This window comes from Dyella ginsengisoli LA-4 (assembly GCF_000334915.1).
GTDB classification, from domain to species: Bacteria; Pseudomonadota; Gammaproteobacteria; order Xanthomonadales; family Rhodanobacteraceae; genus Dyella_A; species Dyella_A ginsengisoli_A.
Genome location: NZ_AMSF01000025.1, coordinates 57672 through 113126 on the forward strand (window position 1 = coordinate 57672; position 55455 = coordinate 113126).

The 55455-nt window shown below is 68.9% G+C and carries 54 protein-coding genes (1 of these 54 cut by a window edge); 25 read left to right on the forward strand and 29 right to left on the reverse strand.

Annotated elements, in window-relative coordinates; translation table 11 throughout:
- The first annotated feature begins 179 nt into the window (after positions 1–179).
- Positions 180–977 carry an undecaprenyl-diphosphate phosphatase gene (locus C693_RS0107280; RefSeq protein WP_017461600.1) on the forward strand — a complete coding sequence of 266 codons (798 nt, stop codon included), beginning with the start codon at positions 180–182 and terminating at the stop codon, positions 975–977.
- On the opposite strand, the gene C693_RS0107285 is transcribed toward C693_RS0107280, so the two are convergent.
- A complete protein-coding gene (locus C693_RS0107285; RefSeq protein ID WP_017461601.1) occupies positions 923–1945 on the reverse strand; it encodes a LysR family transcriptional regulator in 1023 nt (340 codons plus the stop codon). The two genes, C693_RS0107280 and C693_RS0107285, sit on opposite strands and share 55 nt — an antisense overlap.
- Before the next feature lie 142 nt (positions 1946–2087).
- On the opposite strand from C693_RS0107285, the gene C693_RS0107290 reads away from it, so the two are divergent.
- Genes C693_RS0107290 through C693_RS0107300 form a run of 3 tightly spaced genes read left to right on the forward strand, consistent with a single transcriptional unit; the run spans position 2088 to position 7927 of the window.
- On the forward strand, positions 2088–3290 hold the full coding sequence (locus C693_RS0107290; RefSeq protein ID WP_017461602.1) for an efflux RND transporter periplasmic adaptor subunit: 1203 nt from the start codon (positions 2088–2090) through the stop codon (positions 3288–3290).
- Between the two features lie 4 nt (positions 3291–3294).
- Positions 3295–6492: an efflux RND transporter permease subunit gene (locus tag C693_RS0107295; protein WP_017461603.1), complete on the forward strand. Its 3198-nt coding sequence runs from the start codon at positions 3295–3297 to the stop codon at positions 6490–6492.
- Between the two features lies 1 nt (position 6493).
- Positions 6494–7927, forward strand: a complete 1434-nt coding sequence (locus C693_RS0107300; protein WP_017461604.1) for an efflux transporter outer membrane subunit — start codon at positions 6494–6496, stop codon at positions 7925–7927.
- Positions 7928–7979: 52 nt separating this feature from the next.
- On the opposite strand, the gene C693_RS0107305 is transcribed toward C693_RS0107300, so the two are convergent.
- From C693_RS0107305 to C693_RS0107330, 6 genes are all read right to left on the reverse strand, one after another.
- Positions 7980–9158 (reverse strand): AI-2E family transporter, encoded by a 1179-nt coding sequence (locus C693_RS0107305; RefSeq protein WP_017461605.1) that lies wholly within the window; start codon positions 9156–9158, stop codon positions 7980–7982.
- Positions 9155–9478, reverse strand: a complete 324-nt coding sequence (locus tag C693_RS23605) for a hypothetical protein (protein WP_017461606.1) — start codon at positions 9476–9478, stop codon at positions 9155–9157. Before C693_RS23605 ends, C693_RS0107305 begins: the two co-directional genes overlap by 4 nt.
- Positions 9475–9948, reverse strand: a complete 474-nt coding sequence (locus tag C693_RS0107315) for a hypothetical protein (protein WP_017461607.1) — start codon at positions 9946–9948, stop codon at positions 9475–9477. The genes C693_RS23605 and C693_RS0107315 overlap by 4 nt, the downstream gene beginning before the upstream one ends.
- Positions 9949–9977: 29 nt before the next feature.
- Positions 9978–10355: a DUF883 family protein gene (locus C693_RS0107320; protein WP_017461608.1), complete on the reverse strand. Its 378-nt coding sequence runs from the start codon at positions 10353–10355 to the stop codon at positions 9978–9980.
- Between the two features lie 48 nt (positions 10356–10403).
- Entirely contained in the window at positions 10404–10562 is a 159-nt protein-coding gene (locus C693_RS22975; protein WP_017461609.1) for a DUF1328 domain-containing protein, read from the reverse strand.
- Between the two features lie 117 nt (positions 10563–10679).
- Entirely contained in the window at positions 10680–11786 is a 1107-nt protein-coding gene (locus C693_RS0107330; RefSeq protein WP_017461610.1) for a DUF7133 domain-containing protein, read from the reverse strand.
- Positions 11787–11894: 108 nt separating this feature from the next.
- Here C693_RS0107330 and C693_RS0107335 point away from each other — a divergent pair, with 108 nt between their 5' ends.
- The gene (locus C693_RS0107335; RefSeq protein WP_017461611.1) at positions 11895–13370 is read left to right on the forward strand and encodes an AAA family ATPase; all 1476 of its coding nucleotides are present in this window, start codon (positions 11895–11897) and stop codon (positions 13368–13370) included.
- Between the two features lie 12 nt (positions 13371–13382).
- Here the strand turns inward: C693_RS0107335 and C693_RS0107340 are convergent, their stop codons facing one another.
- From C693_RS0107340 to C693_RS0107360, 5 genes are all read right to left on the reverse strand, one after another.
- Positions 13383–14783 (reverse strand): sensor histidine kinase, encoded by a 1401-nt coding sequence (locus tag C693_RS0107340; RefSeq protein WP_157798570.1) that lies wholly within the window; start codon positions 14781–14783, stop codon positions 13383–13385.
- A complete protein-coding gene (locus C693_RS0107345) occupies positions 14740–15426 on the reverse strand; it encodes a response regulator transcription factor (RefSeq protein ID WP_026107252.1) in 687 nt (228 codons plus the stop codon). The genes C693_RS0107340 and C693_RS0107345 overlap by 44 nt, the downstream gene beginning before the upstream one ends.
- 105 nt (positions 15427–15531) lie before the next feature.
- Positions 15532–17022, reverse strand: coding sequence for an alkaline phosphatase family protein (locus tag C693_RS21310; RefSeq protein ID WP_017461614.1), 1491 nt, complete (start codon positions 17020–17022; stop codon positions 15532–15534).
- 56 nt (positions 17023–17078) lie between these two features.
- Positions 17079–19421, reverse strand: a complete 2343-nt coding sequence (locus C693_RS0107355; protein WP_017461615.1) for a TonB-dependent receptor — start codon at positions 19419–19421, stop codon at positions 17079–17081.
- An 80-nt stretch (positions 19422–19501) separates the two neighbouring features.
- Positions 19502–20827, reverse strand: a complete 1326-nt coding sequence (locus tag C693_RS0107360) for a glycosyltransferase (protein WP_017461616.1) — start codon at positions 20825–20827, stop codon at positions 19502–19504.
- Between the two features lie 108 nt (positions 20828–20935).
- On the opposite strand from C693_RS0107360, the gene C693_RS0107365 reads away from it, so the two are divergent.
- The 3 genes from C693_RS0107365 to C693_RS0107375 are packed head-to-tail and all read left to right on the forward strand — an operon-like array spanning position 20936 to position 22242.
- Positions 20936–21358 (forward strand): VOC family protein, encoded by a 423-nt coding sequence (locus C693_RS0107365; RefSeq protein ID WP_026107254.1) that lies wholly within the window; start codon positions 20936–20938, stop codon positions 21356–21358.
- A gap of 6 nt (positions 21359–21364) precedes the next feature.
- A complete protein-coding gene (locus C693_RS0107370) occupies positions 21365–21571 on the forward strand; it encodes a DUF3820 family protein (RefSeq protein ID WP_017461618.1) in 207 nt (68 codons plus the stop codon).
- 56 nt (positions 21572–21627) lie between these two features.
- The gene (locus C693_RS0107375) at positions 21628–22242 is read left to right on the forward strand and encodes a 2OG-Fe(II) oxygenase (RefSeq protein ID WP_017461619.1); all 615 of its coding nucleotides are present in this window, start codon (positions 21628–21630) and stop codon (positions 22240–22242) included.
- A gap of 3 nt (positions 22243–22245) precedes the next feature.
- On the opposite strand, the gene C693_RS0107380 is transcribed toward C693_RS0107375, so the two are convergent.
- The 3 genes from C693_RS0107380 to C693_RS0107390 all read right to left on the reverse strand — a co-directional run bounded on the left by C693_RS0107380 (position 22246) and on the right by C693_RS0107390 (position 24608).
- Positions 22246–23253: a YheT family hydrolase gene (locus C693_RS0107380; protein WP_017461620.1), complete on the reverse strand. Its 1008-nt coding sequence runs from the start codon at positions 23251–23253 to the stop codon at positions 22246–22248.
- On the reverse strand, positions 23250–24065 hold the full coding sequence (locus C693_RS0107385; RefSeq protein WP_017461621.1) for a lysophospholipid acyltransferase family protein: 816 nt from the start codon (positions 24063–24065) through the stop codon (positions 23250–23252). Before C693_RS0107385 ends, C693_RS0107380 begins: the two co-directional genes overlap by 4 nt.
- 66 nt (positions 24066–24131) lie before the next feature.
- Entirely contained in the window at positions 24132–24608 is a 477-nt protein-coding gene (locus C693_RS0107390; RefSeq protein ID WP_017461622.1) for an Lrp/AsnC family transcriptional regulator, read from the reverse strand.
- Between the two features lie 136 nt (positions 24609–24744).
- Between C693_RS0107390 and phhA the strand changes: the two genes are divergently transcribed.
- Positions 24745–25638, forward strand: coding sequence for a phenylalanine 4-monooxygenase (gene phhA / locus C693_RS0107395; protein WP_017461623.1), 894 nt, complete (start codon positions 24745–24747; stop codon positions 25636–25638).
- Between the two features lie 12 nt (positions 25639–25650).
- Here phhA and C693_RS0107400 read toward each other — a convergent pair whose 3' ends face one another.
- The 3 genes from C693_RS0107400 to C693_RS0107410 form a co-directional block, all read right to left on the reverse strand.
- Positions 25651–26346, reverse strand: coding sequence for an SGNH/GDSL hydrolase family protein (locus tag C693_RS0107400; protein ID WP_017461624.1), 696 nt, complete (start codon positions 26344–26346; stop codon positions 25651–25653).
- Between the two features lie 34 nt (positions 26347–26380).
- The gene (locus tag C693_RS0107405; protein ID WP_100243667.1) at positions 26381–27070 is read right to left on the reverse strand and encodes an RES family NAD+ phosphorylase; all 690 of its coding nucleotides are present in this window, start codon (positions 27068–27070) and stop codon (positions 26381–26383) included.
- 88 nt (positions 27071–27158) lie between these two features.
- On the reverse strand, positions 27159–27551 hold the full coding sequence (locus C693_RS0107410) for an MbcA/ParS/Xre antitoxin family protein (RefSeq protein WP_017461626.1): 393 nt from the start codon (positions 27549–27551) through the stop codon (positions 27159–27161).
- A 227-nt stretch (positions 27552–27778) separates the two neighbouring features.
- On the opposite strand from C693_RS0107410, the gene C693_RS21315 reads away from it, so the two are divergent.
- Genes C693_RS21315 through C693_RS0107435 form a run of 4 tightly spaced genes read left to right on the forward strand, consistent with a single transcriptional unit; the run spans position 27779 to position 31561 of the window.
- Entirely contained in the window at positions 27779–28678 is a 900-nt protein-coding gene (locus C693_RS21315; protein ID WP_157798571.1) for a hypothetical protein, read from the forward strand.
- A complete protein-coding gene (locus tag C693_RS24200; protein ID WP_241762645.1) occupies positions 28675–29547 on the forward strand; it encodes a hypothetical protein in 873 nt (290 codons plus the stop codon). Before C693_RS21315 ends, C693_RS24200 begins: the two co-directional genes overlap by 4 nt.
- Before the next feature lie 20 nt (positions 29548–29567).
- A complete protein-coding gene (locus C693_RS22585; protein ID WP_083868259.1) occupies positions 29568–30977 on the forward strand; it encodes a phospholipase effector Tle1 domain-containing protein in 1410 nt (469 codons plus the stop codon).
- Complete coding sequence (locus tag C693_RS0107435; protein WP_017461632.1) at positions 30974–31561, forward strand: hypothetical protein; 588 nt, start codon at positions 30974–30976, stop codon at positions 31559–31561. The genes C693_RS22585 and C693_RS0107435 overlap by 4 nt, the downstream gene beginning before the upstream one ends.
- A gap of 20 nt (positions 31562–31581) precedes the next feature.
- On the opposite strand, the gene C693_RS0107440 is transcribed toward C693_RS0107435, so the two are convergent.
- The 7 genes from C693_RS0107440 to C693_RS0107470 form a co-directional block, all read right to left on the reverse strand.
- Positions 31582–33363 carry a DUF885 family protein gene (locus tag C693_RS0107440; protein WP_017461633.1) on the reverse strand — a complete coding sequence of 594 codons (1782 nt, stop codon included), beginning with the start codon at positions 33361–33363 and terminating at the stop codon, positions 31582–31584.
- A gap of 61 nt (positions 33364–33424) precedes the next feature.
- A complete protein-coding gene (locus C693_RS0107445) occupies positions 33425–34129 on the reverse strand; it encodes a helix-turn-helix transcriptional regulator (RefSeq protein ID WP_017461634.1) in 705 nt (234 codons plus the stop codon).
- A 95-nt stretch (positions 34130–34224) separates the two neighbouring features.
- Complete coding sequence (locus C693_RS0107450) at positions 34225–34851, reverse strand: glutathione S-transferase family protein (protein WP_017461635.1); 627 nt, start codon at positions 34849–34851, stop codon at positions 34225–34227.
- Positions 34852–34889: 38 nt separating this feature from the next.
- Positions 34890–35294, reverse strand: a complete 405-nt coding sequence (locus tag C693_RS0107455; protein WP_017461636.1) for a GFA family protein — start codon at positions 35292–35294, stop codon at positions 34890–34892.
- Positions 35291–36055: an NIPSNAP family protein gene (locus tag C693_RS21325; protein WP_017461637.1), complete on the reverse strand. Its 765-nt coding sequence runs from the start codon at positions 36053–36055 to the stop codon at positions 35291–35293. Before C693_RS21325 ends, C693_RS0107455 begins: the two co-directional genes overlap by 4 nt.
- A complete protein-coding gene (locus tag C693_RS0107465; protein WP_017461638.1) occupies positions 36052–36237 on the reverse strand; it encodes a hypothetical protein in 186 nt (61 codons plus the stop codon). The genes C693_RS21325 and C693_RS0107465 overlap by 4 nt, the downstream gene beginning before the upstream one ends.
- Positions 36234–36848, reverse strand: a complete 615-nt coding sequence (locus C693_RS0107470; RefSeq protein WP_017461639.1) for a DJ-1/PfpI family protein — start codon at positions 36846–36848, stop codon at positions 36234–36236. The genes C693_RS0107465 and C693_RS0107470 overlap by 4 nt, the downstream gene beginning before the upstream one ends.
- A 155-nt stretch (positions 36849–37003) precedes the next feature.
- Here C693_RS0107470 and C693_RS0107475 point away from each other — a divergent pair, with 155 nt between their 5' ends.
- The 9 genes from C693_RS0107475 (at position 37004) to C693_RS0107515 (ending at position 44914) form a co-directional block, all read left to right on the forward strand.
- A complete protein-coding gene (locus C693_RS0107475; RefSeq protein WP_017461640.1) occupies positions 37004–38038 on the forward strand; it encodes a class 1 fructose-bisphosphatase in 1035 nt (344 codons plus the stop codon).
- 123 nt (positions 38039–38161) lie between these two features.
- Positions 38162–40201, forward strand: a complete 2040-nt coding sequence (locus C693_RS0107480) for a S9 family peptidase (RefSeq protein ID WP_017461641.1) — start codon at positions 38162–38164, stop codon at positions 40199–40201.
- 138 nt (positions 40202–40339) lie between these two features.
- Positions 40340–40723 (forward strand): GntR family transcriptional regulator, encoded by a 384-nt coding sequence (locus C693_RS0107485; protein ID WP_017461642.1) that lies wholly within the window; start codon positions 40340–40342, stop codon positions 40721–40723.
- A 1-nt stretch (position 40724) separates the two neighbouring features.
- Positions 40725–41501, forward strand: coding sequence for a CPBP family intramembrane glutamic endopeptidase (locus tag C693_RS22590; protein ID WP_017461643.1), 777 nt, complete (start codon positions 40725–40727; stop codon positions 41499–41501).
- Positions 41498–42394 (forward strand): ABC transporter ATP-binding protein, encoded by an 897-nt coding sequence (locus C693_RS0107495; protein WP_017461644.1) that lies wholly within the window; start codon positions 41498–41500, stop codon positions 42392–42394. The genes C693_RS22590 and C693_RS0107495 overlap by 4 nt, the downstream gene beginning before the upstream one ends.
- Positions 42391–43881 (forward strand): hypothetical protein, encoded by a 1491-nt coding sequence (locus C693_RS0107500; RefSeq protein WP_017461645.1) that lies wholly within the window; start codon positions 42391–42393, stop codon positions 43879–43881. Before C693_RS0107495 ends, C693_RS0107500 begins: the two co-directional genes overlap by 4 nt.
- Positions 43882–43897: 16 nt before the next feature.
- Positions 43898–44236 (forward strand): hypothetical protein, encoded by a 339-nt coding sequence (locus C693_RS0107505; RefSeq protein ID WP_017461646.1) that lies wholly within the window; start codon positions 43898–43900, stop codon positions 44234–44236.
- The gene (locus C693_RS0107510) at positions 44233–44565 is read left to right on the forward strand and encodes a hypothetical protein (protein ID WP_017461647.1); all 333 of its coding nucleotides are present in this window, start codon (positions 44233–44235) and stop codon (positions 44563–44565) included. The genes C693_RS0107505 and C693_RS0107510 overlap by 4 nt, the downstream gene beginning before the upstream one ends.
- Before the next feature lie 4 nt (positions 44566–44569).
- Entirely contained in the window at positions 44570–44914 is a 345-nt protein-coding gene (locus tag C693_RS0107515) for a hypothetical protein (protein WP_017461648.1), read from the forward strand.
- Here C693_RS0107515 and C693_RS0107520 read toward each other — a convergent pair.
- Positions 44891–45988 carry a PA0069 family radical SAM protein gene (locus C693_RS0107520; RefSeq protein ID WP_017461649.1) on the reverse strand — a complete coding sequence of 366 codons (1098 nt, stop codon included), beginning with the start codon at positions 45986–45988 and terminating at the stop codon, positions 44891–44893. The genes C693_RS0107515 and C693_RS0107520 overlap by 24 nt on opposite strands.
- A gap of 145 nt (positions 45989–46133) precedes the next feature.
- Between C693_RS0107520 and C693_RS0107525 the strand changes: the two genes are divergently transcribed.
- On the forward strand, positions 46134–46361 hold the full coding sequence (locus tag C693_RS0107525; protein ID WP_017461650.1) for a hypothetical protein: 228 nt from the start codon (positions 46134–46136) through the stop codon (positions 46359–46361).
- A 91-nt stretch (positions 46362–46452) separates the two neighbouring features.
- On the opposite strand, the gene C693_RS0107530 is transcribed toward C693_RS0107525, so the two are convergent.
- Positions 46453–47856 (reverse strand): hypothetical protein, encoded by a 1404-nt coding sequence (locus C693_RS0107530; RefSeq protein WP_043598534.1) that lies wholly within the window; start codon positions 47854–47856, stop codon positions 46453–46455.
- 231 nt (positions 47857–48087) lie between these two features.
- Complete coding sequence (locus C693_RS0107535; protein ID WP_017461652.1) at positions 48088–49743, reverse strand: MFS transporter; 1656 nt, start codon at positions 49741–49743, stop codon at positions 48088–48090.
- Between the two features lie 336 nt (positions 49744–50079).
- Here C693_RS0107535 and acs point away from each other — a divergent pair, with 336 nt between their 5' ends.
- Positions 50080–52020, forward strand: coding sequence for an acetate--CoA ligase (acs, locus tag C693_RS0107540; protein ID WP_017461653.1), 1941 nt, complete (start codon positions 50080–50082; stop codon positions 52018–52020).
- Positions 52021–52063: 43 nt separating this feature from the next.
- A complete protein-coding gene (locus tag C693_RS0107545; RefSeq protein WP_017461654.1) occupies positions 52064–52738 on the forward strand; it encodes a response regulator transcription factor in 675 nt (224 codons plus the stop codon).
- Between the two features lie 9 nt (positions 52739–52747).
- On the opposite strand, the gene C693_RS0107550 is transcribed toward C693_RS0107545, so the two are convergent.
- Positions 52748–55455, reverse strand: the 3' portion of a protein-coding gene (locus C693_RS0107550) for a hybrid sensor histidine kinase/response regulator (RefSeq protein WP_017461655.1). Its footprint extends 763 nt past the window's final position; 2708 of the gene's 3471 nt are visible here — the last part of the coding sequence; its start codon lies off the right edge, out of view; the stop codon is at positions 52748–52750.

Below are 55455 nucleotides of genomic sequence, written 5' to 3' on the forward strand. Positions count from 1 at the left end.
TTGCTTATCACATTTCGTTACAAGAACGCTGCAATGCCGCACGGAAAATCCGCGGGCGATCGGTCTCGACGTTGCCCGGCGAACGCCCCGGTTCCGCAGGCCATTTCGCAGCCGCAGCCCGTATGCTGTCGCCCTTTGTGGCGGCCACGGTGGCCGTCCCCGCGCCAAGGCCCGCTCCAGTGATCGATCTGCTCCGCGTCATCCTCCTCGGCATCATCGAAGGCATCACCGAGTTCCTCCCCATCTCCAGCACCGGCCACCTGCTCATCGCGGAAAAGCTCGGACTGGGCGCGCGATCGGACCTGTTCAACGTCGGCATCCAGGCCGGCGCGATCCTCGCGGTCACGCTGATCTACTGGAAGCGCATCTGGCAGTTGCTGACGCAGTGGCGCGACCCGGCCAACCGGGACTACCTGGCCAAGTTGACCGTGGCCTTCCTGATCACCGCGGTGCTCGGGCTGATCGCCGTGAAGCACGGCTTCAAGCTGCCCGAGACGGTGACCCCGGTGGCCTGGGCGCTGGTGATCGGCGGCGTGTGGATGATCGCTGCCGAGCAACTCGCCGCGCGGAGGCCACCCAGCACGCAGGTGACCTGGACGGTGGCGATCCTGGTCGGCATCGCGCAGATGGTCGCAGGCATCTTTCCGGGTACCTCGCGCTCCTCGGCGACGATCTTCACCGCACTGCTGGCCGGTACCGGCGATCGACCCGCCGCGACCGAGTTCGCCTTCCTGGTCGGCATCCCGACCATGTATGCAGCCACCGGCTACGAGCTGCTCAAGGTGCTGAAGAACGGCGGCGCCGCCCATGAGGACTGGACCGCGCTGGCGGTCGGCTTCGTGGTGTCGGCGGTGGTCGCGTTCGCGGCGGTGAAGTGGCTGCTCGGCTACATCCGCAACCATCGCTTCACCGCCTTCGCGGTCTATCGCATCGCGTTTGGTCTGGCGCTGCTGGCCTGGATGCCACTGGGCAGCTGAGCGAGCGCCGGCGTCTTCGGCACGCCCGTCGATCCCGGGGCCACGGGCATCGGCGGGCGCTTGAACACATCCGGCTCGTTCAGCGCGTCGAACAGCTCGCGCACCCAGCCGATGAAGGCGCGCACCCGCGCCGACAGGTGGCGTTTCTGCGGATAGACGATCCACACCGGCTTGCCGATGGAGCGCACGTCGGTCATCACCAGCTGCAGCATGCCCTTGCTCAGCAGGCACGAGGCCAGCAGATGTGGCGCCTGGGTGATGCCCAGCCCTTCGCTCACCGCCTGGATCACCGACTCGCCGTCGTTGATCAGCAGGTGCGCGTCGATGTCCACCTCGATCTGCCCGTCCGGTCCGTCGAACTGCCACTGTCGCGGCTTGCCGTTCGGGTACACGTAGTTGATGCAGCGGTGGTGCCTGAGGTCGTCGATGCCGGCCGGAGCGCCATGCCGCGCGAGATAGTCGGGTGAGGCGAGCACGACATTGCGCAGGTAGCCGATCTTGTGCGCGATGTGGCTGGAGTCCTCCAGCTGGCCGACGCGGATCGCGCAGTCGATGCCCTCGCCGTTGAGGTCGCCGGGCAGGTCGCTCATCAGCAGCTCGAGGCGGATGTCCGGGTAGCGCCTCTCGAACTCGGCCAGGCGGGGGATCAGCGCCGCGCGCCCCACCCCCAGTGAAAGACCGACCCGCAGTTTGCCCGCCGGCTCGCGACTCGCCTCGCCCAGCGCCTCGGTCGCCTCGCTGAGGTCGGCGAGGATCTCCCTGCAGCGGGCATGGAACGCGGCGCCGTCCTCGGTCAGCCGCAGCGAGCGGGTGGAACGGAACAGCAGGCGCGCGCCGAGCCGGGCCTCCAGCCGGGAGACGGCGCGACTCACCCCGGAGGGCGTCATGCCGAGCTGGGCGGCGGCGGCGGCGAAGCTGTTCGCTTCGACCACGCGAACGAAGACTGAGATGGCGGAAAAGTCTTCCATCAGGGGTTTCCTCGGGCGATTGGTGACTGGGAGTCACCATTGCATTGCACCAAACGACGGTTTTCTATACCGGACAGTGTACCTATTCTCCCGGGCCTCGCCGACTCCCCCGGTTCGGCGCACGTTGCTCAGGGAGCCCGTCATGCAGAAACGCTGGATCTTCATCGCCCTCGCCGTGGCGCTCGCCGCCGGCAGCTGGGCCGTCCTGGACCATCACGGCAGCAGCCAGGCACAGGCCGCGCCGCCGCCCCCCGCCGTCACCGTCGCCCAGACCCTGGTCCGCGCCGTCGGCGACACCGCCCAGTTCACCGGCCACCTGCAGGCCGTCGATACCGTGCAGGTGCACCCGCGGGTCAGCGGCTACATCGACAGCGTGCTGTTCAAGGAAGGCACGCTGGTCCACAAGGGCGAGCTGCTGTTCCGCATCGACCCCCGCCCCTACCAGGCCGAGGTTGACCGGCTGCGCGCCAACCTCGCCCAGGCCCGTGCCGAGGCGAAGCTGGCCGGTGAGAATGCCGCGCGCGGCAAGCGGCTCGTGGCGCAACACGCGATCTCGCGCGAGGAGGCCGATCGGCTGGACACCGCCGCCGCCAGCGCCCGCTCGCAGATCGCCGCCACCGCCGCGGCACTCGATGCCGCGCAGCTCAACCGCGAGTTCACCGAAGTGCGCGCGCCGATCGACGGCCGCGTCGGCAATGCCGAAATCACCGCTGGCAACCTGGTCACGCCCGCCGACGTGCTGACCAGCGTGGTCAGCGTGAACCCGGTCTACGCCTATTTCGACGTCGACGAGCACAGCTACCTCGAACTGGACCGCCTGCGCCGCGACCACCGCAGCCCGCCGCGGGTGGCGATGGCGCTGGCAGACGAGTCCGGCTTCCCCCACGCCGGACGCCTCGACTTCGTCGACAACCAGCTCGACACCGCCAGCGGCACGATCCGCCTGCGCGCCGTGTTCGACAACAGCGACGGCCGTTACACCCCGGGCCTGTACGTGCGCCTGCAGCTGCGCACCGACAGCGCCAAACCGCGTGCGCTGATCGACGACCGCGCCGTCGGCACCGATCTGGGCAACAAGTTCGTCTACGTGCTCGGCAAGGACGGCACGGTGAGCTACCGCAAGGTCACCACCGGTCCGCTGGTCGACGGCCTGCGCGTGATCGAGGAAGGCCTGACCGCCAACGACGTGGTGGTGGTGAACGGCCTGCAGCGCGTGCGCCCCGGCATGCCGGTGAACCCGACCCGCGTGTCGATGGAGTCGCGCAGCCTGGAACCCGATACCCAACTGGCCTCCGGCGGCAGCAATCCGTCGCAGGGCCCGGCGCTGACCCGCGCCCAGGACTGATCCCATGAAACTCGCCCAATACTTCGTCGATCGACCGATCCTCGCCGGCGTGCTGTCGGTGCTGATCGTGATCGCCGGCGCGATCTCGCTGTTCCAGCTGCCGATCAGCGAGTACCCGGAAGTGGTGCCGCCCACCGTGGTGGTGCGCGCCAGCTACCCCGGCGCCAACCCCAAGGTGATCGCCGAGACCGTCGCCACGCCGCTGGAGACCCAGATCAACGGTGTGGAAGGCATGCTCTACACCTCCTCGCAGGCGACCAGCGACGGCGCGATGACGCTGACCGTCACCTTCGCCCTCGGCACCGACCTGGACAACGCCCAGGTGCAGGTGCAGAACCGCGTGGCGCAGGCCCTGCCGCGGCTGCCGGAGGAAGTGCAGCGGCTCGGCGTGACCACGCAGAAGAGCTCGCCCGACCTGACCATGGTGGTGCACCTGATCTCGCCGGACCAGCGCTACGACATGCTGTACCTGTCGAACTACGCGCGCCTGCACATCAAGGACCAGCTCGCCCGGCTGGACGGCGTCGGCGACGTGCAGATCTTCGGTGCCGGCGAATACAGCATGCGCGTGTGGCTGGACCCGGACCGCATGGCCCAGCGCGGCCTGATCACCGGCGACATCGTGCACGCGATCCAGGAGCAGAACGTGGATGTGGCCGCCGGTGCGCTGAACGCGCCGCCGGAGCGCGGCAACGCCGCCTTCCAGCTCAACATCAACACCCGCGGCCGGCTGGTCAGCGCGGACGACTTCCGCAACATCGTGGTGCGCACCGGCAAGGACGGCGCGGTGACCCATCTGCGCGATGTCGCCCGGGTCGAGCTGGGTTCCAACAACTACGCGCTGCGCAGCCTGCTCGACAACAAGCCGGCCGTCGCGCTGCCGGTGTTCGCCCGCCCCGGCTCCAACGCGATCCAGATCTCCAACGAGGTCCGCACCCTGATGGCCGGGCTGAAGAAGGATTTCCCGCAGGGCGTGGACTACCGCATCGTCTACGACCCGACCGTGTTCGTGCGCGGCTCGATCGAGGCGGTGGTGCACACGCTGTTCGAGGCGATCGTGCTGGTGGTGCTGGTGGTGATCCTGTTCCTGCAGACCTGGCGCGCCTCGATCATCCCGCTGGTCGCCGTGCCGGTGTCGCTGATCGGCACCTTCGCGGTGATGCACGTGGCCGGCTTCTCGCTCAACGCGCTGTCGCTGTTCGGCCTGGTGCTGGCGATCGGCATCGTGGTCGACGACGCCATCGTGGTGGTGGAGAACGTCGAGCGGCACATCGAGCACGGCATGGCGCCGCGTGAGGCGACCAGGCAAGCGATGAAGGAGGTGACCGGGCCGATCGTAGCCACGGCGCTGGTGCTGTGCGCGGTGTTCGTGCCGGCGGCCTTCATCAGCGGCCTCACCGGCGAGTTCTATCGCCAGTTCGCGCTGACCATCGCGATCTCCACGGTGATCTCCGCGTTCAACTCGCTGACCCTGAGCCCGGCGCTGTCCGCGCTGCTGCTCAAGGAACGCGGCGCGCCGAAGGACAGGCTGAGCCTGGCGATCGACCGCGGCTTCGGCTGGCTGTTCCGCCCGTTCAACCGCTTCTTCGTGCGCAGCGCGAACGGCTACGTCGGCGGCGTGAAGCGCGTACTGGGCAAGGGCTCGATCGCGCTGGTGATCTACGGCGGTCTGGTGCTGCTGGGCGTGTTCGGCTTTGCCAAGGTGCCGACCGGCTTCGTGCCGGCGCAGGACAAGCAGTACCTGGTGTCGTTCGCGCAGCTGCCCGACGCCGCCTCGCTGGACCGCTCGGAGGACGTGATCCGCCGCATGAGCGCGATCGCGCTGAAGCAGCCCGGCGTGGAGAACGCGGTGGCGTTCCCCGGCCTGTCGATCAACGGCTTCACCAACTCGCCGAACAGCGGCATCGTGTTCGTCACGCTGAAGCCGTTCGACCAGCGGCGTGACCCGTCGCTGTCGGCCGGAGCGATCGCCGGCGCGCTGAACCAGAAGTTCGCGTCGATCCAGGACGCCTACATCGCGATCTTCCCGCCACCGCCCGTGCAGGGCCTGGGCACCATCGGCGGCTTCCGCCTGCAGGTGGAAGACCGCGGCGACCTCGGCTACCAGGAGCTGTACAAGCAGACCCAGAACCTGATCGCGGCAAGCCGGAAGGAGCCGGCGCTGGCGGGGCTGTTCTCCAGCTACCAGGTGGCGGTGCCGCAGATCGATGCGGAGGTGGACCGCGAGAAAGCCAAGGCCGAGGGCGTGGACCTGGCCGACGTCTACCAGACCATGCAGGCCTACCTCGGCTCGCTGTACGTGAACGATTTCAACCGTTTCGGGCGCACCTACCAGGTGAACCTGTCGGCCGAACCGCGCTTCCGCCGCGAGCCGCAGGACATCACCCAGCTGAAGACGCGCAACGCGGCCGGACAGATGGTGCCGTTGGGCTCCTTCGTCACGGTCAGCCAGACCGTGGGTCCGGACCGGGTGATGCACTACAACGGCTATCCCACCGCCGAGATCAACGGCGGCCCGGCACCGGGCTACAGCTCGGGCCAGGCGCAGGCGGCGATCGAGCAGCTGGCCCACAAGACCCTGCCCAACGGCATGAGCTTCGAATGGACCGAGCTGACCTACCAGCAGATCCTCGCCGGCAATACCGCGGTGCTGGTGTTCCCGCTGTGCGTGCTGCTGGTGTTCCTGGTGCTGGCCTCGCTGTACGAGAGCGTGACCCTGCCGCTGGCGGTGATCCTGATCGTGCCGATGGTGCTGCTGTCGGCGATCTTCGGCGTGTGGCTGAGCGGTGGCGACAACAACATCTTCACCCAGATCGGCCTGATCGTGCTGGTCGGCCTGGCGTGCAAGAACGCGATCCTGATCGTCGAGTTCGCCCGCGAGGCGCAGATCCTGGAAGGCCTGGACCGCGTGCAGGCAGTGCTGGAGGCGGCACGGCTGCGGCTGCGCCCGATCCTGATGACCTCGTTCGCCTTCATCATGGGCGTGGTGCCTCTGGTGCTCTCGCACGGTGCCGGTGCGGAGATGCGTCATGCGATGGGCGTGGCGGTGTTCTCCGGCATGCTCGGCGTCACCTTCTTCGGGCTGGCTTTCACCCCGCTGTTCTACGTGTTGATCCGTGGCTGGAGCGAGCGCGCGTCCGAGCGTCGCGCCGCCCGCAAGGCCGCCGCGCAGCTGTCGCTGCCGGCGCTGGAGGAGCATTGAGATGAATTACCCGATCCGTTGGAGTGTGCTCGCCGGCGCGCTGTTGCTGGCCGGCTGCATCAGCGTGGGGCCGGACTATCACCGCCCCAGCGAAAAGCCGGTGACCTTGCAAGGCATGGACGCCACGCAGCAGTCGAACGCGAACTTCCAGGCCGACTGGTGGCGCCAGTTCAACGATCCGACGCTGGATGCGCTGATCGCCCGGGCGGCGGAGAACAGCCCCGACCTGAAGATCGCCGTGGCCCGGCTGAAGCAGTCGCGCGCCCTGCTCGGCACCGCCGAATCGCAGCGGTGGCCGGACATCCAGACCACCGCCGCGTACAGCCGCAGCCGCGAGCAGGCGCCCGGCTTCAGCAGCCAGCGCAGCACGGTCACCAGCTACCAGGCCGGCTTCGACGCCAGCTGGGAACTGGACCTGTTCGGCGGCGTGCGCCGCTCGGTGGAGGCCGCCCGCGCCGACAGCGAGGCCGGCGAAGCAGCGCTGCAGGATGCGCAGGTCAGCCTGTTCGCCGAAGTCGCCCGCTACTACTTCGGCCTGCGCGGCACCCAGCTGCGGCTGGACGTGGCCAACCGCGACATCGCCAACCAGCAGGCCTCGCTGAAGCTGATCGCCAGCCGCGCCGAGGTCGGCACCGGCTCGGACCAGGACGTGGCCAGCGCCCGGGCCCGCCTCGCCGGCGTGCAGGCGCAGCTGCCGCTGCTGGAGGCCCAGGCGCAGGCCGACCGCTTCCACCTGGCGGTGCTGCTCGGCGAGCGGCCGGGCGCGCTGGACATCGACCTGTCGGCGAAGGGCTTCAAGCCGATCGACGCGGTGCTGCCGATCGGCCACGCCGACGACGTGCTGGCCCGCCGGCCGGACATCCGCGTCGCCGAACGCGAGCTGGCCGCCGCCAATGCGCGCATCGGCGTGGCCAGGGCGGACTGGTTCCCGCACGTCTCGCTCGGCGGCTTCGTCGGCTTCCTGGCCGGGCGCAGCAACGACTTCGGCAGTCCGGCCACGCGCGCCTGGTCGGTCGCGCCAAGCATCCGCTGGGATGGTCTCAACGTGCAGCGCGTACGCTCCGGCGTGAAGGCCAGCGAAGCGCGCGCTGACGAGGCCCGCGCCAACTACCAGCGCACGGTGCTGCGCGCGCTGGAGGACGTCGACAACGCGCTGGTCGGCTACAACCGGCAGCGCGAGCGGGTACAGCACCTGGTCGAACAGGCCGACCAGAGCCGCCACGCGGCCTCGCTGGCCGGGGCCCGCTACGAAGCCGGCGCCGCCGACTACCTGGAGCTGCTGGACGCCGAGCGCACCCAGCTTGCGGCCGAAGACCAGCTGGCCGAAGCCGAGGCCGGCGTGAACCTTCGGGCGATCGCCCTGTACAAGGCCCTGGGCGGCGGCTGGCAGGCCTGTGGCGATGCGCAGTGCAGCGCGGTGGCGAAGGCCGACTGAGGAACGATCCGGGCCGCGTCGCCATGGACGGCGACGCACGGGACGGAAGGCGCTAGCGCTGCACCATCAACGCGAACCAGCGCCAGTTGGGCACGCGTTCGGCGATCAGCTTGGCGCTGGTCAGCATCGGCACCGCCAGCAGCGCGCCGGGGATGCCCCAGAGGAAGCCCCACAGCAGCAGCCAGATCAGGATCGCCACCGGGCTCACCCGCATGCGCCGGCCGAGGATCATCGGCGTCACCAGGTTGCCCTCCACCACCGTGATGCTGGCGAACACCAGCGCCGGCAGGAGCGCCTGGGTCAGCTCGCGGAAATTCATCATGCCGACCAGCAGCAGGATGGTGGCGGTGGTGATCGCGCCGACGTAGGGAATGAAGTTCGCGATCATCGCGATGCTGCCCCACAGCAGCGGGTCGGGCACGTGCAGCAGCCACAGCATGAACGCTGTCACCGCGCCCAGCGTCATGTTGATCAGCGTGGTGATCAGGATGTAGTGCGAGACCTCGGTCTGGATGCTGCGCACGATGCTCACCGCGTGCCGCTTGTGGTGGAAGCTGGGGATGATCTCCACCAGCCGACGCAGCAGGTCGTCGCCGTAGATCAGGAAGAAGAACACCAGCAGCGTCACGGTCAGCACGGCGGCGAGCACCTTCGGCGCCGCGGCCAGCACGTCCCAGGCGGTGACCGCGACCGACGCCTGCCGCGGCGGCTGCACGCGCACCGCGACCTGGCCGTTGACCAGGCTCTGGGTGGCGCGACTGGCCGCTTCCAGCGGTCGGGTGATGCCCTTGAGCTTGGGCACGAAATTGCGCAACGCGGCCGGCGCGTCGTGGAACCAGCCCAGCGCCGGCTGCGCCAGGGCGGTGGCGCCGGCGCCGATACCCCCCATCAGGGCGACCATCAGCAGGCTGGCGCTGAGCCAGCGCGGCAAATGGCACCGCGCACCCAAGGCGACGATCGGATTGAGCGCCACGCCGAGAAAGGCGGCGAGCACCAGCGGGATCAGCAGCACCTTGATCACCACGATCGTGTAGAGCACCGCCAGCAGCAGCAGCGTGCTGAGGGTGAAACGCAGCGCCCGGATGTGCCCCCGCGTGCCATGTGGCGCGCGGGCACGCCGCCGCTCGATCCGCGGCGCCGGTGGCAGTGGGGCCACAACCGGCAAGGGCGCAGGCGACGGGGCCGGCGCCGGTTCGACGCCAGCTTCCGGCGCAGGGTCGGTGTGACTCATGGGGTATCCGGCGATTCCCGATCGCCGCCGTCCGGGTCGACCAGTCCGTCCAGCCCGTTCTCGACCAGCAGGCGCACGCCCTGGGTCACCAGCGGCAGCAGGCCACTACCGAGCAGGGATCCCACCCCCGGCACCCGCAGCGGATGGACGTCGAGCTGGCCCAGCACCACTCCGGCGCCAGCGGCCACGCTCACGCTGGCAACGGGGTAGTCGCGCACACGCTGGAGCAGGGCCTGGGCCGGCTCGCCCAGTTCGGCGCGCGCGGCACGGACTTCGGCCTGGGCGAGGCGGACCTTGGCGAGTCGACGGATGACACTCATGGTGGCGGGGTCCGGGCGGGATCGGTGGTGGCGGCGTCCGCTTCGCGGGCCTTGGCCGCCGCGCTGCGCATCATCGCACCGAACTCGCCGCGCGTCGCCGGCAGGCTGAGCCAGTGCAACGCACGCCGGAACAGCACGATCGCCGCGGTCAGCACGACGCCCTGCAGCAGCACCAGCACGGCCAGCGCCCACAGCCAGGAGTCGAACCAGCGCGCCAGCGCCACGCCGATCAGCGCCAGCGCGGTGAGACCCAGGCCCACGCCGGCTACCGTGGCGATCAGGCCAAGCGCCAGCAGCAGCGAGACCGCTCCGCGCGCCAGCGACAACTCGGCCAGGAACAGCCGCCACTGCGCACCGAACAGGTGGCGCACCGCTTTGGCGAGACGCCCCAGTTCGTCCAGCAGGCGCGACGACGCGGCGGGGTCCGGTGGGGTCTCGGCGGCGGGCTCGCCGCGCGGAGTCTCATCCATGCATGACGGTCCGGTGCGCGGGTCGCTGATCAGCGGCGCAGCAGCCGGCCGAGCAGCCAGCCGGCACCCAGCGCGATGGCCATCGACTGCAGCGGCTTCTCGCGGACGTAGTCGCGTGCCTGGTCGACCCAGTCCTCGGCGCGATCGCGGGCGTGGTCGTAGGCTTCGCGGCCGCGCTCGCCATATTCAGTGGCCTTCTCGGTGGCATGGGTAGCGGCGCCCGCGGCCTTGTCAGTGGCACGGTGCAGACCTTCCTCGACCCGGTCGGCGGCGCGGTCGACCGCTTCCTTGGTGCTGGCCACGGCGTGCGAGGTGGCCTGCTTGACGCGCTCGGCGCCCTCCTCGATGCGTACGGCGGCGTTCGGGCGGTCAACGGTGGAGCTGGCGATATCGGCGGGTTTGTTCATGGGTGACTCCCGGGGGCAGTGGATCGGACGTGACGGCGGACAACGGACCTATCTGGCGGCGCGGCGGAAGAACGCCACCACGGCCAGCACCAGGAAGATCACGAACAGGATCTTCGCGATACCCGCCGCGGCGCCGGCGATGCCAGCAAAACCGAACACGCCGGCAATGATGGCAATGACCAGGAAAACCAGAGCGTAATGAAGCATGGCGCAATCCTCATGCGGACGAATTGACGGTGGGCATGTACATGCCTGATTGCGCCATTACCCCATACCGGACGCCTCGCCCATGTGAAGAAGTGCCTGAATCACCTGAAGATTCGATCACCTTTCCGATGACGTTCCCGGCCCGTCGTAGGTCACCCGGTACACCGCGCCGGCCAGGTCGTCGCTGATCAGCAAGCTGCCGTCCGGCAGCATCTGCACGTCGGCCGGGCGTCCCCAGGCTTTCTCGTCCTGCATGAAGCCGGTCACCAGCGGCTCATAGGACAGCACCTTGTCGCCATCCAGCCTGACGGTCATCACCCGGTAGCCGGACTTCTTCGTGCGGTTCCAGGAGCCGTGCTCGGCGATGATGATCGCGTCGCGGTAACTGGCCGGGAACTGGCGCCCGGTGTAGAAGCGCATGCCCAGCGAAGCCACGTGTGCGCCGAGCTTGAGCGCCGGCGCACGGTAGTCGCTGCAGCGCTTGCCCTTGCCGAACTCCGGATCGAGCGTGTCGCCCTGGTGGCAGTAGGGAAAGCCGAAGTGCTGGCCGGTGCGGGTGACCTCGTTCAGGGTGTCGCTGGGCATGTCGTCGCCCATCAGGTCGCGGCCGTTGGAGGTGAACCAGAGGTGCCCGGTGCCCGGCTGCCAGTCGAAGCCGACCGAGTTGCGGATGCCGTAGGCGACGTCCTCCAGACCGCTGCCGTCGGCGTTCATGCGGGTGATCTTGGCGTAGGCCTTGCCGCGGTCGCAGACATTGCACGGCGCGCCGATCGGCACGTACAGCTTGCCGTCCGGGCCGAAGGCGATGAACTTCCAGCCGTGATGCATGGCGGTAGGGAAGGCGTCGCTGACCAGCTGCGGCGCGGGCGGGTCGTCCAGGTGGTTCTCGATGTCGCGCAGCACCAGGATCCGGCTCACCGCCGACACGTACAGGTCGCCGTCCTTGAACGCCACGCCCACCGGCAGGGTCAGCCCGCTGGCGATCACCCGCACCTTGTCGGCGACGCCGTCGCCGTTGCTGTCGGTGAGCGCATAGACCTTGCCGGCGTCGTTGGAACCGACGAACACCGTGCCCTTCGCGCCGAGCGCGATCTCCCGGGCATCCGGCACCTGGTCGGCGTACACGGTGATTTGGAAGCCCTTGGGCAGGGTCAGCCGGTCGAGGTGGATGGCGGCGGCCGCGGGCAGGGCGAACAGCGCCAGGAGGACGGCAAGCATGCGCATGGGACGATCCTCGGTGAGGGTACCCGGCCACGATAACCGGGCACGTGATGCTTCGCGACCGTGGCCGGCAGGCTCTGCTACCGTTACCGGCCTCATCGAGGGGCAGGCATGAGCGAATTGCAGGACCTCACCACGCTGGTGCGCGCCACGACGCCGCTGCTGGTGATCGAAACGGTAGACGAGCAGCGGGTGATCGACTGCTTCCGGCACGTCATCGCGCAATCGCTGCGCCCGCTGTGGCGCTGGACGATCACCGATGGCCTGGGCCGGCTGGATTTCGCCCACGCCGACCCGGACGTACCCCCGGACGTCACCACCACGCTGGAAGCGATCCGCAGCGCGCCCGATCCCGGCGTGTTCCTGCTGTTCGATTTCCACCCGCTGGTGCGCTACGCGATGAGCCAGCGCATGCTGCGCGAGATCGTGCAGCGGCAACGCTCGGCCGCCCACACGGTGGTGCTGGTCGGCGCCCGGGTGGAGCTGCCGGAGGAGCTGGAAGCGCTCGCCCTGCGCGTGCCGCTGGCGCTGCCGGACCTCAAGGAACTGGCCGGCATCATGCGTGGCGAGGCGGCTGCCTGGCAGCGCGAACACGGCCGCCGGCTGGAGGTGGACAACGAGGCCGCACGCACCATCGTGCGCAACCTGGTCGGCCTGTCCGCCTCCGATGCGCGGCGCATCGTGCGCAAGCTGATCTACAACGACGGCGCACTCGGCCAGCACGACCTGCCCGAGCTGATGCAGTCGAAGTTCGAGCTGCTCAACCGCTCCGGCCTGCTGCACTACGAATACGCCACCGCCAGCTTCGCCGACGTCGCCGGCGTGCGCCGTGTGCGCGAGTGGGTGCAGCGGCGGCGCGCGGTGTTCCTGTCGCCCGAATCGGTGCCGATGCTCGACCCGCCGAAGGGCCTGCTGCTGCTCGGCGTGCAGGGCTGCGGCAAGAGCCTGGCGGCCAAGGCGATCGCTGGCGGCTTCGGCGTGCCGCTGGTGCGGCTGGACTTCGGCACGCTCTACAACAAGTACCAGGGCGAGACCGAGAAGAACCTGCGCGAGGCTCTCGCCAGCACCGAGCTGCTCAGTCCCTGCGTGCTGTGGATCGACGAGATCGAGAAAGGCCTGGCCGGCGGCGGCGAGGACGGCGGCGTGTCGCGCCGCGTGCTCGGCTACCTGCTGACATGGATGGCCGAACGCAAGGCCAAGGTGTTCGTGGTGGCCACCGCCAACGCCGTGCACGAACTGCCGGCCGAGCTGCTGCGCAAGGGCCGCTTCGACGAGATCTTCTTCGTCGACCTGCCGACCGAGCCGGTGCGCGCGGAAATCTTCCGGCTGCACCTGGAGCGCCGGAAGCTGCCGGTGGACAGCTTCGACCTGCCCGCGCTGGCCGCAGCGAGCGAGGGCTTCTCCGGCGCCGAGATCGAGCAGGCGATCGTCAGCGCGCTGTACGACGCGGTCGGCGCCGGCGCGGCACCTGACCAGGCGCACCTGCTCGCCGCGCTGGCACAGACCCGGCCGCTGTCGGTACTCATGCGCGAGCAGGTCGATGCCCTTCGGCAGTGGGCCAGCGGTCGCTGCGTGCCGGCGGACTGACCTGCGCTGCCGTCAGGCCGGCGGCAACGAAAACACCAGCATGACGACCAGGCCGGGCGACGCGTCGTCCAGCACCAGCGCGGCGCGGTGCAGTTCGGCGACCGAGCGCACCAGCGCCAGGCCCAGGCCGTTGCCTTCGGTGTGGCGGCTGCGGTCCAGCCGCATGAACGGCTGCAGCACCTGCGCGTGCTCGTGCGTCGGGATGCCGGGGCCGTCGTCGCGCACGCCGGCATGCAGCTCGTCCCCGACGCGCTTCAGTTCCAGCGTGATCCGCGTGCCCGGAGGGGTGTGGCGGATCGCGTTCTCGATCAGGTTGACGAAGGCCTGCACCAGCAGGCCACGATCGCCCGACACCGGCGGCTGCGGCGCGATCCGCGCGTCGAGGTGGTGCCCTTCGGCTTCGGCCACCGCGGCATAGGCGTCGTGCAGTTCGGCCAGCATGGTGGCCAGGTCCACCGACGCGAAACCGCTGCGCATTTCGCCCGATTCGATGCCGGCGATGCGCAGCAGCGCCTGGAACACGTCGAGCAGGCCATCGATCTCGGCCAGCGCGGCATCGACGGCCGCCTCGTGGGCGGCCGGGTGCGGCGGCGGGGTGCGCAACTGCTCGAGCCGGCGGCGCAGGCGGGTCAGCGGCGTGCGCAGGTCGTGCGCGATGTCGGCGCCGAGCCGGCGCACGTCGGCCAGCAGCGAGGCGATGCGGTCGAGCATCTGGTTGACGGTGAGCGCGATCATGTCCAGCTCGTCGCCCGCGCCGCGCAGCGGCATGCGGTGGTCCAGGTCGCCGTCGCTGATCCGTTCCGCCGCCACCGACATCGCGCCGACCCGGCGCAGCAGCTGGCGTCCGATCAGCCAGCCGACCACCAGCGACACCGCCACGATCAGCGCCAGTGCGAGCAGGAAGATCCGCTCGGCCACCTCGCGCATGTGGCGGATGTAGTACGCGTCGCGGCCGACCACCAGCCAGCCACCGCGGGCGGTACGCAGGGTGTAGAGGGTGAGCAGGTGCTCGCTGGGGCTCGGCGCCAGCGAGGTGGCCCGCGGGGTGAGGCGTCGCTCGGACCAGCCTTCGCGCGCCGGGCGGTCGTCCAGGTTGCCGGCCAGCTTGATGCCGTTGCCGGCATACAGCGCATACCAGCGCTCCAGCCCGGCGCCGAGGATGATGCGCTCCTCGATCTCGGTGCTCAGCGCATCCAGCCCGCGCTGGTAGGACAACAGCGCCAGATCGCGCGCGTCGGCGACCAGCTCCTGCCGCTGCTCCGAACGCGCCTCGCGCTCGGTGCCCAGCCACAGCACCGCCGCGGTAAGCAGCGAGGACAGCGAGAACATCCCGGCCAGGATCAGCGCCAGCCGGAATGCGCTGGTCTGCCTATGCCGGGCCGGTCGGGAGCTGGAGGCGATAACCGTAGCCACGCACCGTCTCGATGAAGCTCGCGCCGCCGGCGTCGCGCACCTTGCTGCGCAGCCGCGACATGTGGGTCTCGACCACGCTGGTGCGGGGGCTGAAGTGGAAGTGCCAGACCTGCTCGAGCAGCATCGAGCGGGTCACCACGTTGCCGGCGTGGCGCATCAGGATGTCGAGCAGGCGGAACTCGGTGGGCGTGAGTTCCAGCCGCTCACCACGGCAGCTGGCCGAATGGCGCGTCGGATCGAGCACCAGCGGACCCCACTCCAGCAACGGCGATTCGCGGTTCAGCGCCGGCCGGCGCGACAGCGCACGCAGCCGCGCCACCAGTTCGGCCATCGAGAACGGCTTGCCTAGGTAGTCGTCGGCGCCGGCATCCAGTCCCTCGATGCGCTGGTGGGTTTCGCACAGCGCGGTGAGCATGATGATGCGCGACTGCACATCCGCATTGCGCACCGCGCGGATGAAGCTGATGCCGTCCAGCCCGGGCAGCTTGCGGTCGACCACGATGCCGTCGAACGCCCCCTGCACGGCGAGCGCGAGCCCCGCGCGGCCATCCGCGACCGCGTGGGTGACATAGCCCTCTTCGTACAACCCGCCATCGATCCACTCGCGGGTGTCCCGGTCGTCCTCGACGATCAGAATGCGCAAGGCACCCTCCGACTCGCTGCCGCCGGCAGGCACCTTGCGGTCGCTCCCGGCACTCGAACCGATCACGTTAGGCGACGAATGTGACGGGTCGATGATGTGCGGCACTCAGTGCGATCCGTGCGCAGACAGTCCGGTCCAGCGCACGCCCGGAAGGGTCGGTGTGCCCTGCTCGTGCACCGCCTGCAGCGCTTCCGGATCCAGCCCGAGCGCAGCCAGCACGGTCGGCGCCACCTGGGTAGTGGAGACGGGCGCGTCCAGCCTGCGTCCGGGTTCCGGCAGCATCGGGCCGGCCACCAGCAGGGCGACGTGGGTGTCGTCGGTATCGAAGCCGCCGTGCTCGGCGCGCTTGCTGGCACCGGGCTTGTCGTAGATCACGCCCGCCTGCGGGATCACGATCAGGTCAGGCGTGCGCACGTCGTGCGCCGGTGACGGGAACAGCAGGCCCAGCGCCCGGCCCCACAGCACCCGCTCGATGCCGAGCCGCTCGCGGTCGGCCAGCAGGGTGCGCGCAACGGTGCCGGTGGTGCGTTCGTCATGCAGCCACACCAGTGCGCTGCGGTCGGTGGTGAGCTGGGCCGGCTCGCCGTCCGCGGCGGCGGCGATCACCGCACGCAGCGCCTTGTTCGACACGTGGCGCAGCTGGTCCGGATCGACCGGGCCGTTGCCGTGCTTGGCGGTGAGGATCACCAGCGTGCTGGCGTCCAGGTGACGCCGCGCCAGCTCGTCCATCAGCTGGCCGATCAGGGTGTCGACGTGGGTGAGCGCAGCGTCCAGCGAGGGCGTCGGCGTGCCGTCGGCGTTCTGGTAGCCGGCGAGCTTCTCCGCCACGTTCACGCTCTGCAGATTGAGTCCGAACAGGGTCGGCACCGGCGCACGGCTACGCCCGTCGTGGCGGTAGCCGTCCACCTCGTGGATCACCGCCTGCATCTTGCCGGTGTCGTAGGTCTCGGTGCGGGCGATCGAGGCGGTCACGGCGTCGGTGTCCGGATGGTCCTCGCCGTCGGTGCCGATCTCCGGCGTGTACAGGTCCGCCACGCCGTCGCCGGACGGGCCCTGCACGATGGCGTAGGACGGATGCTTGTCGGCCCACGCGGTATAGCCACCGCCGGCACGCACCACGTTGAAGATGGTGTTCACCCGCAGGTACTGCCACGGATAGACCGGGCGGCAGCCATGCGCCGGATCGCGCGGCAGCTTGCTCGCATCGATGCCCTGGCCATCGGGGGTGTCCACGGCCTCGTTGAACTTCGCGTGCGCTCCGGAAGCGATGCACGGACCGGTCGACGGGGCCAGTGAACGGTCCCAGGTGTTGTCGTAGTAGACCCCGGTCGCCGCGGGCGTGCCGCCGGTGACCAGCGCCAGCAGGCCGGGGAACGAGTCGGCCGGCACCACGGTGTTGGCGTGGGTGTACTCCACGCCCCGGGCCGCCAGTGCGGCGAGATGGGAGTCGGGATGGATCTCGATGTAGTTGCGCAGGTCCAGCGCATGCAGGCCGTCGACGCTGATCAGCAGGACGTGGCGGACCGGTGCCGCCGAGGCGGCACCACAGCCGGCGACCAGCCAGGCCGCCAGCGCAAGTTGAAGGATTTTTTTCATGGAGTTTCGCGCAGAGAAGAGGAAATCCCGCCGCCGGATGCGGCGGCAGGCAGGGTTCAGAACGGCAGCGAGAACGTGCCCATCACCGCGCGGCCGGCGACCGCGTAGAACAGCGGCACGCCGTTGGCGGTGCTGGTTTCGTCGATCAGCGGGGTCTGGTTGGTCAGGTTGCTGATGCGCAGACCGAAGCGGCTGCCGCGCGGCAGGAAGCCGCCGTCCTGCAGCGTGTAGTTCAACGACAGATTGACCATCGTCACCGCCGGCAGGCGGTAGATCAGCGCCGGATTCCCGTTCGCATCCACGCCGGTGTCGCCGTAGCTGACGCCCACGTGCTTGGCCAGCAGCGAACCGCTGAAGGCGCCGGCGTGGTAGAGGACGCCGGCGGCAGACGTGGTCCTGGGTACCTTCTTCAGCTGCAGGTTGGTGCTGTTCACGGTCGCCTTGTTGTAGCTCGCGTTGCCGTAAAGGCTGAAGCCACTACCTACATAGACGCTGCCTTCGACCTCGGCGCCGCGGTAGCGGGTGCCGCCGAGATTGGTGAAGAACGTTTCCTTGCCGACCTTGTGGCTGCTGATCTGGTTGGAGAAGTTGATCGCATACACGTCGCCGGACAGGGTCCACGCGCCACCCTGCCAGCTGGTGCCGAGCTGGTAGTTCCTGGTCGACTCGGTCTGCAGGCCCTGGTTGGCCGTGCTCGGGTTGGCCACGTAGTACAGGTTCTCGTTCGGCGCCAGGTAGCCTTCGGCAGCCTGCAGATAGGCGGACCATTCCGGCGAGATGGCGTAGTGCAGGTCGAACGAGGGCAGCGCCTTCTTCCATGTCTGGCTGTAGTCGAAGGCGGTACGCACCTTCTGCTGGATCGGCGCCACGTCGTGACGCTTGAAATAGACGTATTTCAGCCCAGGCGTGAAGGTGAGCTGGTCGGTGATGTGCCAGGCGTACTGCAGATAGGGCTGGATCGCCCAGAAGGTGCCGTCGATGCGGCGATCGGTGGCCCGGGTCGTCGTGTCGCCGCCCTTGAGGACCGGGTTCAACGCGCCGCCAAGAGTGAAGTCGATCTCGGCCTCGTATCGGTGGTAGAGCTGCTTGTTGGCCCATACGCCGTAATCCAGCTCACCCGGCCCCAGTGACTGGGTCATGCGCAGAAGGTCACCCCAGTTGCGATATAGCAGGTACATCTTCTGGCCGGGGATGTTGGTGTCGCCGTAGACGGTGCCGTTGGGGGTGCCCAGACCCGGCGGAAAGGTGCCGTCGCCGGTCGAGCCGGCCGGGCCGCTGAGCTGGCCGTAGTCCATGTTGCCGCCGTTCGGGTCCAGGCCGTTCCAGCCGCGGTGATAGTACGAATAGGTGTACAGCTTGTTGTCGAGCGTTACCTCGCCGAGGTCCGAGGCAAGGTCGATGTATTCGAAGTCGCTGTTGAAATGGTCGTAGTTGTAACCGGTGTAAGCCTGGCTGAGCGGATTGCTGGACAGCCCGTAGCGCTTGCCGAACACCTGCATCTGGCCCTGCATGCCGCCGGTGTAGGGGTAGTTGCCATCAGACACATACGGATACGAGGTGGCGCCGACGATTGCCGCGTTGCCGCCGCCGTTGGTGTTGCGCATGGCCAGAACGGTGAGCGTGGTCGAGTCACCGAACGGCTGCACGAACTTTGCGGCCAGGTTGCTGCGGTCGACGGTGGCCCCGGACAGATAGCCGTCCGAACGCAGCTGGCGGTAGTCGAGGTAGCCGCTGCCGCCGCTGGCGAGCGTGCCGGTGTTGAACTTCACACCGGCCAGCCGGGTGGCAAAGCTGCCGAAACCGCCATAGACCTCGGTAGTGGTGTGCGCCAGCGGGTCGCGGGTCTGCATCCCCACCGTGCCACCGAAGGTGGCGTAGCCGATGGTCGAAGCCTGGCCCGGGCCGCGGTCGACCACGACCTGCCCCAGGTCCTGCGGCATGAAGTAGTTCGACGAGTGATGGGTGAAATCGTTGGAGTCGCCGACCGGGATGCCGTCCATGGTCAGGTTGTACTGCCCATCGCCCATGCCGCGGATGACGAAGCCCTTGTTGTTGCCCAGACCCGGGCCGTTCGGCTCGATGTCGACCACGCTCGGCGCCAGCGCGGCGATCGAGCTGTAGCTGCCCATCGGCATGGTGTTGTTGTCGATATAGCCCTGGTCGACGATCGAGGACGGCTGGATCGCCTTGAGCGACACGTGGGTCGGCATTTCCGTCTCTCGCGGGGCGGTGGCCACCACGTGGATGCCCGCAAGGTTCTTGACGTGGCCACGGGCGGCCGTCGCGGTGGCGGCTGTGTCAGGCGCAGGTGCGTCGGCAGCACGGGCGGCGGGCACCATCGCGGCGGCAAGGGCCAATGCGAGCACGGTGGGTGACGGGAAGCGGCGATGCAACGACATGGTGAGCTCTCCGGAGCGGCGCGAGAATTCCCGCCATGCTCGGCAGCCGCTGTGGCGGCGCCTTTACCGTGAGCTGCCGATCACTGCTCGGAAACCTTACGAAACCGCAAGCCTGCGGACTCGACGCCGAGCGCCGACTCGATCGCGTCGGCGGCCGACGCGGCGCCATCCATGCCGCGCAGCATGCCGGCGGCGGCTTCGGCATGGGCGCGGTGGCCGGCATCGAGCAGCGTGCGCAGGCGTGCGCTGGCCGGACCGCTGCGATAGCGCGTGGCCGGAAGCACCTCGGCCACGCCCAGGCGCTGCAGGCGCGCGGCGTTGTCGTGCTGGTCGAAGCCGTGCGGCACCACCAGCGACGGGACGCCGGCATGCAGGGTCTCGCCACAGGTGCCGACGCCGCCGTGATGCACCACCGCCGCGGCGTGCGGGAACACGGCGGCGTGGGGCGCATATTCCACGCAGACGATCCCGTCCGGCAGCGTGCGCGGCAGTCGCGCGCGCATCTCTGGCGAACCGGTGAACAGCACCGCACGCCGGTCCAGCGCGACGGCGGCCGCCAGGCTCTCGCGCAGGAAGGACGCGTTGGCATGCACCGCGGTGGAGCCCAGCGAGAACACCAGCGGCGGCGGGCCCGCGCGCAGGAAATCGGCCAGCGCCGGATCGAGCCCGTCGGGCTGGACATGGCGGGCGAAGCCGCACTGGCGCGTATGGGGCGGCCAGTCCGGCTGGGGCTGGCCGAGCAGCTCGGGAAACAGCGCCAGGTTGCCGCCGGGCGCGAACTGCCCCCGATGGAACGGATCGCCGCGCGGCGATTCCGGCGGCAGTCCCAGCTCGCGCCGGAACGCCCGCACCGGGGCGGTCCAGCCGCGCGTCACCCGACGCGACAGCCGCTGCAGCAGGCGCCCGCGCGCGGGCGTAGCGCGGAAGAAGCGGTCAGGCACGGCCAGCCCGGTGGCGGGCATGTCGTAGGCCGACAGGAAGCTGGCGGGCGCCAGCACCGCGGATAGCCAGCGCAGCCGTCCGGCCGCCTCCAGCGTCTCGCCGAGGATCTGCCCGGCGAAGGCCAGCGTGCTGGTGACCAGCAGGTCGGCCTCTTCACATAGCGGCGCCAGCTTCGCGTAGCTGGCACGCACGTCGGCAGCGGCGAAGTCGCGCACCACGAAAGCCGGGCCGCGCCAGGGATGGAAAGCCTTGGCGGTGAACGCCTCGCGGTCGTCCGGCTCGGGCATGCCGCTGGCGTCGGAGAACACCAGTCCGGCCCGCTCGATCGCCTCGCGGTGCACCGGGTGGGTTGCCACCGTGACGCGGCGCCCGCGCGCGGCCAGCGCCTGGCCGACCGCGAGGAACGGGAACAGGTCGCCAAGCGAGCCGACCGTGGCGAAGACGATGTGCCTGTCCGGGTGCATGTCGATCCCATCGATGCCGAATGGTCCGACAGCATAGCGACCCCGTCCGCGTTGACCGGAATCGCACCGGCCCGCATGCTCGACGGCCCGTCCCGATCGGTCTCCGCCATGAGCGACCTCGCCCCGTTCCATCTCGCCTTTCCGGTGACCTCGCTGGCCAGCGCGCGGGCGTTCTACGGGGACCTGCTCGGCTGCCCGGAAGGGCGCAGCAGCGGGGACTGGGTCGACTTCGACTTCCGCGGCCACCAGATCGTCGCCCACCTCGCACCGGACGAAGTGCGCGCGGCCGCCGCGCACGACGTGGACGGCGACGCCGTGCCGGTGCGCCACTTCGGGCTGGTGCTGCCGATGGACGAATGGCAGGCGCTGGCCGACCGGCTGCGCGCTGCGGGGGTGCGTTTCGTGATCGAGCCACACGTGCGCTTCGTCGGCCAGAGCGGCGAGCAGGCCACGATGTTCCTGCTCGACCCCTGCGGCAACGCGCTGGAGTTCAAGGCGTTCGCCGACCCGTCGCGGCTGTTCGCCAAGTAGGCGCCGATGGAGGCCGAAGACCTCAAGCGCCTGGTCACCGTGCGCATGCCTTACGGCAAGTACCAGGGCCGGCTGGTCGGCGACCTGCCCGGGGCGTACCTGGCGTGGTTCGCCCGCAAGGGCTTCCCGCCCGGCCAGCTGGGCCGACTGCTCGCACTGTCGCTGGAGCTGGACCACAACGGCCTGCGCGGGCTGCTCGATCCGCTGCGCTGATCGCGCGGCGCCGATGGGCGTATGCTGCGCGCCCCTGCCCTGACCGCCGCCGGACCATGACCAGCCTCGCCGACCGTTTCCAAACCGCTGCCGACGCGCTGGCCGGGGACGGCTGGTGCGTGCTCGGCCCGCTGCTGCCGGCGGAGGCGACCGCAGCCCTCGCCGCCGAGTGCATGGGGATGCACACCGCGCACCGCATGACCCCTGCCCGCGTCGGCACCGGGCAGGCGGCCCCGGCGCTGCGCGGCGACCACACCCGCTGGTTCGAGATGAATGCGCTGAGCGAGGCGCAGCAGCCCTTCGTGGAGGCCATCGAGACCCTGCGCCACGCGCTCAACCGCAGCCTGATGCTCGGGCTGGCGGAGAGCGAAGCGCACTACGCGGTGTATCCGCCGGGCGCGCGCTATGCGCGGCACCTGGACCAGCTGCGCGGTCGCGACGCCCGGGTGGTGTCGGCGGTGTACTACCTCAACGACGATTGGTACCCGGAGGACGGCGGCGCGCTGCGGCTGTACCTGGACGATGGCCGTACCCACGACGTGCTGCCACGGGCCGGCACGCTGGCGCTGTTCCTGTCCGACCGCTTCGAGCACGAAGTACTGCCGGCCACACGCGAGCGGATGAGCATCGCCTGCTGGATGCGCCGGCGCGAACCCGGCGCCCTGCCCTGAAACTCAGCGCGCGTCGGCCACCGCGTTGAAGCGCGCGGCGATGTAGTCGTCGGTGAAGCTGGTCATGTCCCAGCCGCGGATGAAGCCGCAGTGGCCGCCGTAGCGGGCGATGTCCAGCTCCACGTTCGACGGCAGCCGGAGCTGCTCGAAGGCGTTGACCGGGATCACCGGATCGTCGCGCGCGGTCATGATGGTGGCCGGAATGGTCAGCTCGCGCAGTGTCTCGCCGGCCACCGAATAGCCGTCCAGATAGCCTTCCAGCGAATCGAAGTCGGTGTGCCGCAGCACCAGCGCCTCGGTCAGGCCGCGCAGGTTCTGCTTCAGCTCGGCCAGCTCGAAATAGGTGTGCTGCGGGAACAGCGACTGCTTGACCTTCAGCGAATGGCGCCACTTCTGCATGAAGTAGGCCTGGTAGAACCACGGCGCCTGCTTTTCCAGCGAGAACAGGCCCTCGGCCGGATCGATGATCGGGCACACCGCCAGCGCGTAGGACAGCGGGATCCCCAGCTGCGGCGCCTGCAGCGCCGCGCGCAGCGCGAAGTTGCCGCCCAGCGAGAAACCGGCCAGCGCCATCGGCCGGGTCGGCCAGCGCTCGGCGATCTCGCCCAGCGCGTGCACCACCTCGTCGATGCGGCAGGAGTGGAACAGCGCCTCGTTGAGGTGATGGCTGTCGCCGTGGTCGCGGAAATTCAGCCGGAACACGTCCCAGCCGTCGGCGAGCAGGCGGCTGCCGGTCTGCAGCACATAGGTGGAATCGACGCTGCCCTCCCAGCCGTGGAAAAGCACGGCCAGCCCGCGGGCTTCCGGTCGTTCGCGCTGCGCGGTGAAGGCGCCGCTGAGCCGCACGTCGCTACCGCCGCCGACCATCACGTGTTCGGCTCCCTCGGCGACCGTGCGCGCGCTGCGCGGCAGCAGCACGCGCCGCACGCCGCTGGAGGAGAGCATGGTCTGCAGGTGGCCGCTGCGCAGCGGCCACGGCGGCAGGAAGTCGCTGCCCTTCGGGAGCGTCATGCGCCGGCCTGACCCGGGGTGGCGTCTTCCAGCGCAGCGGCAATGCGCTCGCGCGACAGTTCGGCCATGCGGCGACGTGCGTCCGGCGTGGACGGCACCGGTTCGAGGAAGTGCACTTCGGCATCCAGCGGCGCGCTGCCGAGCAGGCGCAGGAAATTGGCCATGAAGCTTTCGTGCTCGCGGAAGCCGGCGTCGATCACCCGGCGTCCGTTCTTCGAGAAGCGCAGCGCCACCGGCTGCACCCGTACCTCGGCATCGAGCGCGGCCTGGAAGATGCGCGCGTGGAACACCTTCAGCACGCCGTTGTAGCCGGTGCCACCCTCGGGAAACACGGCCACCGAACGTCCCTCGCGCAGGCGATCGACCATCACCGCCATCACCGAGGTCAGCGAGTGGTTGGAACCGCGGCGATGGAAGATGGTGCCGCCGTTGGCGGCCATCCAGCCGACCAGCGGCCAGCCGGCGATCTCGGCCTTGGCTACGAAGCAGGCGGCGCGCTGGCTGTGCAGCAGCTCGATGTCGATCCACGAGGTGTGGTTGGCGACGAACAGCACCGGGTCGGGCAGCGGCTGGCCGATCAGCACCGAGCGCAAGCCGAAGATGCGCATCAGCAGGCGCGACCACCAGTTGATCATGCGGTGGGCGAACGGCGCGCGGCCGTTCTTCATCACCCGGTGCTTGTTCCAGCTGAGGATCAGCGAACACAGCAGGATGCCCAGCACGATATGCCCCAGCAGCAGCGGCACGCGCCACAGGTAGCGGATCGGCTGCCAGGGAGCGCGTTCGTGCGGGGGTGCGGTATCCGTACTCATCAGCCGGTTAGTTTAGCGTTAGTTCGCCGCAACGACATGCGTCGCAAGGCAGGGTGGGGGACCGGTTCAGCCGCCGACCTGGCCCAGCGGCAACGATGGCGAGCGCTTCACCGTACGCAGCACGAAGCTGGAATTGACGTCGGCCACGCCGGCCGCGGTGAGCAGCCGGTCGAGCAGGAAGCGGGAGAAATGCTCGAGGTCGGCCACGTAGACATGCATCAGGTAGTCCATGTCGCCGGTCAACGCGTGGCAGGCCACCACCTCCTCCCAGGCGTTGACCTGGGCCACGAAGCGTTCGATCGCCGCCGCCTCGTGCTTGGCCAGCTGCACGCGGACGAAGGCCTGCAGGCCGAGACCCACCGCCTGCGGATCGACCTGGGCGGCATAGCCGGCGATCACGCCCTCCGCTTCCAGTCGCTGCACCCGGCGCAGGCAGGCGGACGGCGACAGGCTGACCCGTTCGGCCAGCTCGGCATTGGTCACGCGGCCGTCGCGCTGCAGCTCGGCCAGCAGGCGCAGGTCGGTGCGGTCGAGATTCATCATGCAACTTTCTTTCATTTGAGGCGTGATATATCGTGTTTTGTTGCTGATATAACGACTTGTTCAGCAATAAAACAAGCCTCGTGCGCAGGTCTGTCCGTATGATGGTGCGCCTGCCATCCCTTTCCGGAGCCACGCCATGGAAAACGCCACGCCACGCCGGGTCGAGCACCAGCAGACCGACCGCGGTTACGTGCCGGTGTACGCCACCGGCGTCGTCGAGCAGCCCTGGGACAGCTACACCGCCACCGACCACGAGGTGTGGAACACGCTGTACCGGCGCCAGCGCGAGCTGCTGCCCGGGCGCGCCTGCGCCGAGTTCCTCGAGGGCGTGGAGCGTTTCGGGATGGGCGAGAACGGCATTCCGAAGTTCGCCGACCTGAACGAGCTGCTGGGCAGGACCACCGGCTGGCAGATCGTGGCCGTGGAAGGCCTGCTGCCGGACGAGGTGTTCTTCGACCACCTGGCCAACCGCCGCTTTCCGGTGAGCTGGTGGATCCGCAAGCCGGACCAGCTCGACTACCTCAGCGAACCGGACCTGTTCCACGACCTGTTCGGCCACGTACCGCTGCTGCTCAACCCGGTGTTCGCCGACTACATGCAGGCGTACGGCCGCGGTGGCATGAAGGCGTTCGGCATCGGCCCCGAAGCGCTGATGAACCTGACGCGCCTGTACTGGTACACGGTGGAATTCGGGCTCATCAACACGCCGGAGGGCCTGCGCATCTACGGCGCCGGCATCGTCAGCTCCAAGGGCGAGTCGATCTACTGCCTGGACTCGGCCGCGCCCAACCGCATCGGCTTCGGCCTCGAGCGGGTGATGAACACGCGCTACCGCATCGACACCTACCAGCAGACCTACTTCGTGATCGAGGGCTTCGAGCAGCTGTTCGACGCCACCCGGCCGGACTTCACGCCGATCTACCAGCGGCTCGCGGCAAAGGCACCACACGCGGCCGGCGACGTGCTGGACAGCGACCGCGTGTTCAACGTCGGCACCCGCGAGGGCTGGGCGACCAACGCCGATACCTGAAACAGGCCGCGCTCAATGGCGCATGGCGGCCTGTCCATGCGCGTCCACCCACGGCTTCACGATGCCGATCCACAGCGCGTAGCCGCTGCGGTTCATGTGCAGGCCGTCCGGGCGGAACCACTTGTCTTGGGGCTGGCCGTCCGGACCGAGCATCGGCGTGAAGATGTCCAGATAGCTCACGCCCGATTGCGTGGCGGCCCAGTCGCGGATCTTCTCGTTGGCTTCGCGAATCTGCGGCAGCAGCGCCTTGCGCGCCATGCTCGGCTTGATCGCGATGAAGGCGATCGGCACGCCCGGATCGACCGCGCGCGCCTTGTGCACGAAATCCTGGAACTCCTTCAGCACGAAGGCCGGGCTGTCGCCGGCGGCGATGTCGTTGTCGCCTGCGTACATCACGATGGCCGACGGCTTGTACGGGGCCAAGATGCGGTCGGCGAAGTACGTGGAATCATTGATCTCCGAGCCGCCGAAACCGCGGTTGATCGTGCGCACCTCGGGGAAGTCGCTGGCCAGCGTGGTCCAGAAACGGATCGAGGAGCTACCGATGAACAGCACCGCGCCCGGTGCCGGCGGCTGTGCCCGGTCGGCCGCTTCGAAGGCGGCGATGTCCTTGCTCCAGATCGTGTGGTCGTTGGCGGCATCGCGCTCGTGGGCGATCCCCAGTGCGGGCAGCAGGGCGAGCAGTGACAGCAGTATCCAGCGGGGCATGAGGGTCTTCCTGGCCGGTCGGGGAATCCGAACCCTAGCGCGCGCGAGGCAACTCCGACACCCTCAGCACGGTGGCGATGCGCGCGCCGTCCCAGCGGTACACCAGGTGCTCGGACTGCACGCAGGGGGCCAACAGGTCGGGATAGAACACCGCCGCGCACTCGCCGCCCGGATGCCGCACGCTGTCGTAGACGATGCCATTGGAGCCGTCCGCGCGCAGCGTGCGCGCCAGCGCCACGCTGGGGCCGTAGTCGTCGGCATCGTGCATCTGCGGCCAGCCGCCGCGCAGGTCGTGCAGGCGGCCGGTGATGCTGGTGCGGTAGCAGCGCATCGGGATCTCGCACGGCGGCTCGGCCGTCGCCGCGAGGAAGCGCTCGCGGTGGTAGACCGTTTCCTCCACCGCCGTGGTCACGCTGTGCCCGGCGTAGAACACGCCCCAGCTGCCGTCGGAGAAGCGGCTGCCTTCCGGGTTGAGGTGGGTGAACGCGGCCATCACCGGCGTGCTGCCCGGCCCGCTGATGCGGCGCGTCTTCGGCACCAGCTTCAGGGCGTCGGCCTCCTCGCGCAGACGCGGATTGGTCAGCGCCTCGATCGCGAACACCGCGTCGAGATCGGCTGGATCGGCGATGCGGTCGAACAGCCCGACCGGCGGGAAACGGCTGGGCACGATGCGATAGGCATGGCTCCAGCGGATGCGCTTGATCGGGGGCATCTCGGCGGTCACGTCGGTGCTCGGCAGGGACTCGGTGAAGGACGTCGGAAAGGCTGGCAGCGCGGCGTCTCCCCGGTCGCGACCGGCGCCACGGCGCGGCTCACCCGCGCTGCGCATCCAGGTACTGGCGCACCACGAACAGGTCCGCCACGTTGCCCGACAGCATCCGCTCCAACGCCGACTGGCCGCCGAACAGCGCCGCCTGGTTCGGCTTGCGCAACCAGGCATCGGCCTGGGCCGGATCGGGAAACAGGATCTGCAGCGCCTTGAAGATGCCCAGCAGGTAGCTGATGCGCTCGATCACGTCGCGCCCGGGGCTGCCGTCCTGCTCGCGCTTCCACTTGTAGAACGTGGACTCCGGCGGATCGCCCAGCAGTTTGCGCTGCTCGACCACGCGCAGCTTCCACACCTCGGCCAGCCGGAAAAAACTGCGCAGGGCCGGGCCGCCGAGATCGGCCAGATGCAGGGTCGCCGCTTGCGGACTGGAAACCATACGATGTTCCTATATGGAGCTTGTGTGCAATTTACTCCACATATGAAGTCATGGACACCGGGCCCGCGTGGGGTATGCCGCACGCCGTTCAGGCACGTCATCGCCGCACGATGACCCGAAAACCGGCATGCGCTCACAGCGCCAGGGATTTTCCATCGCCTACCATGCTTCCACACGGATCTGGCCCGCGGGCCGGATCATCCCCTGCAAGGACCCAGGGAGACTCCATGCCAAGGAAGCACGCAGCGCTCGCCCTACTGCTGGCCATGACCGGATGGCTGCCGATCCGGTCGCAGGCCGCAACCGCGCCGGTGACATCGACCCGTGCCACCCGCCCGGTGTCGACGTCATCAACGACGGGCACCCACGATCGTCTTTTCGTTGCGCTGTTCGATTGCAGCTGGAAAAAGGCGCGCAAGGGACCCACCGAGCCCACCACCGTAGCCTGGATCCACCAGCAGCTGATCCGGGGTACGGCGCCCAAGTCGATTGGCACCGGTTACGTAAGCACCGACTGCGCCCACGACAATTGGCTGACCCTGGACAAGCATGGCGAAGCGTTTGCCGGCACCCGGCTTGCCGCCATGTACAAGCAGCTCTCGGTGCGGTCGGAAGCGTGGCTCAGGGAGGACCCCGATGCCCGGATCAGCCTGCTGATCGTCGGTGGCAGCTGGGGCGCCCTGCAGGGCGCCGAATTCACGATGATGGTCGACGTGCTGGGGTTGCATTCCCCCACGGGTGAAGTTCTTGTGCCACCGCACCGGACAGCCCAGGCTCTTGCCCTGCTGGCCCCTACCGGCTACTTGCCGCCAGAGCTGCACCTGCCCCCCTCGGTGATTTCCGGCTTCCAGCTCAGCGCGACGGACGAGAAACGCCCTGATTTCCAGTCGCTGCCGATCCTCGGTGACGGGCGCTCGAGCGACGGACGCTTCATCAGCCTGCCGGTTCCTGGTTCGCTTTCGGACGTCTGCGGCGGCTACCGCCTGAATGGGCTCTCCACACGTGCCGCCAACCTGCTGATTCAATACATCAACCGGCTCAGCACCGTGCCACTGCTCAGCGAGCAGCCCGAGCCGGACGATCCGCGGATGAACGTGGTGCATCGTTCGGAGGAGGAAGGCCCGTGAAATCTTTCCGTTCTGCAGCCTGGCCGTTCGAGGCGGCCGCGCAAGCCAGGCCCGTTCAAGTGCCGGATCTTCCGGATCGTGCCTCGTACACCCGCATGTCCGGGATCGAGGCTCCCGCGAGCCGAGGATCGGGTTTGATTCACGCAAGCAGCGGATACGTGCCAGCCCATCCTTCATCGCTCTCGCCCAGGCCGGCCAGCAGGCTGGGCAACTTCCCGTCCAGCTCGCTCTGCATGAGTGCACCGACGCGAGACGGGAGGGGGGCGAGCCGCTCGTCGAACCTCTCGCGCGTACTTGCCGCATGCTTTGCCCTTCTCCCCCTTTCCGGGTGCATCCAAGCCATGACCCAAACGCCCGTCGCACAACACATGGTCAACGGCAATCTTCTGCCGTTGCGATTCAAGATCCACAGCTTCTCGGCGTATGCGTTCAATACGTTGAAGTGCAAGGTCATCTACTTCAACGAGGACTTCACGGCGGAAGACGCCGACAAGCCCTCCGGCCCGCCCCCCGAGGGCGACTACCGCTCCACCTGGGGCTTTGGCTCCTACAGCGGCATCCGCAACTTCCCGGGCCCGGTCGAAGTGACCTGGACCTCGCTGGATGGGCAGGACCATCACGCGTCGATCGATCTGGCGGAGATCTTCAAGGGCGAAGAGATACTGCATCGCGTGCCCGACGAGGAAATCCCCGACGGAATGTATCCGCAGGGTCTCTATCTCGACCCGGGCATTTTTGTCGAAGTGAACGACCGGACGATCAGCGTGTACATGAAGGCGATGATCCCCACAAAACACCTTCAGATTCCTGGGAACAAAAACAGCAACACCAGACACGATCTGATGCTCGCCTGGACTCACACGTACTGATCTGACGGGAGTGCCAAGGAATGGCAGAGAAGCATCAAATGCAACCGGATGGTTTTCTCGGCGACGGGGTTACGTTCTATCCAGCCAACAGCACGCGGTTGGCCATGTACGAGAGGGCTCGGGAGCAGCTGACCAAATTCGAGGAGCCCGTGCTTATCCACGCTGGAAATCCTCACGAATATCTCTTTGTTGCCGCCCTTGATGGAACGGGTAATGACGTCAACAAAGATCCCGAACACGCCACGAATGTAGCCCGGATACGGCAAGCGATCGCAACGCATACATCCGAGCATCCGAATATCCGGGTTGACTATGTTGCTGGCGCAGGCACCCAGAGCAATGCCCTCAAGCGCGCAATAGATGGTGCCGACGGCTACACCTGCGAAGAACGCGCTGAGCTCATGTACAAGAAGTTTATCGAGCAGGCCAAGGAGTGGCATGAGGCTGATCCGGATGCTCAGATTTCCATCGCTTCAATCGGCTTCAGCCGGGGAGCAGATGAGGTCGCCATCTTTGCTCGCTTGGTGCACGAACGTGGTATCCAGGACCCCGCTGGCGCCAAATACACCTACACCTCCGACGGTCTGGTGAAGCAAGTCGAGTACACCCTGCCTCCGCTGGTGCAACCCGGCCAGGTCGCACAGGCGGTGGCGTTGATGGATCCGGTCGGTACCGGCAGCGAGGTGCGCAACGACGACCGACGGCTGCCGCCAACGGTGATTTCCGGCATCCAGCTGACCTCTACGGACGAGCGACGCTGGCTATTCAAGTCAGACCACATCATCGATCCGGGCATCACCCCGGACGGCCGCTTCGCCGGTATCTACGTGCCGGGCGCACATTCCGACGTGGGCGGCAGCTATCACCGCAATGGCCTCTCCAACCGGGCCGGCAACCTGGTGATCGACTACCTCAACGGCCTCAGCGACCAGCCGTTCCTGACCAAGCAGCCAGAGCCGGACGATCCGCGACTCAACGTGGTCCATCGGTCCGAAGAGGGCATGTTCATCTATCGCATCACGCCGAAGGTCGACCGGCTCAAGCCCGAGGGCTATCGCGAGCTGCTGGTGCCTCGCCGCGATATCGGCAAGGTCGCCGATCCGTTCAACAACGAGCCGCGCGACGAGACGGTCAACGCGCGCTACCCGCGCCAGGCGATGCCGAATGGCCCGGTACCCGACGCACCCGCGGCCTTGGTCGGTCCCCAGGCGCAGTCCGTATCCGCGGAAGTCGATCGCATGCTCGCGTCCGCACGTGCAAACGACTGGTCAGGCTTTCGGCAAGGCACCGAACGCTTCGCGGCCCTGGACCCGGGCCAGGCATTGCGCCAGGAGGCTCGCGCAACCGTGGACAAGCAGATGCAGACGCGGGAATCGCCGCCGCAAAGGCCCGATCTTCCGGTCACTCCATCCCAAGGCTGGCAACGATGAACGCGCCGGGCCCTCTGCAGCCGGCCGAAGTGGCTGGCCTGATCAGCAAGACCGCCGTGCTGATGGAGCAGTTCGACCGCCGCTGCGGCGAGATCGAGCAGCGCCTGCTTACGCATTCGGGCGAGCTGGAGCGGTTGAGCCAGCAGGTGCCGGCGATCGTGCGGCAGTCGGCGGACGGCTCGCTGCACGCGCTGCCGGGGCTGGTGATGGACCGGCTGGGTGGCGGCCTGGAACGGCCGGTGCAGGACTACCAGCAACGCCTGCATCGTGCCGGCGGCGAACTGGAGACCGCAGCGCTCAAGCTCGGTGGACAGATCGAACGGCTGCAGCGACTACACCGGCTGCTGCTGTGGAAGACGGTCGCCGCCGTGGCAGCCTGTCTGGCTCTGCTGCTGGCCGGCGGTGCGTGGCTGTCGCTGCACTATGCGGGTGTGATCGAACAGAACCGGCTGTCGGCCGAACTGCTGCAGGCCTACAACCGCGCCGACGTCACGCTGTGCGACGGGCGCCTGTGCGCCAACGTCGAGACCCGCGGCAAGCGCTACGGCGAGCGCGGCCAGTACGCCCCGGTCGCACCCCGCTGACGTCGCTCACCGCGGACCATTCAACCGGCCGGCCTGGACTTGCAGTCGCAGCCGTAGTCCGGCTCCGGGCCGCCGTCGGCGATGAACCGGTCGATGCGCTTCTCCAGCACCGGCAGCGGCACCGAGCCGATCTGCAGCACGGTGTCGTGGAAAGCGCGCAGCTTGAACTTGTCGCCCAGCGCCTGCTCCGCCTTGTGGCGCAGCTCCAGGATCTTCAGGTAGCCGATCTCGTAGGACAGCGCCTGCGCCGGCCAGCTGATGTAGCGGTCGACCTCGTTGGCAATCTCGCGATCGGACAGCGCGGTGTTCTTCGTCAGGTAATCGATCGCCTGCTGGCGGGTCCAGCCATCGTGGTGGATGCCGGTGTCCACCACCAGCCGGCAGGCGCGCCACATCTGGTAGGTGAGGTAGCCGAAGCGCTCATAGGGCGTGTGGTAGATGCCCATCTCGTTGCCGAGGTACTCGGCGTACAGCGCCCAGCCCTCGCCATAGGCGGAGATGTAGCCGTCGCGGCGGAAGGCGGGCTGGCCGCGTTGCTCGGCGGCCAGGGCCAGCTGCAGCGCATGGCCGGGCATCGACTCGTGCAGGGTCAGCGCCGGCATGTTGTAGAGCGGGCGCGACTTCAGGTCGTAGGTGTTGACCAGGTAGGTGTCGGCACCACCGCGACCGGAGGTGTAATACGGCGCGATGTCGGCCGGCACCGGCTCGATCGCGAAGCGTTGGCGCGGCAGCCGTCCGAAGAACTTGCCGAGCTGGCCATCGACCTGCTTGGCCACCCAGGCCGTGCGCATCAGCAGCTCGTCCGGGGTCTTGGCGTAGAACTGCGGGTCGGTGCGCAGGAAATGCAGGAACTCGGGGAAGCTGCCCTTGAAGCCGGTCTGCTTCATCGTTTCCAGCATCTGCGCGTGGATCTTCGCCACCTGCTCGAGGCCCAGCTGATGGATCGCCTCGGGATCCAGATCCAGCGTGGTGTACTCGCGGATCTGCTGGCGATAGAACGCCTTGCCGTCCGGCAGCGCCTCGGCCGCCAGCGTGGTGCGCGCCTGCGGCACGTATTCGTTGCGGAAGAACGCCAACAGCTTCTGGTAGGCCGGGATCACGTCGTCGCGCACGCGGCGCAGCGCCTCGCCCTGCAGGGCCTGCGCCTGGTCGGTGGAGAAGCTGTCCGGCAGGTGCTTGAACGGCGCGTAGAAGCTGCTGTCGGTCGGATCGGCGAGGTCGGCGACCGCGGCGATCGACACGTCGCGCCCGTCCAGCACTGCCCGCGGCACGCTGAAGCCACGCTTCAGGCCGGCGCGCATGTTGGCGATCTGCTGGTCGAAGTAGGCGGGGATCTGGCCGAGCCGGTCCAGGTAGTGCTCGTAGTCGTCGACGCTGCGCAGGTGATCGTCGTGCAGTTCGTAGCCGATGTCGCCCCAGAACGAGGAGTCGCTGTTGAACGGCATCTGCCAGACCTTGAAGCGCTGGTCGGCGAGCAGGTTGGCGATCTGCGCGCGGTAGACCTCGTAGTTCACCCGCTCGCCGGGCGACAGTGCCTGCAGGTCGATCGCATCCAGGTCCTTCAGCACCTGCTGCCAGCGCTCCAGCCTTGCCTGCTGGGTCGCCGCATCGACGCTGTCCAGGCGGCCGTCGCCGGGGACGGCCTCGCCCGAGCTGCTGATGCCGCTCTGCCCGGTCCGCCATGCCCACTCCTGCGAATAGATCGCATGGAAGCGTGCATCGGCATCGTTCGCCTGTGCGCCGGCCATGACGGGGACCAGGCCCAGGACCGCGGCCAGCAGGCCGCCCAGCAGGTACTTCATCGAGACGTTCCCTCCGCGGATCAGTCGGTGATCTTCGCAGAGATTGCGCGCAATGCCAGCGTCAATCCATGCCGGCGTAGTAACTGCGCATCGCCGTGAGGTAGGCGTCGAGGTTGTGTTCCGGGCGGTCGGCGAAGCATTCGCCGGTCTCGCCCAGGCCAGCGATGCGGTCCGGCCGGAAGTTGCGGAAGTCCCGGCGCAGCCGGCACCAGGTGCCCAGGGTCCAGGCGCCGCCCCAGAACGCCAGGCACAACGGTTCGACTTCGCGCTCGCTGGAGCGCCCGGCCTCGTCGCGATAATCCAGCCGCAGCACCTGGCGCCCCTCGATGGCCGCGTGCAGCCGGTCGATGCGGGCGGCGAACGCGGCCTGCGCCTCGTCGCGCCAGACCGGCGCATAGATGCGCGTACGGGAAGAGCGCTCGCGCAGCTCCGGCGGCAGCACCGCCTCGATCTTCATCAGCGCCGCCTGGGCGCCGGCAGACAGCCGGTCGCCGGCGAACGCCCGCACGAAGCGCGTGCCGACCACCAGCGATTCGAGCTCGTCGGCGGTGAACATCAGCGGCGGGATGTCCGCGCCCTTGCGCAGCACGTAGCCGACCCCGGCTTCGCCCTCGATCGGCACGCCGGACAGCTGCAGGTCGGCCACGTCGCGATAGACCGTTCGCAGCGAGACGCCCAGGGTGCCGGCCAGCGAACGGGCCGGCAGCGCGGTGCGGCGGCCGCGCAGGGCATGGATGATGAGGAACAGGCGGTCGGCGCGGCGCATCCGCACATGATGCCCTGCCCCCGGTCGCAGCGCCTGCGACGTCGGTCATGCCGGTCCGCGCGGATTCCTGCCCGGACCGACCGGCAACCCATGGCTCAACCCTGCTGCGCGGCGTAGTCGGCGTCCTTCGCCAGCGCCCGCTGCATCGCCGGACGGGCGAGGACGCGATCGATGTAGCCGCGGATCGCCGGGTGCTCCGGCACCAGCTGGAACTTCGTGGTCCAGTTAAGGGCGGTTCCCCACAGCACGTCGGCTGCGGTGAAACGCTCGCCGAACAGCCAGGGACCGGTCGTCAGCTGGGCCACCAGGGTGTCGTAGACCTGCTCCCAGGTGCCGTAGGGCGAAGTCGATGGCGCCGCCGGTTCGCGCTTCATGGCGCGATCGACGATCGCCGGCTCGAAGCACGAGCCGTAGAACACCAGCCAGCGCAGATAGGGGCCGCGCAGCGGGTCGCCGATCGACGGCGCCAGGCCCTTTTCCGGATACAGGTCGGCCAGGTAGATGAAGACCGCGGGCTGCTCGGCCACCAGCGCACCATCGTGGAGGATTGCCGGCACCTTGCCCATCGGGTTGATCGCCAGGTAGTCCGGTGCCCGCTGGGCGCCGGTCTTCAGGCTGAGCAGATGCAGGTCGTAGTCCACGCCCAGTTCCTCGAACAGGGCGAGCGTGCCGCCGGCGCGGGTCTGCGGGGCGTAGAAGAAGGTGACTCGGGGCGTGGTCATGGCGGGCGATCCCTCGTGGTGATGGCTCGGCGATGGTTTCACAGGTGGCGGGTTTCCGCCGACGGGTGCATCCAGTCGTTGTCCCGGCCGTTGCTGTAGCGCAGAGGTGCGGCGATCAGCGCCTGCGGCTCGACATCGTCCAGGCAGGCCAGGTTGATGCTCAGGAAATCGCCGCCGAGCACGTCCAGGTGGCCACGCCCGAACGGATGCACGCCACAGTGGCGGCAGAACAGGTGATGCATCGAGCGCGTGCCGAACTGGTAGTCCGACAGCTCCTCTTCGCCGCGGATCAGGCGGAACGCATCGGGCCGCACGATGACGCCCCAGGCCCGGGTCTTGCTGCAGATCGAGCAGTTGCAGCGACCGGTGCCCTCGGCCAGGTCGATGTCGGTTTCGAACGCGACGGCGCCGCAGTGGCAGCTGCCGTGATAAGTGGTCTTCATGCAGGTGTCTCCATGGAAGGTTCGACGCGTCGCGTCGCCATGTGGCCGCGCAGCAGGGACCGGGGTGTCGGCGCCAGGCGCAGCAGCTGCGGCGGCCCGGCCAGCCGGCGCGTCCACGCCTGCAGGGGGTTTTCCTCCGCCTCGGCCAGCAGCATCGCCGGCCACGGTGCGATGGCCGCCGGCGGATCGAACAGGCCGAACCAGACGAACACCGGCTCGTTCTCCCGCACCGGCAGGCGCGGAAAGTTGTTCGGCGCCGTTTCGCTCAGGCCACTGCCCAGCACCCGCAGGCCACGAGCCGCCAGCCACGGGCGGATCTCGTCGTCGAACGCACGGGCCAGCGTCGTACCGACCATGGCCTCGACCGGGCAGACCATGGCCGCCAGCCAGCCGGGAGGCCCGGCACGTCCCGGGACCGGCCGGCTCGCCCCCGGCAGGTCGAGCGGTTGCCAGGGACGCAGCAGCAGCACATCGTCCGAATCGATCATGGTGGCGTTGGCCGCGTCCCGGTGGTGATGCCAGACCGGGCCGTCGTAGAACGCGCCCAGCGCCCGTGCCCGCGTCGCCATGTCGGCAAAGCCGCGCAGCCAGACGAAGCGGTCCGGATCGTCCAGGTCGCGGAACTGGCCCGGCAGCACGATGCCCAGCGCCTCCTGGGACTCGACGAACTCGCGTTCGAACAACTCCACCAGGCGCTCGCGCTGGCCCGCGCGCAGGGTGTACTGGCGCAGCTCGAGCACGCCGATCGCCGGCGCGCTCATCGGCGGCTCCTTCCCGGGCGCAGCAGCAGGGCCACCATGGCGAAAAGATGCGCACGCTTCGGACGCGCCGGGTCTTTCGTGGGGACCTCGCGCGGCGCCTGGATCCAGTGACCTTCCGTCAAGGTACCGCGCAGCCGCAGCGGGCCGTAGGCACGGATCACGCGTTCGAACCGGGTGCTCATGCCACCGCCTCCTCCACCGGTTCGCCCACGCACCAGGGCGGCAACTGCGCGTGCTTGAACAGGCGGTACCAGTGTTCGCGGTCGCTCGGGTTGTAGAGGTCGAGCGTGCGGATCACCTCGCGGGCGAATTCCACGCTGCCCAGGTGACTGGCGGTGATCACGCCGCCGTCGCTGACCGCCAGGACCTCGCTGTCGTACTGGCTGGCACCGGCGTAACCGGGTATCTGGGCGAGCTGCCCGGCCCAGTTTCCGGTGTGGCGGCAGTCATCCAGCAGGCCGGCACGGGCCAGCGCCAGCACGCCGCTGTCGATGCCGGCGACCGGGGCACCGCCGGCGTGGATCTCCGCCACGAGGTCGACCGCCGGCTGCCCTTCCCCGCGCTGCCACAGATGCCCGCCGGGCACGATCACCAAGGCCGCGCGCTGCGGGTCGACCTCGGCCAGGGTGGTGTCGGGCTGCACGGTCAGCCCGCCCATCGAGGTCACGGCCTCCGGGCCGAAGCCGACCGTCCGCACCTGCCAGTCGCCCGGGCGACGCACCTCGCACAGGGCCAGCGCGGCCTGCCAGTCGGCGAAGCCGTCGAACACCAGAACATGAACCGTATCGCGCATGGGCTTGCCCTCCGTGGGTGGAGCGCAAGCATGGTCCCGGGCTGCTGCCAACGTGCTGTCAGCAGCCCGACCGTTCGGGGCGGATAGTGAGTGCCGGCTGGCGTGGCCCCGGCGCGCACGGGACAATGGCGGTCCTTTTCCGTCACGGAGACGCCATGAAGCCCGTTTCGCTGATCCAGTTCCTGATCGAGGAACGCCGCGCCGGCCACATCAACGCGGAGCTGTCGCTGCTGATCGAGGTGGTGGCGCGCGCCTGCAAGCGCATCAGCGTGGCGACCAACAAGGGTGCGCTCGGTGGCGTGCTCGGCATGGCCGCCGGCGAGGGCGACGCGGCCAGCATCAACGTGCAGGGCGAGGCGCAGAAGAAGCTGGACGTGATCTCCAACGAGATCCTGCTGGAGGCGAACGCCTGGGGCGGCCACCTCGCCGCCTGCGCGTCGGAGGAGATGGAGGATCCGCAGCCGATCCCCGACATGTACCCGAAGGGCAACCACCTGCTGCTGTTCGATCCGCTGGACGGCAGCTCGAACATCGACGTGAACATCTCCGTCGGCACGATCTTCTCGGTGCTGCGCTGCCCGGACGGCGTGACCGAGCCGAAGGCCGAGCACTTCCTGCAGGCCGGCACCGAGCAGCTGGCCGCCGGCTACGTGGTGTACGGCCCGGCCACGGTGATGGTGCTGACCTTCGGCCACGGCACCCATGAGTTCACCCTGGACCGCGAGGTCGGCAGCTTCGTCCTCAGCCGGCGCGACATCCGCATCCCCGAGGCCACCGGCGAATTCGCCATCAACATGTCCAACCAGCGCCACTGGGAGGCGCCGATGCAGCGCTACATCGGCGAGCTGCTGGCCGGCAAGGACGGCCCGCGCGGGCGCGACTTCAACATGCGCTGGGTCGCCTCGATGGTGGCCGACGTGCACCGCATCATCACCCGCGGCGGCGTGTTCTTCTATCCGCTGGACGCCAAGATCAGGGCCCAGGGCGGCAAGCTGCGGCTGATGTACGAAGCCAACCCGATGGCCTTCATCGTCGAGCAGGCCGGCGGCGCGGCGACTACCGGCCGCGAGCGCATCCTCGACGTACCGCCGGGTGCCCTGCACCAGCGTGTGCCGGTGTTCCTCGGTTCCCGCGAGGAAGTGGAGCGTGCGACCCACTACCACCGCGAGGCCGACGGCCTGCGCGGCTGACCGCACGGCGCGGGCGTTCCGCAGGGGTTTGCGAAGCGCCCGCGCCATGGCTTGCAGCACTTGGAGCGGTGCCCCGCGCGCTGCTAGGTTCGAAGGCTTCTCCACCCGCCGAGAGAGCCGCCGATGTCCCGAGTCTCCCTGCTGCCGCTGGCCCTGCTGGCCGGCCTGACCCTGCCGGCCTTCGCCGGCACCGCGCCGGTCGATCCGCGCATCGACCATCTGCTGACCGAGCTGGGCAAGGTGCGCGGCATCCACGGCGTGCAGCTGTCGCCCGACGGACGCCAGCTGGCCTGGGTGGTGGACACCGACGGCGAGCCCGCGGTGATGCTGGCGAAGGCCAATGGCCGCGACGCCCACCGCCTCAACACCCGCGACGCGGCCGGCAGCTGCCGTGAATCCAGCCTCGCCTGGGCGCCGGATTCGCAGCACCTCGCGTTCCTCTCCACCTGCGCCAGCATCGGCGCGGGCAAGGGCCACCCGGCCGTGGTGGTGGCCGACACCCGTGGCGCGGCCGCCCCGGTGAAGCTGGCCGCACTGGATGGCTACGCCCGCGCGCTGCGCTGGTCGCCCGACGGCCGCGAGCTCGGCTTCCTCTACGTCGAAGGCGCCACCCGTGCCGCCAGCGCGGTGGCCGCGGCCAAGCCGGCCGCCGGCGAGATCGGCGTGGACGGGCTGGAGGTGCAGCGCATCGCCGCGGTGCCCGCCAGCGGTGGCACCGTGGAGATGCTCACCCCGGCGTCGAGCTACGTCTACGAATTCAGCTGGTCGCCAGACAGCCGCCAGCTCGCCTACGTCGCCGCGCCGGCGCCCGGCGACAACAACTGGTGGATCGCCAGGCTGTACGCGCAGGAGGCGAAGGCCGGCGCCGAGCCCCGCGCACTGGTCGACACGCGCACCGTGGAAGGCCCGCTGCACGGCCTGCAGATGGCGCTGCCGCGCTGGTCGCCGGACGGTTCGCGGATCGTCTTCATCGGCGGCCTGATGAGCGACCAGGGCGCGACCGGCGGCGATCTCTATGCCGTGCCCTCGACCGGCGGCGCGGTCACCGCGCTGACTCCGGGCATCAAGGTCACCCCGGTGTGGTTCGGCTGGACCGGGGCCGACCGCCTGCTGGTGGCGCAGATCCGCAACGGCCGCAGCGAGGTGGCGCCGTACGCCATCGACGCCCGCCACGCCACGGCGCAGGCGCCGCTGTTCGCACTGGACGCCAGCCTCGGCGACGGCACCGCGGCGATGGGCCTGTCGCTGTCGGCCGACCATGCGAAGGTCGCGTTCGCGCAGAGCTCCTACGCCGCCGCGCCGGAAGTGCATGCCGGCCGGCTGGGGCGCACGCCGCCGCCGGCGGTCACCGCGATCAACGCGGCGCTGAAGCCGTCGTGGGGCAAGGCCGAGTCGGTCGAGTGGGACAACGAGGGCCGCCACGTGCAGGGCTGGCTGCTGTACCCGGCACACTACGACGCGAAGAAGTCCTACCCGATGATCGTCGCCGTGCACGGCGGTCCGGCCAGTGCCGTGCTGCCGCGCTGGCCGGCGGTCGGCTTCGGCGGCGTGCCGTTCTCGGCGCTGGACTACTTCGTGTTCATGCCCAACCCGCGCGGCAGCTACGGCCAGGGCGAGGCCTACGTGCAGGCCAACCGCAAGGACTTCGGCTACGGCGACCTGCGCGACATCCTCGCCGGCGTCGACACCATCGAGAAAAAGCTGCCGGTGGACGACAAGCGCCTGGGCCTCACCGGCTGGAGCTACGGCGGCTTCATGAGCATGTTCGTGCCGACCCAGACCCAGCGCTTCCGCGCGGTGGTCGCCGGCGCCGGCATCTCCGACTGGCAGAGCTACTACGGCGAGAACCTGATCGACCAGTGGATGATCCCGTACTTCGGTGCCTCGGTGTACGACGATCCGGCGGTGTACGCGAAGAGCTCGGCGATCCACTTCATCAAGCAGGTGAAGACGCCGATGCTGATCGTGGTCGGCGACCGCGACGCCGAATGCCCGGCCCCGCAGTCCTTCGAGATGTGGCACGCGCTGCGCACGCTCGGCGTGCCGACCTCGCTGGTGGTGTACCCGAACGAGGGCCACCACTTCGTCGACCCGGCGCACCAGCGCGATGTGCTGCAGCGCGCGCTGATGTGGTTCGAGAAGTACCTGCCGCCGGGCGGCTGAGCCAACCGACCGGGCCGGATGAAGCACAGGGGCGAGTCGCAAGACTCGCCCTTTTTGCAAGGGGCGCGCCCGGCCTCCCCCGGCCCTGCCACGAGTCACGCTTGACGACGACCCATGTGTATTGATGTACTGATACACATGGACGCATCGCTGCTTACCATCCAACCCGCCTCGGCCGAGCCGATCTACCGGCAGATCGTCGAGCAGCTGCGCCGCCTGATCGCCGGCGGCCAGCTCGCCGCGGGCGACCTGCTGCCCTCGGTGCGCGAGGTGGCGGCGTTCCACGCGATCAACCCGATGACCGTCTCGCGCGCCTACGGCATGGCCGAGTCCGAAGGCCTGCTCGAGCGACTGCGCGGCAAGGGCATGGCGGTGGCTGCCACCACGCGGCCGACACAGACGCAGGCACAGCGGCTGGCTCTGCTGGAGCCGCAGCTGCTGGCGCTGGCGCGCCACGCCCGTGAACTGGAACTGCCCGCCGCGGCGGTGCTGCGGCGGCTCGGCCGCCTGCTGGAGGACTGAGATGTTTATCCACCTCGCCCTGATGGGACTGGTTGGCTGGCTGCTGGTGGCCGAGCCCCTGCTGGGGAGGCGCGCATCGTTGCACCTTGGGCAAGCGCTCGATCGCGGCGAAGCGGATGCGCGCACGCGATTCCTGCTGGCCTGGACCTGGCAGGGCTGGACCCTGGTCGGTGTAACGCTGGCGATCGCGCTAGGCCTGGCCGGATGGAGCCCGGCGCAACTGGGTCTGGCCTGGCCGCGCGTCCCGGCTGGCCTCGACGGCGGCGTCCTGCTCGGAATGACGGCGTCCATGATCGCCGGCGCCCTGATCGCCGCAGTCGGGCTGTGGGTAGCGGCGCGCCGACGGCACGGGACACCTGCGGCAACCCCGGCGATCCCGGCAGCACCGGCAGCCGTGCTGCGCATGCTGCCGCGCACCCGGCGCGAACGGCTTGCCTTCGCTGCACTGGCGCTGACCGCCGGTATCGGCGAGGAGATCGTCTGGCGCGGCTTCGGCCTGGCCGTATTGCGCACCTGGCTGCCCCATGCCGGCCCGTTGCCTTACGTGCTGCTGCTCGCCACAACGTTCGGCTGGGCCCACCTCTACCAGGGCCGCGCCGGGGTGATCGTCACCGCGCTGGTCGGCGGCGTGTTCGCCGCGCTCTATCTCGCCAGCGGCAGCCTGCTGGTCCCGATGGTGCTGCACGTGCTGATGGACCTGCGCGCCCTGCTTATCCGCTTGCCACCGGACGACCCTCACGCGGCAGCGTCCGGTCCATCCACCAGGGAGGTTTCATGAACGCGATGCTCAAGGACGCCGCCGACCGGCTCGATCCGCCGCTGGCGGCCCATGGCCTGGGCCATGGTTACGAGGGTGCCACCGTGCTGCACGGCATCGACCTGGCGCTGGCACCGGGCAGCGTGCTCGGCCTGATCGGCCGCAACGGTGCCGGCAAGTCCACCCTGATCCGCGCCATGCTCGGCCTGCTCGAACCGGCTGCCGGCGAGGCCCGTGTGTTCGGCCAGCCGGCGCTGCGCATGGACGACCAGGCAAAGGCGCGTCTGGCCTACGTGCCGCAGCAGCCGGAAGCCCTGGGCTGGCTCACCGCCGCACAACTGCTCGACTACGTCGGCCGGTTCTATCCCCGATGGGATGCGCGCTTCGCCGGAAAGACCCTCGAGCGCTGGAAGATCCCGCCAAACAAGCTGCTGGCCAAGCTGTCGCCGGGTGAGCGGCAGCGGGTCGACCTGATCAGGGCACTGGCCTCGCAGCCGGAACTGCTGGTGCTGGACGAACCGGCCGCCGCGCTCGATCCGGTCGCCCGCCGCGAACTGCTGCGCGAGGTGGCGCTGCGGGCCGGCGAATCCGGCACCACCGTACTGTTCTCCACCCACATCGTCTCCGACCTGGAGCGGATCGCGTCGGACATCGCCTTCCTGCACGAGGGAAAGCTGCTGCTGCACTGCGCCGCCGACGACACCAAGGAGCGCTTCGCCCGGCTGTGGCTGCCGGCGGCGATGAGTGCGGCCGCACCCGCCGCTGCATTGAGTCGGCGTCGGCATGAGGACGGCAGCCTCAGCCTCGTGGTGGAGCGCGATGAGCGCGGCCAGTGGCCGGAGGCGTCACGGTTGAACGGAGCGCGCGTCGACGCGCTGGGGCTGGAGGACCTGTTCGTGGAGGTGGCCGAATGAGAGCGCGCGACCTGCTGCTGACCTTCGGGCGGACCACCTACCCCTCGGTTCGGTGGCTCGTGGGAGGCGTGTTCCCGCTCGGGGTCGCGGTCGCCATCGTTGTCCGCCTGCTGTGGCCGGGGGCGAAGGGCGGACATATCGCGCTGCTCGCCTTCGAGGGCGGCGTGGCCTACCTGTGGGCCTTTTTCATGCCGGCGAGCCTGCTGCTGGCCCGCGACGCCCGGCAACTGCGCATTCCGCGGCTGGAGGCGGTGGCAGCCGCTGCCGTCGGGCTCGCGGCGCTGGCGACCGTCGGAATCGGGGCAGCACTCGGAAAAGCGACGCTGGGGGAGACCAGCGCGGCCGCCCTGACCGCGCTGGTGCTTGCATCGGGATTCGCATTCAGCCTGCTGCCGGGTCCGGTAGCAATGCTGATCGGACTCCTTCCCGCCGCGTCCGACGCGGCGCGGCGGGTGCTGCCCGTTCCCACGCTCGACGATCCCCGTTCGACGATCTGGTGGGCAGTGGCCGCGGCAGGCTTCGGCGTGATCTGTGCCATACGCTGGCACGGGCTGATTCGCCTGGACGACCGCGAGGCCGAACGCTCCAGCGCCATGGTGATGCGCCTGCGCGGCAAGAACGCCACCGGCCATTGGGCCGGCAGCGGCGCCGGCGTCCGCACCGTGGATCGGCGACGGCCGGGCTGGCTGCAGCCGGAGGCGAACCTCCGGCGCACCGGCCCGGCGCATCCGGTGGCCTCGCTGCGCGTGGCGCTCGGCGGCGGGTTCGTGCCGCAAACCCTGCGGGGACTCTGCCGCCGCGGCCTCACGATGGCCGGGCCGATGCTGGTCTTCATCGCTGCGATGATGCTGATCCTCGCCACCAAACCTGATGCCACCGTGTCGTCGCTGGGGGTGATCTATGCACTGGGCACCCCCATGCTGGCCGGGCTCGCGTTCATGCTGGCACTCGGCCTGCCGCTGGTCAGTGCCCTGACCGTGCGCCAGCGCTGGTCCACGTCGCAGCGCGAACTGGCGGTGCTGGGGGTGCTGCCCGGTCTGGGTACGCCCGACCGGGTCCGCCAGGCTCTGCTGCGGGCTGCCCTGGCGCGGCCCGTCGTCATCAATCTGCTGCTCACCGTGGCGGGATGGATCATCGCCCAGCGCATGAATCTCAGCGTCATCGCCACCCTCGCGCTGGTCGGGGCGCCGCTGCTCTGCCTCCTTGCCGGCGTGGCGTTGACGCTCGACGCGCTCGGCCCGCAGCCGTTGCGCGGCTGGGCCCTCGGTCTGGTGTGCAGCGCATTGACCATCGTGGTGCTCATCAGCACGATCACCGGCATGCTCGCCAGCCAGTTGCGGCAAGGCGGTCCCTGGGCCGGATCGCCTGCCTTGTGGAGCATCTACCTCGCGGTGGCGCTGGCACTGACCACGGTGCTCGGCTGGATCGCAGCACGCGGCGCTCGCGGCATGGCACGGCAGCCACACCCGTTCCTCGCCCACGGATGATCCAGGAGCGTCGACCATGACTCCGACCACGGCACGAAGCCTCGCCGAGCAATATCGACTCCCCGTCGCCACGACCGCCGAGATCGTCGGTGAGGCGACCCGTCAGGCGCTGCTGCGCTCCGGATGGTGCTGGACCCTGCTCGTGATCGGGCTCGGCGGCGCCGCTGGCCTGGCGTATGCGCTGGGCGATTCCGCCCCGGGAGACCATCACGAACTGAACATCTTCGCCCTGCTCATGGCGATCCAGGTGGTGATGCTGGCCTGGCGGCTGCTGGGCCAACGACTGGCGCGCCGGGCCATCCATGCCGAGGCGGCACGCATCGCCGCTCGCGCCCATCCGGAGCCGGACGCATGATCGCGCGCACCGCGATCCGCCCGGAATGGCTGGCCGCACGTTACGGGCTGCGGCTGCCGGTGGCACGCGCCGTGGTACGCGACCACAGCCTCAGGCAGTGGCGGCGCTACGGCTGGCTGGCGCCTCCCACCGCCGCGCTCTGGCTGACCAGCGCGGCCGGAGACTTCGGGTGGGTGATACTTCCACGCGGTTGGGGCGGTCTCATGGTGGCTGCCGCGCTGCTGCTGCTCGGCCTGCACCTGTGGCTGGCACAGCGCGCGGCACGGGTGACGATCATGGCCGAAGCGGAGCGGCTGGCGCGCGATCCCATCGCTCGCAGCAGGGAATGACGTCATGCGATGGATCACCACGCAGCGCTTGGCCCGCGCCTACCGCCTTCCGTGGACGCAGGCCGAACGGATCGTGCGCGAGGAGTGCCTGCGGGCCGGCACGCGCGGAGGTCGCGCATGGGCGCTGGCGCTGATCCACCTCGCCGGTCTGTTCTGGCTGCTGTTCGGTGCCCACTGGCTGTTCCCCGCCCTGCATGGGTGGACACGCATGGGGATCGAATCGCCCGGCCTGCTGGTGTCGATGATCACCATGCTCGTGCCGCGCCTGCTCGCCGGTGATGTCATGCGGGTGCATGCCGAGGCGCTCGCCGCAACCGCGGAGCATTCAGAACAACTGCCCCTGCGGTGACGACGGGCGCGGCGGCACGAAGCGGGTGGTGTCGAGCTGGAGATCGCGCGCGCGGCCGAAGCCGTGCCGGCGACAGGCGACCTCGAAGCGCCGCTTGAGCAGGTCGGCGAACACGCCCTGCCCGCGCATGCGGGTGCGGAAGTCGCTGTCGTAGTCGCGCCCGCCGTTCATCTGCTGCACCAGGCTCATCACGTGGGCCGCGCGATCCGGGGCGTGCAGGGCCAGCCATTCGCGGAACAGCGTCTTCAGCTCGTACGGCAGGCGCACCACGGTGTAGCCGGCGCAGGAGGCGCCCGCGTCGGCGGCCTGTTCGAGCACCGCCTCCATGTCGCGGTCGTTCAGCGCGGGGATGATCGGCGCGACCAGCACACCCACCGGCACGCCGGCCGCGGCCAGCGCGCGGATCGCTTTGATCCGCCGGTGCGGGGCGCTGGCGCGCGGTTCCAGCTTGGCCGCGAGGTGGTTGTCCAGCGAGTTCACCGACACGAACACCTGTACCAGGTTGGCCTCGGCCATCGGTGCGAGCAGGTCGAGATCGCGCTCGACCAGCGCGTTCTTGGTGACGATCGTGCATGGGTGCCCGCAGCCGGCCAGCAGCTCCAGTGCGGCGCGGGTGAGGCGCCAGCGCTTCTCGATCGGCTGGTAGGGATCGGTGTTGCTGCCGATGTTGATCGGCTCCACGCGGTAGCCCGGGCGTGACAGTTCGTGGCGCAGCACCTCGGCGAGGTTGCCCTTGGCGCGCAGCTTGGTCTCGAAGTCGAGGCCCGGTGACAGGTTGAGGTAGCTGTGCGAAGGCCGCGCGAAGCAGTAGATGCAGCCGTGCTCGCAGCCGCGGTACGGGTTCATCGCCTGGCTGAAATGAATGTCCGGCGAGTCGTTGCGGGTGATCACGCTGCGCGCGCGTTCTTCGCTGACTTCGGTGCGTGGCCGTGGCGCTGCGTCGTCCAGCAGTGCGCTCTGCCAGCCGTCGTCCTCGGCCTGGCGGCGCAGGGTCTCGAAGCGGCCTTCCGGGTTGGAGGCCGCACCACGGCCTCTGTGGGCCCGGGGCGAAAAGGGGTCGTTGAAGTCGGACATGGGACGCAGCCTGGTTGACAAGCATCTCACCGCGCGCGACCGCTTTGGCACAACCGGATCGCTGCGCTGACGCCCGGCCCGGAAGCAGGTTTATGATCGGCGCCACCACCGGGGCGCGGCACCGGGTCGACGAGGCATTCCTCTCATGCGCTGGCTTTGGCTGACCGGAACGGTGCTGGCTTTCGTGCTCTGCTTCACCCGCCACGGGGGCGGGGCCATGGCGATCTGGCTATTGCTGGGCCTGGTCGGACTGCTGGGCACCGGCCTTGCCTTCGCCCAGACCCGGATCAGCTCCAGCGCCCGCGCCGAATCGCTCTCCAGTTACGACCTGCAGCGGCTGCGCGAGGGCAAGCCGCCCCTCGGCCACGACTGAGCGATCCCGTCCGTAAAAGAAAAGCCACGCCTCGCGGCGTGGCTTTTCGCAGGTATGACCGCGGACGGCCGGCGCCCGCCGTGGCACCGACTCAGAAGTTGTACTTTGCGCTGAGCGAGACCTGGTTCGCCTTGGTGGTCGTGGTGTTGGTGCCATCGGCCGTGCTGTCCAGCTCGGAATACAAGTATTCCAGGCCAAGCTCGTACGCGCCGGAGGTGTAGATCAGGTTGAGCGCGGACTGACGATTCTCCAGTCGACCGACCGAGCCGTGGCCCAGCCAGGCCACCACGTCACTGCGCTTGGGCTTGCTGTAGCCGTAGAACGCGTTGGCGCTCCAGTTCGGCGTGAACTTGTAGCCGGCCTGCAGGAAGCCGCCGTTCTCCTTGATGTCGCCGAACTGGATCAGGCCGCCGAACACCTGGCCCAGACCCTTGCCGGTGTAAACGTTGCCCTTGAACATCCAGTTGCCCGGATGCCAGTTGCCGCCCACCTCGAAGCCCTGGCTGTCGATCTTGGTGGCGATCGGCGTTGCCGCGGTGCCGTCGACGCCGCGCAGATCGATCTGCGAGTAGTGCGCGACGAAGTAGGCCAGCCAGTCCTTGTCCTGCACGTGCAGGCGCGCCTGCAGCTGCGGACGGAAGCCGGCGTTGGCGCCGGTGAGGTAGTTCACGTTGTTGCCGGGGCCGTCCCATGAGCCCTCGAAGGCACCCAGGTCCAGTCGCCACTTCGGACCGTCCGAACCGTGGTTGAGATCCTGCATCATCACCACGCCCGGGAAGCGCCAGCCGATCATGCCGGTGCCGTAGCCGAGCGGGAAGGCGATGTGGGTGATCGAGGCCGGCACGTTGTCGAGCGGGAACAGCAGGTCCCACTGCTGGCCGACGCGGATCGTGGTGCCGCTGGAGGCGTTGGCCAGATCCATGTACGCCTGGCGCAGGCGCGGCGTCGGCTGCGACAGCGAGTAGGCGCCGGTGCCGTTGAAGCCGCCGAAGAAGTCCATCTCGATCCGGCCGCCGCCGGTCCAGTTGTCATTGAACTTGGCGCCCTTGAAGTCGAGCCAGAAGCGGGTGTTGCGCACGTCGAAGCCGCTGGTGTTGCCGTGCGAGCCGGGCACCGGGAATTCGGCGTTCTGACCGTTGCCGAAGGTGAAGCTCTTGTCCTGGCTGAACGCGGTGGCCGAGACGAAGCCATGCAGGGCCACCGATACGCCGGGCGCGCTGCTGAACGCCGACGGGGCCGGGGGCGGCGGCGGCGGCGTGCTGGCGACCTTCTCGATCTGCTGCTGCTGCGCCTGCTGGTTGCCCTGGATCTGCTGCAGCGCCTCGCGCATCTGCGCCAGCTCCTTCTGCTGCTCGTCGAGCTGGGCCTGCTGCTTCTCGATCAGCGCCTGCAACGCCTTGACGTCGGTCTTCTGCTTGGTGGCGGCGAACGACGAGCCGGACACCGCCAGCCCGAGCGCGACGGCGACGGCGAAGAACATCGGATTTCTTTTCATGGCTTGTATCCCCGGATGGAAGGACCGGTATCGGTGGAGCTGCGCCCGGTGGGTAGCGCTCCGCCCGTTATCGATCGCAAGTGGCGAAACATTAGGAGCACGTTAATCGCGGACTTCGCCCCGGCGCATTACGACTTTCGTCGCGCCGCACCGCCGCGTAAAAAGCTGCGGCATCGACCGTGGTCCGACCGGTGCCGACCTTCCTCCCGGGAAGGTCGGCACCGGCACCGCTCAGTCGTGGATGGAAACGTGCTTGGTCTCGTGCAGGAACAGGCCGCCAATCACCACGCTCATCGCGGCGATGATGATCGGGTACCACAGGCCGGCGTAGAAATCGCCCGTGGCCGCCACGATGCCGAACGACACCGAGGGCAGGAAGCCGCCGAACCAGCCGTTGCCGATGTGGTACGGCAGGCTCATCGAGGTGTAGCGGATGCGGGTCGGGAACATCTCCACCAGCCATGCCGCGATCGGGCCGTAGACCATGGTGACGTAGATCACCAGGATCCACAGCAGCAGCATCACCATCGGCTTGTTGATCATCGCCGGGTCGGCCTTGGCCGGATAGCCGGCTGCGTTGACAGCCGCACCGACCTCCTCGCCGAACGCCTTGACCTTGGCGGCGAAGTCCGCCTTGGCCATCTGGGAGCCGTCGAACGACGGGAGGTCCTTGCCGCCCACCGACACCACCGCCACCGTGCCCGGAGCCGCGGCGACGTTCTCATACGGCACACCGCGCTTGGTCAGGAAGCTCTTGGCCACATCGCAGGAGCTGGTGAACACCTTCTTGCCGATCAGGTCGATCTGCACGTGGCAGTCCTTCGGATCGGCGGTGACGCGGATGGGCGCGGTAGCAATGGCCGACTCGATCGCCGGGTTGCCGTAGTGGGTGAGCGCCTTGAAGATCGGGAAGTAGGTCAGCGCGGCCAGCAGGCAGCCGGCGAGCACCACCGGCTTGCGGCCGATGCGGTCGGACAGCCAGCCGAACACCACGAAGAACGGGGTGCCGATCAGCAGCGCGCCGGCGATCATCAGCTGGGTGGTGGTCGCGTCGATCTTCAGCGTGTTGCCGAGGAAGTACATCGCGTAGAACTGGCCGGCGTACCACACCACGGCCTGGCCGGCGGTGGCACCGAGCAGCGCCAGGATCACCACCTTGAGGTTGCCCCAGCGGGCGAAGGACTCGGTCAGCGGCGCGGTCGACTGGCGGCCCTCTTCCTTCATCTGCTTGAACGCCGGCGACTCCGACAGCTGGAGGCGGATGTACACCGACACGGCCAGCAGCACCGAGGACAGCAGGAACGGGATGCGCCAGCCCCACTCGTCGAACTTCGGACCCAGCGCGACCTTGCAGCCCAGGATCACCAGCAGCGACAGGAACAGGCCGAACGTCGCGGTGATCTGGATGAAGCTGGTGTAAAGGCCGCGCTTGCCGTCCGGCGCATGCTCGGCCACGTAGGTCGCCGCACCACCGTACTCGCCGCCAAGGGCCAGGCCCTGCAGCAGGCGCAGCGCGATCAGGATCACCGGAGCAGCGACACCGATGGTTCCGTAATTCGGCAACACGCCGACCAGGAACGTCGACAGGCCCATGATCAGGATGGTGACGAGGAAGGTGTACTTGCGGCCCACCAGGTCACCGATGCGCCCGAACACGATCGCGCCGAACGGACGCACCGCGAAGCCGGCGGCAAAGGCCAGCAGGGCGAACACGAAGCCGGACGCTTCGTTGAGACCGGAGAAGAACTGCTTGGCAATGATCGCCGCCAGCGAGCCGTAAAGGTAGAAGTCGTACCACTCGAAGACGGTGCCGAGGCTGGATGCGAAGATCACCCGCCGATGGCTGACATCGAGCGCGGTATCCGCGGTGGTGCCGGTGGTGGCCATGCTGTATTCCCCTCTGGTCAGGACGGCTCCGCGCCAGGGCGGAGGTGGTGCCGCGTCACCGCGGCCATGTTTCGGGGCCGGACCTCCCCCGGTCCGTGATGCCCCGTCAAACACGTGATGCCTCCGCGCGACGATCGTGCCGGTGGCAAGACGTCGCAGTGGGGGCGTGGCCGAGCATGGGGATGCTGCAATGCGCGCAGCTATTCGGCTTTGGTCGAGAATCGACGAAAGTCGAAGCGGTTCCGCGGGGGTGCTGCAGTGCGTCGAACGCTACACTCGGGCAAGGGCGTCGGCATCCCCGCCATCGCGCCACGCAGCCATCCCAAGGAGCCCGTCATGTCCAAGGTCTATCCGGTCAATCCCGAATTCGCCGCCCGCGCCCGGGTGAACCGGGAGGACTACGAGCGCCTCTATGCCGAATCGGTGAAGGATCCGGAGGGCTTCTGGGGCCGCATCGGCCAGCGGCTGGACTGGATGAAGGCGCCGACGAAGATCAAGAACACCTCGTACGACCCGCACAATCTGTTCATCCGCTGGTACGAGGACGGCGCGCTCAACGTCGCCGCCAACTGCCTCGACCGCCACCTGGAAAAGCGCGGCGACAAGACCGCGATCATCTTCGAGGGCGACGATCCGAACGAGTCGCGCCACATCAGCTACCGCGAGCTGCACGCCGAGGTGTGCAAGTTCGCCAACACGCTCAAGCACCTGGGAGTGCAGAAAGGCGACCGCGTAGCGATCTACCTGCCGATGATCCCCGAGGCGGCGATGGCGATGCTGGCCTGCGCGCGCATCGGTGCGGTGCATTCGGTGGTGTTCGGCGGCTTCTCGCCCGACTCGCTGGCCGGGCGCATCGCCGATTCGCAGTGCAAGGTGGTGGTGACCGCCGACGAGGGCGTGCGCGGCGGCAAGAAGATCCCGCTGAAGGCCAACGTCGATGCCGCGCTCGAGCGCCCCGGCACCAACAGCGTGGAGACCGTGGTGGTGGTGCGTCGCACCGGTTCGGCCGTACCAATGCAGTCGCCGCGCGACCGTTACTGGCACAACCTGATGGATGGCCAGAGCGCCGACTGTCCGGCCGAGCCGATGGAAGCCGAGCACCCGCTGTTCATCCTGTACACCTCCGGCTCCACCGGCAAGCCGAAGGGCGTGCTGCATACCTCCGGCGGCTATCTGGTGTACGCCAGCTTCACCCACGAATGCGTGTTCGACCTGCGCGAGGACGACGTCTACTGGTGCACCGCCGACGTCGGCTGGGTTACCGGGCACAGTTACGTGGTGTACGGGCCGCTCGCCAACGGCGCCACCACGCTGATGTTCGACGGCGTGCCGAACTACCCTGACTACCGCCGCTTCTGGCAGGTGGTGGACAAGCACAAGGTCAGCCTGTTCTACACCGCCCCCACCGCGATCCGCGCGCTGATGCGCGAGGGCGAGGGTCCGGTGAAGGCCTGCTCGCGCGCGAGCCTGCGCGTGCTCGGTTCGGTCGGCGAACCGATCAACCCCGAGGCCTGGGAGTGGTACCACCGTGTGGTCGGCGACGAGCGCTGCCCGATCGTCGACACCTGGTGGCAGACCGAGACCGGCGGCATCCTGATCACCCCGCTGCCCGGCGCGATCGCCACCAAGCCCGGCTCGGCCACCCTGCCGTTCTTCGGCGTGGTGCCGGCGATCGTCGACGCCAACGGCGAGGTGCAGCAGGGCGCCTGCGAGGGCAACCTGCTGATCACCGACTCCTGGCCCGGCCAGATGCGCACCGTCTACGGCGACCACCAGCGCTTCGTCGAGACCTACTTCAGTGCCTACCCCGGCAACTATTTCACCGGCGACGGCGTGCGCCGCGACGAGGACGGCTACTACTGGATCACCGGCCGCGTCGACGACGTGATCAACGTGTCCGGCCACCGCATCGGCACCGCCGAGGTGGAGAGCGCGCTGGTATCGCATCCGAAGGTGGCCGAGGCCGCCGTGGTCGGCTGCCCGCACGAGATCAAGGGCCAGGGCATCTATGCCTACGTGACCCTGGTCGCTGGCGAAGTGGGTGACGACGCCCTGCGCAAGGAGCTGATCGCCTGGGTGCGCAAGGAGATCGGCCCGATCGCCACGCCGGATTTCCTGCAGTGGGCCCCCGGCCTGCCCAAGACCCGCTCGGGCAAGATCATGCGCCGCATCCTGCGCAAGATCGGCGAGAACGCACCCGACCAGCTCGGCGACATCTCCACCCTGGCCGACCCCAGCGTGGTGAAGAACCTGGTCGACGAGCGGCTCATCAAGTGACCATGAGCGGGAGCGCAGTGGATGCGTTCCCGCGAGCCATCCCATGCCCGACGTTCTGATCGCCGACGACCATCCCCTGTTCCGCGACGCACTGGAGCGCGCGGTGGTCTCCGCCCTGCCCGCGGCCGCAGTGCATTGCGCGGACAGCGTCGACAAACTGATGGCGCTGATCGAGCAGTATCCGGAGGCGGACCTGCTGCTACTGGACCTGCACATGCCCGGTGCCCGCGGCTACTCGGCCCTGGCACACATCCGGGGCCAGTACCCGGGCCTGCCGACCATCGTCGTTTCCGGCCATGAGGAGGCCCAGGTGGCTCGCCGCGCGCTGGCACACGGCGCCTCGGCCTACATTCCGAAGTCGACGCCGGGCGACGAGATCGTGCAGGCGATCCATGCCGTGCTCGACGGCAACACCTGGCTGCCGCACCAGCTGGTCGGCGGCGAGATCGCGCTCAAGCGCGACGAGGCCGACGTCGCCGCACGGGTTGCGTCGCTGACACCGCAGCAGTTCCGCGTGCTGACGATGATCGCCGAGGGCCAGCTCAACAAGCAGATCGCGTGGGACCTGGGTGTGTCCGAGGCGACGGTGAAAGCCCACATGACCGCGATCATGCGCAAACTGGGGGTCAACAACCGCACCCAGGTAGCGCTTGCCGCAAGCCAGCTGGCGGTGGACCCCGGCGCCATGCAGCCGTTCCCCGACGACGACTCGGAGTAGGCGCGGCGATCAGCCGTTGCTGGCCTGGCGACGCACCAGCGCTCCGAGCAGCGCGCGCAGCGCAGCCGGGCGCACCGGTTTGTGCAGCAGCGGGTAGCCGAGTTCGCGCGCGCGCTGCTTCAGCTCGCTGCTGCCGTCGGCGGTGATCATCGCCACCGGCGGCAGGCTGCCCAGCCGCAGCCGCAACTGGTTCAACGCCTGCAGGCCATCGGTGCTGTCGGCCAGGTGGTAGTCCGCCAGCACCAGGTCGACCCCGCCGCGACGCAGCTCGGCCTCGGCCTGCGCCACGTCCTCGGCAAGCCGGCAATCGACGCCCCAGCGCCCGAGCAGGGCCTTCATACCATCGAGGATGGCCGGGTCGTTGTCCAGGCAAAGCACGGTCAGCGGCAACTGTTCGCCGGTCGGCAGGCGCGGGGCGACCGCGGGGCGACGGGGCACCGCAGCCACACGCGGCACGACGCATCCGAAGCAGCTGCCGTGTCCCTCGCGCGAATGCAGTTCGAGACGATGCCCCATGATCGCCGCGATGCGGTCGCAGATCGACAGTCCCAGGCCCAGCCCCTTCTCGCCCCACGGCGAAGGCCGCTGCAGGCGCTGGAACTCGTCGAAGATGTGCGCACGCTGCTCCGGCGCGATGCCGGGCCCGGTGTCCCATACCTGGATGCGCACCTCGTCGCCGTCGCGCCGCGCGCCCAGCAGCACGCCACCTTCGCGGGTGTAGCGCAGGGCATTGGAGAGGAAGTTCTGCAGGATCCGCCGCAGCAGCTGCGGATCGCTGCGGATGGACAGGTTGGTCGGCACCACGCGCAGTCGCAGGCCACGCTGCTCGGCGACCACGGCGAACTGCGCGCGCAGGGAATCGAACAGGTCGGCCAGGGCGAAATCGCCGAACTCCGGCTGATAGCGTCCGGCATCCAGTCGCGAGACGTCGAGCAACGCGTCCAGGAGGTCCTCGGCGGCACGGAACGAGGCGTCGATGCGCTCGGCCAGGCGGCGCGACTCCTCATCCAATGCCGGCTGCTGGCGCAGGGCCGAGGTGAACAGGCGGGCGGCGTTGAGCGGCTGCAGCAGGTCATGGCTGGCGGCGGCGAGGAAACGGGTCTTGGAGACCATGGCCGCCTCCGCCTCGCGCTGCGCGCGCGCGGTGGCGTCCAGCGCCTCGCTCAACTCGGCGGTGCGCTGGTCCACCCGTTGCTCGAGATTCTCGTTCGCCTCGCGCAGCGCGAGCTCGGCATGCTTGTAGGCGGTGACGTCGGTGTAGGTGGTGACATAGCCGCCACCGGGCAACGGCCGGCCGCGCATCTCGATCACCGTCCCGTCCGGGCGCACGCGCTGGAACAGGTGCGGCGTACCGGCGCGCAGGTGGCCGATGCGCTTGGCCACGTGTTCCTCCACCTCGCCCGGGCCGCATTCGCCGTGCTCGGCGTTCCAGCGGATCAGGTCGGCGACCGGCACGCCGATGTAGACCATGCCGTCGGGGTAGTCGAACAGCTCGAGGTAACGGCGGTTCCAGGTGACCAGGCGCATCCGCGCATCGACCACGCTGATGCCCTGGGAGACGTTCTCCAGCGTGGTGGAGAGCAGCTCGCGGTTGAAGCGAAGCTCCTGCGAGGCTTCGTCCATCAGCGCCATCGCCTCGGCGATGTCCAGGCCCGAGCCGGACAGCGCGCCCATCAGGATCCGCCGCGCGCTGGCCGCACCCACCGCGCCGGCGAGCAGGCGTTCGGTGTACTGGATCAGCGCGCGGTCGGCCGATTCGTTCGGCTCCAGCGCCTTGCCCTGGCGCAGGCCGTATTCGGCGAAAGCGCGTTGCGAACTGCGCTCGCCCACGATGCGACCGGCAATCGTCATCAGGTCGCCCACCGCGACGCGCCCGCGCCAGTCGCCGCTGCCGCTGCTGCTGGCGATATAGGGATCGACGAACATCGCGGCATGGATGCGCTCGGCCAGGCTGGGTCGGAAGCGCAGCGAGATGAACACCAGGCAGCCCACGTTGAGCAGCAGCGACCAGAAGGTGCTGTGCATCACCGGGTCCCAGCCGCTGAGGTGGAACAGCGCCTGCGGCCGCAGCCAGGAGATGCCGAACGGCCCCTCCTGCAGCCAGCTGGCATGGCGATCGATGGCCGGCAGCAGCAGGGTGTAGAACCAGGAGGCGAAGCCGGCGAGCAGGCCGATCGCCACACCGGACTGGCTGGCGCCACGCCAGTACAGCGCCGCGATGATCGCCGGCGCGAACTGCGCCACCGCGGCGAAGGCCAGCAGGCCGGTCGCCGCCAGATTGGCGTTGTCCGCGACCAGCCGGTAATAGCCGTAGGCCAGCAGCGAAAGCGAGATGATGGCCACGCGCCGGATGCGCAGCAGCAGCAGCGAAAGGTCCTGGCGCTGCTCCAGCCGCAGCCGTCGGATGCGCAGCAAGGCCGGCATCACCAGGTCGTTGCTGATCATGGTCGAGAGCGCCACGGTGGCGACGATCACCATCCCGGTTGCGGCGGAGAAACCGCCGATGAACGCCACCAGGGCCATGCCGCGGTCGCCGTGCGCCAGCGGCAGGTTGAGCACCCAGGCATCGGCCAGCCCACCGCGTACCGCCGGCAGATGCATGCCGGCGGCCACGATCGGCAGCACCGCCGCGCTGATCAGCAGCATGTACAACGGGAACATCCAGCGCGCACGGTGCAGGTCGTGGGGGTCCTCGCACTCCACCACGCCGATCTGGA

Excerpts from the sequence above, each read along its gene's own strand:
- C693_RS0107500 (WP_017461645.1), top strand. The coding sequence starts at position 42,391 with ATGAGAGCGCGCGACCTGCTGCTGACCTTCGGGCGGACCACCTACCCC.
- C693_RS0107320 (WP_017461608.1), bottom strand. The coding sequence starts at position 10,355 with ATGAACAAACCCGCCGATATCGCCAGCTCCACCGTTGACCGCCCGAAC.
- C693_RS0107535 (WP_017461652.1), bottom strand. The coding sequence starts at position 49,743 with ATGGCCACCACCGGCACCACCGCGGATACCGCGCTCGATGTCAGCCAT.
- C693_RS0107375 (WP_017461619.1), top strand. The coding sequence starts at position 21,628 with ATGACCAGCCTCGCCGACCGTTTCCAAACCGCTGCCGACGCGCTGGCC.
- C693_RS0107505 (WP_017461646.1), top strand. The coding sequence starts at position 43,898 with ATGACTCCGACCACGGCACGAAGCCTCGCCGAGCAATATCGACTCCCC.
- C693_RS22585 (WP_083868259.1), top strand. The coding sequence starts at position 29,568 with ATGGCAGAGAAGCATCAAATGCAACCGGATGGTTTTCTCGGCGACGGG.
- C693_RS0107370 (WP_017461618.1), top strand. The coding sequence starts at position 21,365 with ATGGAGGCCGAAGACCTCAAGCGCCTGGTCACCGTGCGCATGCCTTAC.
- C693_RS0107330 (WP_017461610.1), bottom strand. The coding sequence starts at position 11,786 with ATGCGCATGCTTGCCGTCCTCCTGGCGCTGTTCGCCCTGCCCGCGGCC.
- C693_RS0107485 (WP_017461642.1), top strand. The coding sequence starts at position 40,340 with ATGGACGCATCGCTGCTTACCATCCAACCCGCCTCGGCCGAGCCGATC.
- C693_RS21325 (WP_017461637.1), bottom strand. The coding sequence starts at position 36,055 with ATGAGCGCGCCGGCGATCGGCGTGCTCGAGCTGCGCCAGTACACCCTG.
- C693_RS0107470 (WP_017461639.1), bottom strand. The coding sequence starts at position 36,848 with ATGCGCGATACGGTTCATGTTCTGGTGTTCGACGGCTTCGCCGACTGG.
- C693_RS0107315 (WP_017461607.1), bottom strand. The coding sequence starts at position 9,948 with ATGGATGAGACTCCGCGCGGCGAGCCCGCCGCCGAGACCCCACCGGAC.
- C693_RS23605 (WP_017461606.1), bottom strand. The coding sequence starts at position 9,478 with ATGAGTGTCATCCGTCGACTCGCCAAGGTCCGCCTCGCCCAGGCCGAA.
- C693_RS0107435 (WP_017461632.1), top strand. The coding sequence starts at position 30,974 with ATGAACGCGCCGGGCCCTCTGCAGCCGGCCGAAGTGGCTGGCCTGATC.
- C693_RS21315 (WP_157798571.1), top strand. The coding sequence starts at position 27,779 with ATGCCAAGGAAGCACGCAGCGCTCGCCCTACTGCTGGCCATGACCGGA.
- C693_RS0107355 (WP_017461615.1), bottom strand. The coding sequence starts at position 19,421 with ATGTCGTTGCATCGCCGCTTCCCGTCACCCACCGTGCTCGCATTGGCC.
- C693_RS0107545 (WP_017461654.1), top strand. The coding sequence starts at position 52,064 with ATGCCCGACGTTCTGATCGCCGACGACCATCCCCTGTTCCGCGACGCA.
- acs (WP_017461653.1), top strand. The coding sequence starts at position 50,080 with ATGTCCAAGGTCTATCCGGTCAATCCCGAATTCGCCGCCCGCGCCCGG.
- C693_RS0107385 (WP_017461621.1), bottom strand. The coding sequence starts at position 24,065 with ATGAGTACGGATACCGCACCCCCGCACGAACGCGCTCCCTGGCAGCCG.
- C693_RS0107520 (WP_017461649.1), bottom strand. The coding sequence starts at position 45,988 with ATGTCCGACTTCAACGACCCCTTTTCGCCCCGGGCCCACAGAGGCCGT.
- C693_RS0107300 (WP_017461604.1), top strand. The coding sequence starts at position 6,494 with ATGAATTACCCGATCCGTTGGAGTGTGCTCGCCGGCGCGCTGTTGCTG.
- C693_RS0107390 (WP_017461622.1), bottom strand. The coding sequence starts at position 24,608 with ATGATGAATCTCGACCGCACCGACCTGCGCCTGCTGGCCGAGCTGCAG.
- C693_RS0107530 (WP_043598534.1), bottom strand. The coding sequence starts at position 47,856 with ATGAAAAGAAATCCGATGTTCTTCGCCGTCGCCGTCGCGCTCGGGCTG.
- C693_RS0107410 (WP_017461626.1), bottom strand. The coding sequence starts at position 27,551 with ATGGTTTCCAGTCCGCAAGCGGCGACCCTGCATCTGGCCGATCTCGGC.
- C693_RS0107495 (WP_017461644.1), top strand. The coding sequence starts at position 41,498 with ATGAACGCGATGCTCAAGGACGCCGCCGACCGGCTCGATCCGCCGCTG.
- C693_RS0107440 (WP_017461633.1), bottom strand. The coding sequence starts at position 33,363 with ATGAAGTACCTGCTGGGCGGCCTGCTGGCCGCGGTCCTGGGCCTGGTC.
- C693_RS0107285 (WP_017461601.1), bottom strand. The coding sequence starts at position 1,945 with ATGGAAGACTTTTCCGCCATCTCAGTCTTCGTTCGCGTGGTCGAAGCG.
- C693_RS0107360 (WP_017461616.1), bottom strand. The coding sequence starts at position 20,827 with ATGCACCCGGACAGGCACATCGTCTTCGCCACGGTCGGCTCGCTTGGC.
- C693_RS0107525 (WP_017461650.1), top strand. The coding sequence starts at position 46,134 with ATGCGCTGGCTTTGGCTGACCGGAACGGTGCTGGCTTTCGTGCTCTGC.
- C693_RS0107400 (WP_017461624.1), bottom strand. The coding sequence starts at position 26,346 with ATGCCCCGCTGGATACTGCTGTCACTGCTCGCCCTGCTGCCCGCACTG.
- C693_RS0107465 (WP_017461638.1), bottom strand. The coding sequence starts at position 36,237 with ATGAGCACCCGGTTCGAACGCGTGATCCGTGCCTACGGCCCGCTGCGG.
- C693_RS22975 (WP_017461609.1), bottom strand. The coding sequence starts at position 10,562 with ATGCTTCATTACGCTCTGGTTTTCCTGGTCATTGCCATCATTGCCGGC.
- C693_RS0107515 (WP_017461648.1), top strand. The coding sequence starts at position 44,570 with ATGCGATGGATCACCACGCAGCGCTTGGCCCGCGCCTACCGCCTTCCG.
- C693_RS0107335 (WP_017461611.1), top strand. The coding sequence starts at position 11,895 with ATGAGCGAATTGCAGGACCTCACCACGCTGGTGCGCGCCACGACGCCG.
- C693_RS0107475 (WP_017461640.1), top strand. The coding sequence starts at position 37,004 with ATGAAGCCCGTTTCGCTGATCCAGTTCCTGATCGAGGAACGCCGCGCC.
- C693_RS0107380 (WP_017461620.1), bottom strand. The coding sequence starts at position 23,253 with ATGACGCTCCCGAAGGGCAGCGACTTCCTGCCGCCGTGGCCGCTGCGC.
- C693_RS0107480 (WP_017461641.1), top strand. The coding sequence starts at position 38,162 with ATGTCCCGAGTCTCCCTGCTGCCGCTGGCCCTGCTGGCCGGCCTGACC.
- C693_RS0107365 (WP_026107254.1), top strand. The coding sequence starts at position 20,936 with ATGAGCGACCTCGCCCCGTTCCATCTCGCCTTTCCGGTGACCTCGCTG.
- C693_RS0107295 (WP_017461603.1), top strand. The coding sequence starts at position 3,295 with ATGAAACTCGCCCAATACTTCGTCGATCGACCGATCCTCGCCGGCGTG.
- C693_RS21310 (WP_017461614.1), bottom strand. The coding sequence starts at position 17,022 with ATGAAAAAAATCCTTCAACTTGCGCTGGCGGCCTGGCTGGTCGCCGGC.
- C693_RS22590 (WP_017461643.1), top strand. The coding sequence starts at position 40,725 with ATGTTTATCCACCTCGCCCTGATGGGACTGGTTGGCTGGCTGCTGGTG.
- C693_RS0107450 (WP_017461635.1), bottom strand. The coding sequence starts at position 34,851 with ATGACCACGCCCCGAGTCACCTTCTTCTACGCCCCGCAGACCCGCGCC.
- C693_RS0107305 (WP_017461605.1), bottom strand. The coding sequence starts at position 9,158 with ATGAGTCACACCGACCCTGCGCCGGAAGCTGGCGTCGAACCGGCGCCG.
- C693_RS0107510 (WP_017461647.1), top strand. The coding sequence starts at position 44,233 with ATGATCGCGCGCACCGCGATCCGCCCGGAATGGCTGGCCGCACGTTAC.
- C693_RS0107445 (WP_017461634.1), bottom strand. The coding sequence starts at position 34,129 with ATGCGCCGCGCCGACCGCCTGTTCCTCATCATCCATGCCCTGCGCGGC.
- phhA (WP_017461623.1), top strand. The coding sequence starts at position 24,745 with ATGGAAAACGCCACGCCACGCCGGGTCGAGCACCAGCAGACCGACCGC.
- C693_RS0107455 (WP_017461636.1), bottom strand. The coding sequence starts at position 35,294 with ATGAAGACCACTTATCACGGCAGCTGCCACTGCGGCGCCGTCGCGTTC.
- C693_RS0107290 (WP_017461602.1), top strand. The coding sequence starts at position 2,088 with ATGCAGAAACGCTGGATCTTCATCGCCCTCGCCGTGGCGCTCGCCGCC.